Origin of the sequence: Shimia sp. FJ5, assembly GCF_032918335.1 — a bacterium.
Classification (GTDB): Bacteria; Pseudomonadota; Alphaproteobacteria; order Rhodobacterales; family Rhodobacteraceae; genus Shimia; species Shimia aestuarii_A.
Window position 1 is genome coordinate 276,452 of the sequence record NZ_JAWJUV010000004.1, and the last position, 54,791, is coordinate 331,242.

Below are 54,791 nucleotides of genomic sequence, written 5' to 3' on the forward strand. Positions count from 1 at the left end.
ACGTCACCAAGTTCCCGGTTATCGATGCAATGCTCGCGGTGCCGCGCGAGGCCTTCGTGCCACGGGAGCGCCGTGACATGGCCTATGTGGGCGCGCATGTGTCCTTGGATGCGGGGCGCGTCGTTCTTGAGCCGCGCACGCTCGCCAAGATGTTGGATTTCCTTGATATTCGCGGTGATGAGCTGGTCTTGGATATCGGCGCAGGGCTTGGCTATGGCGCGGCGGTGATGGCGCGGATGGCCGAGGCCGTGATCGCGCTCGAGGATGACGCAAGCCGGATCTCGGAGGCGCAGACGGCGCTTTCGGAGCATGGTGCGGACAATGTCGTGATGCACGAAGGTGAATTGAGTGCAGGTGCGCCGGAACATGGGCCTTACGACGTAATACTCGTCGAGGGTGGTGTCGAAACCATGCCGGAAGCGATTCTCGCGCAGCTCAAGGACGGGGGGCGGATTGCCTGCCTGTTCCAGGAAGGGGCGCTCGGGGTCGTGCGGATCGGCTACAAGATCGACGGCGAGGTCCATTGGCGGTTTGCGTTCAACGCGGGTGCGCCGGTTTTGCCGGGGTTCGAAAAACACCACGCCTTTACGTTGTAAACAGTTCGCAGCCCAAGCCGGGTGCGCAAAATGGAATCGGGGGAGCATATGGCTCTGGGTATTGTGATGAAACTGCGTGCCGGTGCGGTCGCGCTTTCGGTGCTGGCGATGGTGCCGGTGCAGGCGACGGCGGAGAGTTTGGCGGATGCACTCGCGAGCGCGTATGAGCATAGCGGTCTCCTGATCCAAAACCGGGCTCTGCTGCGTGCAGCGGACGAAGATGTGGCGGTGGCGCTCTCGTCGTTGCGCCCCATCATCGGTTGGACCGCCAAGGTGGAGCGCTCTTTCAGCAAGTTCGCTTCTGCGACCACCGGGGGGGTGACGGCGCATAATTCGGCGACCGAGGCCAATATCGGGTTGAGCGCGAGCCTGCTTGTCTATGATGGGGGCGCCTCGAGACTTGCCGTTGCAGCGGCGAAAGAGACTGTTCTGGCGACGCGCCAGCAGTTGATCTCGATCGAGCAGCAGGTGCTTCTTGGCACGGTGCAGGCCTATATGAACGTGGTCCGCGATGCTCAGATCGTCGAGCTGCGCCGCAACAACTTGCGCCTTGTGGCGCGGGAATTGCAGGCAGCGAAAGACCGGTTCGAGGTTGGGGAAGTGACGCGCACTGACGTGGCGCTTGCCGAGGCACAGCTTGCTGGTGGCCGGGCGAACCTTGCCGTCGCGCAGGGCAATCTGATGGCCTCGAAGGAACAATATGCGGCGTCTGTCGGGCATCAGCCTGGATCGCTGCGTGCGCCGCGCGGCCTGCCGAAAGTGCCGGCCCGGATCGACGAGGTGCGTGCGATTGCCGTGCGCAGCCATCCCGATCTGACCGCCGTGCAGCATGCCATTCAGGCGGCGGAGTACGGGGTTGATCGCGCGCGCGCCGCGATGGGCCCGACGGTCAAGCTGCAAGGCTCTTACGGGATCACGCGTGATCTCGACAATGACCAGTATTTCTCGCAAGGGGGCGCGGTCTCGCTTGGCCTTGAACAGCCGATCTATCGCGGTGGTCAGCTTTCGGCGCTGCTGCGTCAGTCGATGGCCAATCGTGATGCCCAACGGGGCCGTCTTCATGCCACGCGTTTGACGATCCAACAGCAGGCGGGCAGCGCGTGGTCCGGTTTTGCCTCGGCGCAGGCGCAGCTTCGCGCCAGTGCGCAGCAGATCGAAGCTGCGCGCATCGCCTTTGACGGGGTGCGCGAGGAAGCCAAGCTCGGCTCGCGCACGACGCTTGATGTGCTGATCGCAGAGCAAGACCTGCTTGATGCCGAATCGAACCGCATCACCGCGCGGGCGTCGGAAGTCACGGCCGCCTATTCGGTCCTGTCGTCGATGGGGCTTTTGACGGCAGAGAACCTTAACCTCAAGGTCGAGCGCTATGACCCGGAAGCCTATTACAACCTGGTCAAAACGGCGCCGATCAATCGCTCCAAGCGTGGCCAGCAGCTCGACAAGGTGCTGAAGGCGATTGGGAAAGAGTGAAGAATTTTTACTATCTGTTGTCTGGCGCGGGGGCAGCGGCTACACTTTTGGCCAATGTGAAGGTGGGGTAGATCCATGTCTGATCCCGTGACCAACGTGGAAATCGAAGATGTCCTGTCGTCCATCCGGCGGCTGATATCGGAAAATGACCGGACCCCGAAACAGGGGGCTGCGGCGCAAGTTGTGACTCCTGAGCCAAAGGTGATGGCAGAGCGCGAAAGCGCCGCTGAACCTGCGCCGGAGCGTCTTGTGCTCACGCCGGCCCTGCGGGTGGCGGAAAATCCCGTTTCCGAGACCGACCCGATCCCGGAAGAGGGCGAAGACGCGTCTCTTGATATGGGGGTCGAGCCTCTCGCTGTTGAGGCAGAGCACACGGGCGAAGGCGATGCGGAAGAGAGTGTCGCCGAGACCGTCGAGAGCTTCTCCGAGCCGGGCTATGACCCGATGGAAGGTGTGACGCTCGAGCGCGCACGGGAGATCGACTCGCGCATTGTGCATTGGGACAAGATGGGCGATGCGACGCCTGCAGAAGATCCGACATACGAACCTGATGAGCCGGGCGACAGCGACTATGCCGGCACCGATGTCGAGCCGCTTGAATGGCAAGACGAGGATGCCGACGAGGCCGTCGAGGCGGCGCCAAGCCGGGTTGTGCGCACGCAGACCTATGAGGATGCGGAGGCCGAGGAGACGGTAGAAGACGTTTCGCTCGATGCAGACGCCGCCCCGGAAGAAGATCTCGCCGGATTGGCCAGCCGCGTTGAAGCAGAGCTACGCGATAGCTTGCCGGGCCAGATCGAGGCAGAGTTGCAGCCGGAAGACGCTTTTGGCGATCTCGCGGGCGAGGATGCGATGATGCTCGACGACGCGGTGCTGCGTGACATGGTGGCCGATATCGTGCGCCAGGAATTGCAGGGCGCCCTTGGCGAGCGGATCACGCGCAACGTGCGCAAGCTCGTCCGGCGCGAGATTCACCGGGCGCTTGCCGCGCACGAACTGGACTAGGATACGTTCAGGCTGGGGCGGTGTGCCGCGTTTCGCGCAGCATGAATAGCCCGCTTGCCACGACGATCCCCGCCCCGATCAGCGTCAGCGTGTCGGGGCGTTCCCCGAACAAGAGCACCGCAAGGATCAGGGCAAAGAGCAGCCTTGAATAGCGGAAAGGTGCGACGACCGACACCGCGCCGAGGCGCATGGCGGAGGTCAGGGCGTAGTAGGCGCCGATGCCGACAAGGATCGTCGCGAGAAGCCAGCCGCTTTGTTGCGGCGAGGGCAGGACGGCGCCGCCTTCCCAGAGCATCAGGCCAAGCCCGGTGGGGATCAGGACGAAGAACCCGTAGACCCCAAGCTGCAGATGCGACAGGCGCGGCGGTGCGGCGCGCGTCGCGAGATCCCGCCCGGCAAAACCGAGCATCCCAAACAGCGCCAGAAGGCTTGCGGGATCAAAGCTCTGGGGCAGGGGGCGCAGGATCAGAAGCACCCCGAAAAAGCCGACCAGAATCGCAGACCAACGGCGCCAATCGACCCGTTCGCCAAAGAACACCGCCGCCCCGAGGGTCACGGCAAGCGGCGTGGCCTGAAGGATGGCGGAGGTTGCGGCGAGCGTGCTGTAGGCAAGCGACAGGGTAAAGAAAAGACGCCCGAAAATCTCGGTCGCCGCACGCAACAGGAGGGTTGGATGCAGGATTTCGGGCACCAGCGCACGCTGGCCCCGCCGCCATGTCAGCAACAGAAAGCCAAGCCAGCCACCAAAGCCGAAAATGGCCATGATCTCGCCGACCGGCAGGCCGGTGCTGGCTTGTTTGATGAGGCTGTCCTCGATGGCGAAACCGGCCATCGCGACCACCATCCAGAGGCTTCCGCGCAGGGTCTCTTGCATGTTGTCTTACCCGGTCCGTTCGCCCTCAGGCGGGCAAAAGAAAAGCGCGCCTGAAAGGGGCGCGCCGTTCTTCATAAGATGTCGCGTCAGTCTTAGGCGGCTTCGGCCTGCTGCGCGGCATTGCGGCGTTCGCTTTCTTCGCGCGACAGCGCGACAGAGGTGCGGACACCTTTGCCCACGAACTCCATGAGTCCTTGAACAACACGTTCGTTCGGGTCGATCCCGGCACAGCTCAGAACTTCGCGCCCATCGCGCGAACGCGCCCAGCGGGCGATCTGTTCGGGGCCGTTGCCATATTTCTTGTCGTCGGCAATAGCATCGTCCAGCGCAGCCAACACGACAGCAGCGAAAAGCTTGCGCGCGCGGTTGCCCTGTTCGTTATTGAAAGCCGTTCCATCAACGAAATCTCGCATCTCGTCGTCCTTTGATTATTGCTCTTGTCTTTTCGGCGTGACGCCCCTTATGGCCTAGTCTGGCCGATTCGGATAGCCTTGAATTGCATAGCTTGTATGCGTTTTTTGCATATCTTTCTGCAAATGCAGCACGAAATCCGGCGGCTTGCCTCCCGTTCACCGGCCAGATATAGGTGCGCGCAAGTTTTTATCAACCAATCAGTCATGGTTTTGCCACATGCCCAAGATCAACGGTAACGAAATTCGCCCCGGAAATGTCCTCGAGCACAATGATGGGCTTTGGGCCGCGGTGAAGGTCGACCACGTCAAGCCCGGCAAGGGCGGCGCCTTTGCACAGGTCGAAATGAAGAACCTGCGCAACGGTTCCAAGCTCAACGAGCGTTTCCGCAGCGCCGACAAGGTCGAGCGCGTGCGCCTCGAACAGAAGGACATGCAGTTCCTCTACGAGGATGACGGGATGCTCATCTTCATGGATACGGAGACCTATGACCAGGTGCAGGTGATGGCGGACCTCCTCGGCGAGCGTCGTCCGTTCCTGCAGGACGGCATGACCATTGTCGTGGAGTTCTATGAGAACGAGGCGCTGAACGCCTCCTTGCCGCAGAAAGTCACCTGCAAGATCGTCGAGACAGAGCCGGTGGTCAAAGGCCAAACGGCAGCGAACTCGTTCAAGCCGGCTGTGCTCGACAATGGCGTGCGCGTGATGGTGCCGCCGTTTGTCGGTCAGGACGAGGATATCGTCGTGAACACCGAAACGATGGAATACGCTGAGCGCGCCTAAGCGCGTTTGGATAGAGTGTTGAAAAGGCCTGCCGTTTTGGTAGGCCTTTTTTGTTTGGGGCGGATTAGGTCGCGGTCCAGGACACGATGGCGTCCCCGGCCTGCATGTCCTCACCCGCGCGGTCAAAGCGCAGATGGGCCAGAGCCTTGCCGTTCGAGGCGGTAAAGAGGGTGCCGACGGCGCGGCCATCCTTCTCGATCGGTGTTCCGGGCGCGGGGGCGGGGCCGGTGAGCGTCACGGTGGCAAGGCCCTTGCGCAGCTCTGTCTTGTGTTTCATGCGCGCGGTGACTTCTTGACCGACGAAACAGCCCTTGCGGAAATCGACCCCGTGCAAGCGTTCGAACCCGGCCTCGAGGATGAAGGTGTCGGGGGTCAGCTCAACGCCTGTTTCCGGGATGCAATGGGCGACGCGCAGTGCGTCCCAGTCTGTTGTATCTTCCTCTTGCGGTGCGTCGCGATAGGCGCGCCAGCCAAGGGCGTCGTGACGCGGATCGGCCATGGCGTCCTCGGGCGCGGGACCGGTGCCGCGATGCAGGTGCAGGTCGGTCTCAGCAACCGCCACATCGGCGCGCAGTTTGTACATGTTGAGCCGTGCGAGCAGGGCGGGGGCAAGCTCTGCGTCCACGTCGAGGAGGACCGCATCACCGCGCCGAGCGAGGAAGAAATCGGCAAGGTATTTGCCCTGCGGTGTCAGCATGGCGGTATAGACGAGGGTCTCGGACAGGCCGGAGACATCATTTGTCACGAGGCCTTGCAAGAAGTGCTCGGTATCTGTGCCGGTGATTTCAAAGACGCTACGTGCCATGGTCTGTCCTGTTGTTTTCCGTCCCATTTCATATAGGGAGGATGCGGTCCTGCAACAGGGGAAGACATGAAATGCGTGCACCGCTTAGCATCGTGATCCCGACACTCAACGCCGAACGGCATCTTGGGCCCTGCCTTGGCGCGCTCTTTGAGGGCGTGCAGGCAGGGCTGGTGCGGGAGTTGATCGTGGTCGACGGCAGATCAACCGATGCCACGGTCGAAATCGCGCGGGAGGTCGGCGCCGAGGTTCTCGAGGCGGAGGCGTCGCGCGGCGGGCAGTTGCGCGCGGGCTGTGCGGCGGCGCGGGCGGAGTGGCTTCTTGTGGTTCATGCCGACAGCGTGTTGCAGGAGGGCTGGACCGAGGCCGTGGCGGCGCATATCGGCGCGCAGCCGGGCCACGCGGGGTATTTCCGGCTCGCGTTTGACGATGGAGGGTCTGCGGCGCGTTGGGTTGCGGGCTGGGCCAATATCCGGGCGCGGTTTCTCGGGCTTCCTTATGGGGATCAGGGTCTCTTGATCCGCCGCGAGATGTATGAGGCGCTTGGCGGTTACGCCGATATCCCCCTTATGGAGGATGTGGCGATTGTTCGGGCGATCGGGCGACGGACCCTCGTTGCGCTTGATGCGAAGGCCGTGACCAGTGCGGAGAAGTATCAGCGACAAGGCTGGTTGCGGCGCGGCCTGCGCAACCTTTGGACATTGCTGCGGTACTTAGGCGGCACTGGGCCGGAGCGGCTCGTCGAGGGGTATCGACGCTAGGCGGGGTCAGAGGCGCGGCAGGCGTGCGAGAAGGCGGCCGATCACGGACTGGCGCGGTTTCGCGGGCGTGCGTTTGGGCGGCGCAATCTGTCCCTGAATGGCGCGTTCTTCGGCGGTCAGACCATCGGTGTTGAACTGTAGCTTGTAGAGTTCGGCATAGATGCCGTCGCGGGCAAGCAATTCATCATGCGTGCCTTGATCGACGACGCGGCCCTTGTCCATGACCACGATCTTGTCGGCTTCGCGCACGGTCGACAGTCGGTGCGCGATAACAAGCGTCGTGCGGCCTTTGGAAAGCCGGTCGAGCGCCTCTTGCACCACGGTTTCGGATTGCGCGTCGAGGGCGGAGGTGGCCTCGTCCAAAAGCAGGATGGGCGTGTTGCGCAGGAGCGCGCGGGCGATCACCACGCGTTGACGCTGGCCGCCGGAAAGGTTCGTGCCGCGCGGACCGACCTCTGTCTCGAGGCCATCGGAGAGCTTGGGCAGGAAGTCGGCGACATGGGCCGCTTTCAGCACCTTTTGGAGCCGCGCGTCTGGCACCTTGCTTTGGCCGAGGAGGATATTCTCGCGCAGGGTTTCGTCAAAGAGAAGCGCCTCTTGCGACACCACGGAGAACATGTCGCGCAGGTCGGGAATGGTCATCGCCCCGGCAGGCACACCACCGATCAAGGCTTTGCCGTCCTGTGGATCGACAAGCCGGGTCAGGACATTGAACACGGTGGATTTGCCGGCGCCGGACGCGCCGACGATGGCCGTTGTCTTGCCTGCTTCGGCGGTAAAGCTTGCCCCGTCGAGCACTTTGGTCTCGCCGTAGGAGAGGTGCACGTTCTCAAGCCGGATTTCCGGCACGCCGATGGGGGCAGGAACGGGTTTCGAAGGCGATTTGAGGCTCGGTTCGGCCTCAATCAACTCCTTGATGCGTTCGATGCCCGAGGCCGCGACCTGCCACATGCCGGAGATGCCGCCGAGGCGGCGCAGCGGTTCGAAGGCAAAGCCGATGGCGGTGAAGAAGGACATGAACTGACCGACGGTCTTTTCCCCGGCAATGATCTCTCCCCCGCCATAGATCAGCACAGCAAGGAAGCCGAGGCCGGCCATCACGTCCACCAGAGCGGTGATCGTTGCCGAGCCGAAGATGACGCGGATTTCAGAGCGGACATATTGCCCGGTGAGGTCGCGGAACTGCGAGGACTGGTAGTCTTCGAGGCGGTTGAGCTTGACTGGGATGATGCCGTGGAAAACCTCGTCGAGGCGGGTGGCGAGACGCGCGCCGAAATCGCGGGCTTTGCGCGCGTAGCGGCGCACAAAGCGTTGCGCGACCACCGAGGGCAGGACAAGGACCGGCGTGCCGATCAGGGCGACGAGGGTCCAGCGCCAGTCGACACTCACCGCAACCCCCATGAGGGCGATGAGAGAGATCGTATCGCGGCCCGCGCCGGTGATGATTGCGGACCAGACGGCGTTGATCGACTGCACGTCAGTCTGAACCCGTTGGATCAGGTAGCCGGGGGGGTGGGTCTGATGAAAGGTGCTGTCCTGGCGCATGATGCGGTCAAGCATCGTGGTGCGCACATCGGCGGCGGTATTCTGCGCGATATAGGTCAGGGTGACTTTCTGGATCATACCCGAGACGCCGCGGGTGATGAAGATCGCGAGGATTGTGAGGCCAACAGTCCAGAGCGCCGCCGCGCTTCCGGCGGCAAAGACATTGTCGAACATCGGCTTCATCATATAGCTCAGCGCGCCGAGCATGGAGCCTTCGATGCTCATGAAAACGAGGGCGATCAACAAGAGGCCGGTGTATTTGCGCAGGAAGTTCCGCCAGAGCCAGCGCATGAGCCCCTTGGGGGGCTGTTGCGGCGGGGTCTTGTCACTCTCGCTCGCAGTCTCGTTCACAGTCTTGCTCACGGTGGCTGGTCCCCTTGTCGGACATGGCGGCGGCGTCAGGCCGTCCGGCGACTTTGGCGCGGGGCGAGGCGTCTGTCCAGCCCGACCCGACTGCCGGGGTTGCCTACTGCAATGGCAGGCGCAGGGCAAGACCCGCTACCGCACGGGCAAGAGCAGGAGGGAGATTGACCTTCTGACTGGACGGTTCCAATGTCACGCCGTTCCAAAGGAGTAACGCGCATGTCCCTTGCCAATGGCCGCCCTTACCTTGCCATTCCCGGCCCGTCTGTCACCCCGGAGCGGGTTCTGCGTGCGATGCACCGTTCCTCGCCCAATATCTACGAAGGCGACCTTGTCGAGATGACGCATGGGATCGTGCCGGATCTCAAGGCGATCGCAGGAACCGAGCACAATGCGACGATCTACATTGGCAATGGCCATGGTGCTTGGGAGGCGGCGCTTTCGAATGTCGTTGCACCGGGCGACAAGGTCCTTGTTCCGGCCACGGGGCGGTTCGGCTATGGCTGGGCCGAGATGGCAGAAGGGATCGGGGCCGAGGTCGAGGTGATCGATTTTGGCGTGCAGGACGGCATGGACATGGCGCGCGTCGCCGAAGTTCTAGCCGCCGATACGCGGCACAAGATCAAGGCGGTGCTTGGCGTCCATGTGGATACGTCCTCTTCGATCCGCACCGATATGCGCGGACTGCGCAAGGCGCTTGATACGGCGGGACATCCCGCGCTTCTTATGGCGGATTGCATTGCCTCGCTCGGGTGTGACCGGTTCGAGATGGATGCCTGGGGCGTCGATGTGATGGTCGCGGCGAGCCAGAAAGGACTGATGGTGCCGCCGGGGCTTGGGTTCGTATTCTTCAACGACAAGGCGGCAGATGTGCGCCGCGCCATGCCACGGGTGAGCCGGTATTGGGATTGGACCCATCGGGCCAACCCGGATTTCTTCTATCAGTTCTTCTGTGGCACGGCACCGACGCATCACCTTTTTGGCCTGCGGACCGCGCTCGACATGATCCACGAAGAGGGGTTGGAGGCGGTCTATGCCCGTCATGCCACCTTGGCCGAGGCGATCTGGGCCGCTGTTGAGGCATGGGGGCAGGGCGGTCCGATCCGCCTCAACGTGGCCGAGCGCGGCAAGCGGAGCCATGCCGTCACCTCGCTTCGCATTGGCGCACCGCATGGCACGGCGCTTCGGCGCTGGACCGAGCACGAGGCAGGGGTGACGCTTGGCATCGGGCTTGGCATGTCGACAGAGGACGACCCCAAGGGCGACGGGTTCTTTCGCTTTGGCCATATGGGCCATGTGAATGCGCATATGGTTCTCGGCATGCTTGCTTCGGTGCAGGCAGGGATGACGGCGATCGGTGTGCCCTTCGGTCCCGGCGGGATCGACGCCGCCGCCGAGGTCATCGCGCAAGGGTAAAGGCGGGAAAGGGCCGGGCGTTGAGCGGCGGGCCCTTTCGTCCGCGATCCCACCTATCCGAGATCGGCAAGCACCTTGGGCAGCTCTTCGGCAAGGCAGGCGATGTCCTGGGGACGGCCGCAGGAAATACGGATGCAGCGGTTTTGCGGCGCGACAAAGGGCATGCGCACGAACACACCGCGCGCGACCAATCCTTCGAGCACGGCCTTGGCGTAGTCTGCATCGCGCCCGCAATCGACGGCGACGAAGTTCGTCGCTGACGGCAGCGCGGACAAGCCGTTCTCGGCGGCGATGCGGGTGATGTCCTCACGCGCTTTGGCGACGCGGGCGAGGGTTGTCTCGAGATAGGCCTGATCTGCCAGTGCGGCGCGCGCACCAGCCTGTGCGGCGCGGTTCATGCCGAAATGGTTGCGGATTTTATCGAAAGATTTGATCAAGTCGCGGGCGCCCATCGCATAGCCCACGCGTGCCCCGGCCATGCCGTAAGCCTTTGAAAAGGTGCGCATCCGGATGACGCGCGGGTCCTCGATGTCGATCTCGGGAGCGGTGCCTTCGGGGGCAAAGTCGATATAGGCCTCATCGAGAAGGAGAAGCGTGCCCTCGGGCAGCGTATCGAGCGCGGCAAGAATATTCTCGCCAGCGGTCCATGAGGCCATGGGGTTATCGGGGTTGGCGAAATAGACCAGTTTGGCATCCACTTCGCCCGCCTTGGCAATCAGGGCGGGGAGGTCTTCGTGGTCGTCGCGGTAGGGCACCTTGTGCAGCACACCGCCATAGCCCGCCACGTGGTAGTTGAAGGTCGGGTAGGCACCATCGGAGGTCACCACCGCGTCGCCGGAGCCGACCAGAAGCCGCACGAGATAGCCCAGAAGCCCGTCAATGCCTTCTCCGACAAGGATATTTTCCGGGGCGACCCCGTGATGATCGGCAAGCGCATGGCGTAGTTCGTGGCTGCTTGCGTCGGGGTATTTCCAGATCTCCCGCGCTTCAGCGCACATGGCCTCGATGGCTTTGGGCGAAGGGCCAAAGACGTTTTCATTGGCGCCGAGGCGGGCGTTGAAGGGCGCGCCACGCAGGCGTTCCTGCACTTCGGGGCCGACGAAGGGCACGGTGGAGGGCAGGCTGGCGACAAGCGGGGTATAGCGTGGTTCAGTCATGGGCGGGAAGGTGGCGCAAGAGCCGGACAAAGGCAAGACGCGCTCTGCCCTCACGTCACAGTAGATTTCCGTGGATTTTGCGCGCCGGGCTGGGGCAGTCTTGCGGCAACCAGCCAGGAGGAAGCCCCATGTCCCGCGTATCGCTTGAGATCGAGACCCACATTGCCCGCGTCACCCTTACGCGGGGCGACAAGATGAACGCGCTTGATGCCGCGATGATTGATGGAATTATCGAGGTGGGACAGAGCCTTATCGGGCGGGAGGACATACGCGCCGTGGTCCTTCAGGGCGAGGGCGAGGCGTTCTGCGCGGGGCTTGATGTGGCGAGTTTCGGGGCACTGGCGCAGCAGGATCCGGCGGAGGTTCTGATGCCGCGGGAGCACGGAAATACCAATCGTTTTCAAGAGGTTTGCCTTGTTTGGCAGAAGATCCCTGTGCCGGTCATCGCAGCGCTCAAGGGCGTGTGTATCGGCGGCGGTTTGCAGATCGCGATTGGCGCGGACATTCGGGTTGCGGGGCGGGATACGCGGATGTCGGTGATGGAGATGAAGTGGGGCTTGGTGCCGGATATGGGGGGGATGGTGATCCTGCCCAAGCTCTTGCGCTCGGATGTGCTCAGAAAACTGACCTATACCAATGAGTTGGTCGCGGCTGAGCAGGCCGAGGCCTGGGGTCTTGTGACCGAGATTGCCGACGATCCGGAAGCGCGGGCGATGGAGATTGCCACCGAGATCGCGGGCAAGAGCCCTTCGGCGATGCGAGCGGCCAAGCGGTTGATTTCCTTTGCGGAAACCAACATGAGCGACCCCGATGCCGTGCTTCTTGAAGAGAGCCGGGAGCAGGCGGATTTGATTGGCAAGCCGGACCAGATGGAGGTCGTGATGGCCAATATGCAGAAGCGGGCGCCTGTGTTCAAATAGGGGCAGGGGCCAGCCCCTCTTGGCCGCCGATTGGCGGCCAATTCACCCCGGGATATTTCCGGCAAGAGGAAGATTCTTAACGGCACATCCAACGTCGGTATCACGTCGGTATTGCGTCGGTATAGCATCTGTCGGGATGGGTTAACGCAGCGACCCGGTTAACGCAGAAACTTGCGGTAGGCGTCGCGTTCCATCTCGTAGCGCATTTCAAGATCGGCAATCTTGGCCATGAGGGATTTGCGGGTCTCAGGGTCGGTGCAGGCGGTATAGGCGCGGCGGGCCTCTTCGAGGTCTTCCTTCAAGGCAAATTCGCGCGGCACCACGCCGGCCTCGGCCATGATGCGGTGCCCGGCGGCGATTGCGGGGTCTTCAAAGGCATGCCGGTCGGGGAGGGGTTTGCCCTCGCCGTGCAAATCGCGCAGCGTTCCTTCGGCCTCGGCCTTGAGAATCTGGCGTTCGATGAGTCTTCGCAATCCGGCCAACATGGGGCCAAGTATATCAGCCCTGCATCGCCTTGCGACCGAAAAGGAAGGTCAGGCAGGTGAGGGTGCCGAAGATGGTCATGGTCAGCGGGATCGCAGTATGGCTCCCGTCAAAGAGGACGGTGGCCAGCGCCGCGCCGCCCGCGCCAAAGGCCATCTGCATCGAGCCCATGAGGGAGGCGGCAAAGCCGGGGTATTCGCCCGCCGGTTCCATCGCAAGGGCGACGGAGGTGGGCAAGAGCATGCCGAAGCCCATCACGTAGAGACAGACTGCGGCCCAGAACAGCGGCAGGCCCGGCGTCAGGGTCGTCACCAGCCCGGCAAAGAGCGTCGCCAGCGCCATCAGCCCCACGGCGAGCGCGTTGACGCGGGCGACGGCGATGCGGCCAAGGAGCGCGCGGATCGTCAGCGCGCCGATCGTGTTGGCGAGGGCTGCCAGCGCGAAGAGAGAGCCGAAGGCCTGAGGCGAGACGGCATAGACGGTTTCGGTCAGCACCGCGCCGACCGAAAGCATGGCGGAATAGCCTGCGAAGGCGAGGCTTCCCATGAACATCGGCACCCGGAAGGCGCGCAGGGCAAAGAGCCTCTGCGAGGCGGTGGAGACGAAACGGAAAGAGAAGCGGTCGGGGCGGCGTGTGCCGGAGGTCTCGCGCAGCACGAAGAGCGCATAGGCGAGGAAGAGGGTCGAGAGACAGCCGAGCGCCCAGAAGATCGCGCGCCATTCAAAGAGGACGAGCAGGCCGGAGCCAAGCACCGGGGCGATCAGCGTGGCGATGGTCACGATGGCCATGAGCACGGCGAGGAGGCGCGCGGCTTCGTTGCCTGTCAGCTCGTCGCGCACCATGGCGCGGGCGATGACGGGGGTGCCGCCCATGAGGCCCTGAAGCGCGCGAAGGGCGATCAGACTCTCGAAGGTCGGGGCCATGGCGCAGGCGAACGTCACCAGCGTGAAGCCCGAGAGCGACAGGATCAGAGCGCGACGACGGCCAAAGGCATCGGAGAACAGGCCCCAGAACAGCTGACCCACGGCGAAGGCGAGGAAATAGGCCCCGACGAGCAGCGCGCCGAGCGCCTCGTCCACGCCGAAATCACGCGCGACGACGGCGGTCGCGGGGAGAACGATATCGATGGAGATCGCGGTCAGGGCGGTGATGCCGCCGAGAAAGAGAACGCCATCGGGCCGGTCGAGCGTGGATTTGGTCATCATATGCCCCGCGAGGTTGGGGTGGAGGAGATCACGGTTGGCGGCGGCGGGCGTGATTGGTTGTCATGTTAACGATATTGCGGGCTGTTGAGAAGGCCCGAAATAGCAAAGCCCCGCGCGACCGGGAGGTCAGGCGGGGCGATGTCATGTCTTGGGCCGATCAGTCCAGTTCTGCGAGACGGTCGAGTGCCGAACGGATGCGGGCCTCTTCCTCTTCGCGGGCGGCGAGGTTTTCGCGCGCTTCCTCGACCACCTCGTCAGGGGCGGATTCGACGAACTTCGGATTGTTGAGGCGACCGCGCAGACCGCCGAGTTCCTTGGCGAGCTTGCCGAGGGTTTTCTCGAGACGGGCCTTTTCGGCGTCGATGTCGATGATATCCGCCAATGGTAGGCCGAAGGTGCCGCCATCAACGGTCACGGTAATGGTGCCTTTGGGGAAGTCGGCGACGTCGGTCAGGCTGTCGATACGGGCGATCTTCTTGATAAGGGTCTCATTGCGTGCCCATGCGGCCTTGCCTGCCTCGTCAAGTTCAGAGACGAGCATGGGGATCTTGAGACCGGCGGGCACGTGCATCTGCGAGCGCGCCGAGCGGACGTTCTCGATCACGGAAATGACCCAGTTCATCTCGCGGTCGGCATGGGCATCCACGAGATCGGCGGCGTTATAGGTCGGCCAGTCGGCATGGACCAGCATGCCCTCGCGCTTGGCGGTGACGTCCCAGAGTTCCTCGGTGATGAAAGGCATGATCGGGTGCAGCATGATGAGGCACTGATCGAGAACCCAGCCCATGGTGTTGCGGGTTTCGGCCTTGGTTGCGTCATCCTCGGAGTTGAGGAGGGGCTTGGCGAATTCCACGTACCAGTCGCAGACCTTGCCCCAGACAAAGGCATAGAGGCCGAGGGCGGCATCGTTGAAGCGGAAGGTGTCAAAGGCTTCATCCACCGTTTCGCGAACCTTAGCGGTCTCGCCGATGATCCAACGGTTCACCGTGGCGGTGGCGACGGGAATATCGGAGGTGGGGGCGCCACCGACATAGACCTCGTTCATTTCGGCAAAGCGCACGGCGTTCCAGATCTTGGTGCCGAAGTTGCGGTAGCCTGCGATGCGTTGCATGTCGAGTTTCAGCACGCCACCGAGCGAAGCCATGGCGGCATTGGTGAAGCGCAGAGCGTCGGCGCCGTATTCGTCGATGATCTCGAGCGGGTCGATGACGTTGCCTGTCGACTTGGACATCTTCTTGCCCTTGGCGTCGCGCACGAGGCCGTGGAGGTAGACGGTGTCGAAGGGGATTTCGTCGGTGACGGCGAGTTGCATCATCATCATCCGGGCGACCCAGAAGAACAGGATGTCCTGACCGGTGATGAGGGTCGAAGTCGGGAAGTATTTCGCCAGTTCCTCGGTCTCTTCGGGCCAGCCGAGCGTGCCGATGGGCCAAAGGCCGGAGGAGAACCAGGTGTCGAGCACGTCCGGGTCACGCCAGACGGGATAGACGAGCTTGGTCGGGTCTTGCGTCGTCTCGTAGGCGGCGAGGCTTTCGGCCAGCGCGTGGCGCGCGGCGGCGCGGTCTTCGACCTCGACCACGGTGGCGTGGTTGAGGGGCGTCGGCAGGCCAGCGAGCACGTCGGCGAATTGCGTTTTCACCGCGTCGAAATCATGCGCGCAGTGGTGGCGTTCGTCGCCGCGCAGGAGGGATTGCTCGGAGAGCAGGCGGCCCATTTCCACGAGATCGAGCGCGCCGTCGCCTTCATCATCCGAGAAGCCTTCGGCGGAGAGGTCGAAACCGTACCAGACCGGGATCTGGTGGCCCCACCAGAGCTGGCGGGAGATGCACCAGGGTTCGATGTTCTCGAGCCAGTGGTAATAGGTTTTCTCGCCCGATTCCGGCAGGATCTTTACCCGGCCATCGCGCACGGCGTCGAGCGCCGGGCCGACAACCTTTTCGGCATCGACGAACCATTGGTCGGTCAGCATCGGTTCGATGACGACCTTGGAGCGGTCGCCGAAGGGCTGCATGATCGGTTTGCTTTCGACGAGCGGCACCATGCCGCCATCGAAGCAGACTTTGCCGTCGGAATCGTCCGGCTCGCCGGGGATCATCACGGCGAGGCCTTCGGAGGTGATCTGCTCGACCACGATCTTGCGGGCTTCGAAACGGTCAAGGCCACGGATGTCTTCGGGGACGAGGTTGATCGCGTCGACCTCGTTCTCGGTAAAGCTCGCGCCCTTGGCATAGCTTTGGGCCTTCTCGGCCTCTTCGGCGTAGGGCGCACCGTCGGCGCGCATGTGGCCCTTCATGTCCATCAGGCGATACATCGGGATGCCGCCACGGCGCGCGACCTGATAGTCGTTGAAGTCATGTGCGCCGGTGATCTTCACCGCGCCAGAGCCGAAATCGGGGTCGGGATATTCGTCGGTGATGATCGGGATCAGGCGGCGGTGTTCCTTGGGGCCGACCGGAATCTCGCAGAGCTTGCCAACGATGGGCGCGTAACGTTCGTCCGACGGGTGCACCGCGACCGCGCCATCGCCGAGCATCGTCTCGGGGCGGGTTGTGGCGATGGAGATGTAATCGCGCTCTTCCTCGAGCAGGACATTGCCGTCCTCGTCCTTCTCGACATAGGTATAGGTCGCGCCGCCCGCGAGCGGGTATTTGAAGTGCCACATGTGGCCCGCGACCTCGATATTCTCAACCTCGAGATCGGAGATGGCGGTTTCAAAATGAGGATCCCAGTTCACGAGGCGTTTGCCGCGATAGATCAGGCCCTTGTTATACATGTCCTCGAAGACCTTGAGCACGGCATCGTGGAAATTGCCGTGGCTCTCGGACTCGGGCGCACCCGGCGCGCCGGACATGGTAAAGGCGGTGCGGTCCCAGTCACAGGAAGCGCCGAGGCGCTTGAGCTGATTGACGATGGTGCCGCCGGATTGCTCTTTCCATTCCCAGACCTTCTCGAGGAATTTCTCGCGTCCCAACTCGGTGCGGGAGGGCTGTTGATCTTGCGCCAGCTTGCGTTCGACAACCATTTGCGTCGCGATGCCGGCGTGGTCGGTGCCGGGCTGCCAGAGCGTATCGTAGCCCTGCATCCGTTTCCAGCGCATCAGGATGTCCTGAAGCGTGTTGTTGAAGGCGTGGCCCATATGCAGAACGCCGGTGACGTTCGGGGGCGGGATCATGATGCAATAGGTGCTTGCGCCGGGCTTGGCATTCGCGCCCGCCGTGAAACAGCCCGCCTTTTCCCAAGCCGCGTAGAGGCGGCCCTCGGCTTCGGCTGCGTTGAAGGTTTTTTCCATCGCCATGTGTCTTGATCCTGCTTGATCCACGAGTTGGCAAACCCTTAGCGAATGGGGCGCGCAAGGGAAAGGTGGGGGGGCGATTTTCTTGACCTTCGCGCCGCTTCGCCGGAAGGTCACGGCAAGGAGAAACGCCATGACAGCAGTGACCACATGGGAAAGCGGACCGGTTGAGGGGCGCGCAGGGTATTCTTGGCGGCACTATGACCTTGCCGAAGCGGGCGCAGAGGCGGCGCTTGCGGCAGAGGGGCTTGATCCACTGGTTTTCGCGGCTTTGACGGCGCCGGAAACACGGCCAAGATGCGCGGCCCACGGGGATGGGTTGCTGGTCAACCTGCGGGGTGTGAATCTCAACCCCGGCGCAGAGCCGGAGGATATGGTGTCGCTTCGACTTTGGGTCACCAGCGCGGGTGTGATCTCGGCACAGTTGCGACGGCTTCGGGCGCTTGGCGATGTGCGCGAGGGGCTTGAGCGGGTGCCGCCTGATGGCCCGGCAGAGCTTGTGGCGCGGATTGCCTTGCGGCTTGCAGATCGGGCCGAACCGGTGGTGGCCGATCTCAACGAGGCGATTGACGGTCTCGAGGACGAGATGGAGGACGGTAGCGGGCAAGTGACGCGCGCCGAGCTTTCGCAATTGCGCCGCCGGGCGGTGCAGCTTCGTCGGTATTTCTTTCCCCAGCGCGATGCGCTCAGCACCTTTGAGATCGAGGATGCCACATGGATCAGGCCGCATGACCGGCTCCGCCTGCGCGAGGCAACAGAGCGGGTGACGCGGATTGGCGAGGAATTGGACGCGATCCGCGACCGGGCGCAGCTCGTCCAAGAGCAGATCATGGACGCGCGGGCCGAGCGGATGAACCGGCAGATGATGGTGCTTTCGGTGGCGGCGGCGCTGTTCCTGCCGCTAGGCCTTATCACCGGGCTTTTGGGGATCAATGTCGCGGGGATACCGGGAACCGAGACGCCTTGGGCCTTTTGGGCGGTTTGTGCGCTTCTTGTCGTGGTCAGCGTCGGGCAGATTTGGGCGTTTTGGTGGATCGGGTTGATCGGGCGGCGGCGGGACTAGGCCCGATCAGGCGCGGCGGCGGTCGAGTTTCGTCGCCAGGTGGATGAGGCTTTCGGAACTCCTCACGCCGCGGGTTTCTCCAATACGATCAAGGGTTTCGTCAAGTTCCGCCGTGCTTTCGGCAGCCAGTTCCACGACCAGATCGACGCGACCCGAAGAGGTATGCACGGTTTCCACAGCCGGGAGGGTCTTGAGCTTTTGCAGAACCGAGGGGCCGCTTCGAAGTTCGATGGACAGAAGCGCCGTGGCGCGGATGCGCGGGCGGGCCACATCGCCGAGGCGCAGGGTATAGCCCGCGATGGCGCCGCTTGCCTCGAGCCGGTCGAGCCGCGCCTGCACCGTGGTGCGCGCAAGGCCAAGGCGGCGGGCGAGCATGGCGATCGGCATCCGGGCGTTTTCCGATAGCAGCGCGAGAAGGGCGTGGTCTGTGTCGTTGATTTGCATGTCTGATGTGTCAATCTGCCGAAAGTTTCCTGCAATTTAGCGGAAATGACACGTGAAATCGACCGAAATTCGCTTCACGCTTTAAGGAAACAGGATTGAGGTAAACCGATGCGCAGCGATCAGGCCTTTTGGCCGAGCCCAGAAACCTATGTCATTCGCAACCGCCCTGACCGGCCCGTCTTGTGCTTTGCGCCAGACGTGTTGCAAGCCACTGCGCGGCGTTTTCTTGAAGGGTTTGAGGGGCTTGTGACCTATGCGGTCAAGGCCAATGACGATCCGGCGGTGCTTGCCAATCTGGCGGCGGCGGGGATCGAGGCGTTTGACGTGGCCTCGCCCGCCGAAATGTCACGGGTGCGTGACGTGATGGGCGATGCGGTGCTGCATTATCACAACCCGGTGCGTTCGAGCGACGAGATCGCCGCAGGGGTGCAGCACGGCATCGCGAGCTGGTCTGTGGATTGCCCGCAGGAACTCGCCAAGCTCGCAGAGGTGCCGCGCGCAGACACGGAGATTGCCGTGCGCCTGCGCCTGCCCGTGAAGGGCGCGGCCTATGATTTTGGCGAGAAGTTCGGTGCCGACCCAGAGGCCGCGGTGGCGCTTTTGCAAGAGGCAGAGGCGATGGGGTTCGCGGTCTCGCTCACCTTTCACCCCGGCACGCAATGCGCCGACCCGGAGGCATGGGCGGTGTATGTCGAGGCGGCGGCGGAGGTGGCGGCGCGGGCAGGGGTGCGCTTGCGCCGGCTCAACGTGGGCGGCGGGTTTGCGGCGCATCGCGGCGGGGTCGCGCCGGATCTTGAGGCGATTTTCGACCGGATCAAGGGCGCGATGGCAGCGTTTGGCACCGACCGCCCGGCACTTGTTTGCGAGCCGGGACGGGCAATGGTGTCCGAGGCTTTCACGGCGGTGTTCCGCGTCAAGGCACTGCGCCGGGAGGGGGCGGTGTTCCTGAACGATGGTATCTATGGCGCGCTCGCGGAATGGCGCGATATCGGCGCGCCGGGACGGATTGCGGTGATGGGACCGGACGGGACGCGGCGCCAGGGCAAGGGCCGGGCGCGGATTGTCTTTGGGCCGACCTGTGACTCGCTTGACCGGCTTCCTGAGCCGCTGGCCCTTCCCGACGACATGGCCGAGGGCGACTACCTCATGGTGTCGGGCATGGGGGCCTACACGGCGGCGATCTCGACCGGGTTCAACGGCTATGGGCGTCACGATCTTGTGACGGTCACGGGCAGCTAAGGCGCGTCCCTTGTCCTGCCCTGTGCGGCGTTCTTATATTGAAACGAGGGGCAGTCCCGCGAAGGAGACGGGCGGATGGCGCTTAGGGCGTTTGGCAAACGGGTTCTTGGATGGTTCGGCAAGGCATTGCGCACCGAACACAGTCCGGCCTCGCCGCGCCGTGGGCCACAGACCCATGTCATCATCCTTGACGGCACCATGTCGACGCTTGATCCCGGTCATGAAACCAACGCTGGTCTGACCTATCGCCTATTGCAGGAGATGGGCGGTGCGGTGTCGATCTACTATGAGGCGGGCGTGCAATGGGCCAACTGGCGCACAACGCTTGATGTGATGATGGGGCGCGGCCTCAACGGACAGATCCGGCGCGCCTATGGGTTCCTCGCCTCGCGCTACAGGCCGGGCGACCGGGTTTTCCTCATGGGCTATTCGCGCGGTGCCTTTGCGGTGCGTTCGCTTGCCGGGATCATCGACCGGGTGGGCCTTTTGCGGGCAGGCTGCGCCACCGAGCGCAATGTGCGCCAGGCCTACCGGCTCTACGAGGGCAATCCAGAGGGCGATGCGGCGCGCGCCTTTGCAGCCCATTATTGCCATGACGCCGTGGCGATCGAGATGGTCGGCGTCTGGGACACGGTCAAGGCGCTGGGCCTGCGTTTGCCGCTTCTGTGGCGGCTCACAGAGGAGCGCCACGCCTTTCACAGCCATGCCCTTGGCCCGAGCGTGTTGCACGGGTTCCACGCGCTTGGCCTTGATGAGACACGCGAGGTCTTTGCCCCGGTGCTTTGGAAAAGCCGCGCGGACTGGCCGGGCCATGCCGAGCAGGTCTGGTTTCGTGGCACGCATGGCGATGTCGGTGGACAGCTCGGCGGTATGGAGGCGGCGCGCCCGCTCGCCAATATCCCGCTGGTGTGGATGCTTGAGAAGGCAGAGAGCTGTGGTCTGCCCTTGCCTGAGAACTGGCGCAGCCGGTTTCCCTGTGACCCGACCGCACCCTCGGTGGGCACGTGGCAGGGCTGGGGCAAGCTCTTCCTGTTCCGGCGCAAGCGGAGCGTCGGGCTTGACCCGTCGGAACATGTCCATGCAACTGCGGCTGCTGCGCTCGACCCGTCCCGCGCGGAATCGATGCGTTTCGCGGAGTGATCCGGCAGCGCCGAAGATTTCAAGCCTCCGGCGGGAGTATTTCACCAGAGAAGAAGCCGGGGGCGCGCCCTTTTCCTAAAGCGTTTCGCCTTCTCTTTGTGCCTCAAGGAGACGTTGAAGCGCTTTAGTCGTGGAATGTGGTGAATTCAGGCAGTGCGGCGCGCGCGGTGCGGAAGGCGTTGGCGGGGTGGTCGCGGTCCTCGTAGCCAAAGGAGATCGCGGCGAGGATGCGTTCTTCTTCCGGGATGGCGAAATGGGCGCGCACGGTCTCGGCGTAAAAGGCGATGGCGGCCTGCGGCACGGTGGCGATCCCTTGGGCTTCGGCCGAGAGGCAGAAGGCGGTGATGAAGCCGCCGCAATCGAGCGCGCCATAGGGGCCAAGTTCGGTTGCCGTGGTGATGAGGGCGACATGCGGTGCGCCGAAGAAGGCGTAATTCTCGCGCATCTGGGCCACGCGGGCCTGTTTGTCGCCGCGCCCGATCCCGACCGCTTCGTAGAGTTGCATGCCACAGGTCTGGCGGCGCTCCTTGCGCGCGCCTGTATAGCCGTCGGGGAAGGGGAAATCGGGGGCGGGGCGTTCGGTATCGAAGGCCTTGAGCATCACCGCGCGGAAGGCGTCGGTCGCCGCGCCGGAAGTCAGGTGCACGTTCCACGGCTGGGCGTTGCACCAAGACGGCACGCGGCCCGCGTCGCGCAGGATGGTGTCAATCACGTCGCGGGGCACCGGATCGGCGCGGAAGGCGCGACAGGAGTGGCGCGCGGCGAGCAGGTCTTGCAGGGCTTGGTGTTGGGTCATGTCACTTATTGGTTCTGGGCGATGATATAGCCGAGCCCGGCGGCGACAAGCGCGCCAAGGATCATGGCGAAGGCGATCTTCCATGCCGACCAGGGGCGCTCGCCCTGCACGCGGCCGGTTTGACCGTTGACGACAAAGCGGTAGGTCTTGCCGCGGTATTTATAAGCGGCGAGCCAGACCGGCAGTAGGATGTGTTTGAAGGTCACGTCGGAGACTGTGGTGTCGATGCGGTGCACCTGCTGCCGGTCGCCGCCGATGTCAAAGCGCACGTCGCGTTCGATGGTGCGGTCCATGATGGCGCGGGCCTCACCGTAGCCTTCGTCGAGCGGCACGGTATAGGCCTCGGCGCGAAAACCGGCGAGGTATTCGGGGCTATAGGGGATCAGATGCGAGAGATCCCAAGGCTGTAGCGCGTCGGTATAGCGTTTGGGCAGGGCGCGCGAGGCGAGGATGAGCACATCATCGAAGAATCGCGCAGTGCGGCCCGAGACCGGGGTCCAGCGGATTTTCTGCACTTGGCGTTGTTGCGGCTTGCCATCGACCATGACGGTGCGGGTCACGTAGTAGATCGTGCCGCGCTGGCCGGAGTAGGAGGATTTGGTATCGGCGTCATAGGTCCAGTAGGGGGTATAGATGCCCTGCATCCGACGGCCCTTGCGGGCATAGTCCTTAAGGCCACTCGGGGCGAACCAGAGGCGGCCGAGCCAGTCATTCATGGCGTTATGGGCGGCGCGTTCGCTCCAGGAGAAGGGCAGCACGGCGCGGGGTTTGATATGGCGATTGGCGCCGGTGTCGGCGACGACGGGCGTGGCGCAGAAGGGGCATTCAACAGCGTGGGTTGCGGGGTCGAATTCCACCGAGGCGCCGCAATTGGGACAGGAGGCGGTGCGGGTTTCCTCGATCTCCTGCGCCGGGAGCTGATCGTTGAGGGCGGCGCGGAAGTCCAATTCGCGGATGCGCTCCCCTTCGTCCTGCATCGCGATGGTGTGGCCGCAATGGTCACAGGTCAGGGTGCCTTTGTCGGGGTCGAAGCGGTAGTCGGCGCCACATTGTTCGCAAGGAAAGCGATGCGTTTCCTCGGGCGTGGGGGGCGGCGGTGGGATGTCGGACATCGGGATTTCATGCCTCCGGCGGGAGTGTTTTCGCAAAGATGAAGCCAGTCGGGGCAGATGTGCAAGGGGCGGTGTGCCCCTTGCGGAGTCTTACAGTTTAGGCACCCGGCGGGGGTGGCGGGAGGATGGTGAAGAGCTGGGCCAGTTCGGCCACGTCCTCGGCGCGCATCCAGCCGTCCTGACCGGGGGTCCAGACATGGGTTTCGCGGGTGAGCTTCCCTTCGGTTGCCATACGGCCCATGGCAGCCTTGGAAAACGGGCCTTTCGTGGCGCCGTTCTCGGCGATGTGCCAGACATGTTCGACCGGGGGCGGCGGGGGCGGGACCGCGGCGGCGCTGGGCTGCGGTGCGGGGCGAGCCCCCCAGGGGCCTTGGTTCGCCATTTGTTGCGCCATGGCCATGCCGACGCCCATGCCCATGCCTGCGCCCATGCCGGAATTGGGGGTGGCGGCGGCGGCGGTCATGGCTTCGGCGGCAGAGAACTGAGTATATTTGCCGAGGTCGCCCACGACGCCCATGGAGGTGCGTTTGTCCATCGCTTCCTCGACCGCGGGGGGCAGGGAGATGTTCTCGATGTAAAGCTCGGGCATGGACAGGCCGTATTCCGCGAGCGTGCCTGAGATTTCGGCGGCGACGAGCTTGCCGAGGTCGGCGGTGTTGGCGGCCATGTCGAGAACCGGGATGCCGGACGACGCGATGACGCGGGAGAATTCCTGCACGATGATGTTGCGGATCTGGTAGGAGATCTCGTCCATGGTGAATTCACCGTCGGTGCCGACGATCTCGGTCAGGAAGCGGGCGGGATCGGTGACACGGATCGCGTAGGTGCCATAGGCGCGCAGGCGCACGGGGCCGAATTCCGGGTCACGGCAGATGATCGGGTTCTTGGTGCCCCATTTCAGATCGGCAAAGCGCGTCGTGTTGACGAAGTAGATTTCCGATTTGAAGGGCGATTTGAAGCCGTGATCCCAATGGTTCAGCGTCGTCAGCACCGGCATGTTGTTGGTCTCGAGCATGTAGAGACCGGGGGTGAAGACATCGGCCAGTTGACCCTCATGGACGAAGACGGCGGATTGCCCTTCGCGCACTGTCAGCTTGGCGCCATATTTGATCTCGTGGCCTTCACGTTCGAAACGCCAGACCATCGTGTCGCGCGTGTCGTCGACCCAGTGGATGACGTCGATGAATTCGCCGGTGAGGAAATCGAAGATACCCATGGGAAAAGGCTCCTTTCAGGGTCAGTAATAGCGGCCCGCGAGGGAGCGGGCGAGGGTTTTGATCGTCGGGCGCGCGGCGTCGAGGGACATACCAATAGAGAGCGCGGGGTTGTAGAGCATCTTCAGCAGCGCCTCGTCATGCGAGGTCAGGAGCGCGAATTCGTCATCGTCGTTGAAGATCGAGGGCCGGGCCTCGGGGCTGTCATTGGCGAGGCCAAGGCCTTGGGCGATTTCCTCGTGGTAGCAAGATTTGCGCAAGAGATCGGGGTGTTCAGCGCGCACCATGGCAATGGCGGTGCGGTAGGCGTTGGTATTGGTCTCGTCAGAGAAGGCCACCACAAGGCAGTGAATCTCGCGCGGGGTATGGCGGAAGAGGCTCAGGGTCGCGTGGCTTGCACCGGGGATGATCTCGCGCACGCGGGCGAGCATCTCGGCACGGTCATCGGCGCCCATGACGAGCACATGAAAGTTCGCGCGGCGCGCGGCGGTGACAGAGATCGAATGGCCCGAGGCAGAGGCGAGGCGGGCGACGTAGTCCTTGACGGTCGCGGTATCGGCGCTGCGCATTGCGGCAGGCACGCTGGCGCCGAATTCGACCCCGACACGGACCGGCACATCCCAGCGGCGCAGCCCCCCGGCGCGGCCATTGGAGCGGCGCAAGCCACCGCCGCGCGCGTATTCATCGTAGAAGACGATATTTTCGAAGTTACGTGCGAGCATGTCGGGGGTCACGGGCGTATCCGGCCCGCCGCCATCCTGACGCAGCAGACCACGGGCGAGCAGGTCGGCCTGCACGCCCGAGTAGTAGTCGGCCAAGGCTTCAGAGCGCGCAGAGGGGCGCGGGGCCAGATCAGGCGCGGGTTTCTCCTGCGCAGGCGGCACAAGGCCTTCGCAGGCCGCAACCAGCGTCACGGCAGCCAGACATAGGAGACCCCGCAGGCGCGTCATCGTGGTTCAGCCTTTCGGTACAGCGGTGCCGGCGGTGTCGCCGAGACCGGTTTGTTTCGCCTTGGCCGCGGCGAGCGTGTCGCGCAGATCGGCCTCCATCTTCTTGAGGTCTTCCTCGGCGGCGGCGCGTTTGGCCTTGCCTTCGTCGGCGATCTGGAGGCTTTCCTCGATCGTGCCGATGAGGTCGGCATTGGCCTGTTTCACGGCTTCGATGTCAAAGACGCCGCGTTCCATTTCTTCGCGGATCATCTTGTTGCTTTCGCGCAGGTTCTTGGCGTTGGACGTCAGAAGTTCGTTGGTGAGGTCATTGGCGTCACGCACGGCGGCGGCGGCCTCGGCGGAGCGCTGGATGGTGACAGCCTGAGCCAATTGGGTTTCCCAGAGCGGCACGGTGTTGACCAGCGTCGAGTTGATCTTGGTCACCAGCGATTTGTCGTTTTCCTGTACCAAGCGGATCGAGGGCAGGGATTGCATCGTCACCTGACGGGTGAGTTTCAGGTCATGCACCCGGCGCTCGAGATCGTCGCGCGCGGCGCGCAGGTCGCGCAGTTCCTGCGCTTTCATCACCTGATCGTTCTCGGCGGCCGCCTCGACTTCGGCCTCCTTGGCGGGGATGTCCTTTTCGTCGAGTTCGGCGATCTTGGCTTCGCCGGCAGCGATGTAGAGGGCCAGTTCATCATAGAAAGAGAGGGTCTTCTCGTAGAGCAGGTCGAGCGATTTGATGTCCTTCAGGAGCGTGTGCTCGTGGGTCAGGAGATTGTCGGTGATGCGGTCGATCTGGCTCTGGACTTCTTCGAAACGCGCGGTGAATTTCGCAAACGGCGCGGCGCGGCCCAAGAGTTTCTCCCAGAAGGAGCGCTCGCGGCGCACGTCCAGTTCGGAGACGGAAAAGCCGCGGATCGTGGTGACGATGTTGCGCAGCGAGTCACCCGCCGGGCCGACATCCTTGTTGCGCACATCCTGCAGCATGGCTTGCGAGATTTCCTGTAGCTCTGCCTGAGCGGCGGAGCCGAAATGCACGATCGAGCCGGTATCCGACATGTCGAGTTCGGCCATGCGCTTGGTGATCTCGGCGCTCAGGGGGGCGTCGGCCTCGGCGAGCGGCACCACAGCGGTGGCCTCGGTCGGTTCGGGCAGGATCACGGCGGTGACCTTGTCCGCTTCGGCAAGCGCGGCTTCGGCCTTCTGGCGGATGGTGTCGGACATGGCAGTATACCTCTTGGGGGTCAAAGGGATTGGCGGTGAACGCCCTCACGCGCAAGACGGTCGCGCAGCACGTCGATTTCGACGGTCAGGTCGCTATGGTCGTCAAGCAGCAGTTTCTCGGTGCGGGCGGCAAAATTCTGCTCGAGGTCGTCAAGCAGCGCTTCGTAGTCTGCGCGGGCCTCGGGGCTTCGGTTGTGGGCGTAGATATCGGCAAACTTGGCCGTCGCGTCGCGCGCGCCAAGGAGATAGACGCTCAGGTATTTGCGCGCGGCGGTGAGGTCGCGGGGGTCATTCTCGACCGTGCGGAAGAGTGTGCGTGCGGCCTGTTGGAAACGGCCAACGCGGGCCTCGAGGCCGCGATCGCCACAGCGCAGGATGGCGTCATTCATGGCGGTGAGGTGTTTTTCGGCCTCGTCTACGGCGCGGGCCACGCGGTCGGTCTGGTAGAGGTCGACGCCTTCAAGCCCCTTATCCTTGAGCGGGTCGAGGCCAAAAGCCAGCCCGTGCAATGCGGTGCCGACCACGGCGTAGATCACAGGCGCGCCGATCCCGCCGGTCGCGGCCCAGCCTGCAAGCGCCAAGCCTGCGCCGGTCAGCACGGAGCCAAGCATCTTGCGCGGCAGAGTGGGGCGGCGGGCGACTTTGCGCGCCTCATACGCCTCTTCGGCAAGCAGCCCTTCGCGTGTCAGCCATGCCGCGAGCAGCAGGAGGCCAAGGGCGGAGAGGTTCAGCGCCATTTGCACCGGGCCATTGCCAAACGCCTGCCAGATCAGGGGCAGGGGCGCGAGAAAGAGGAGATTGACGCGTCCGCCCGCACGGGTCCGGCGCGCGCCCTGAAAGGACGTGCCGGGCGTCGTGGTGTCGGATGTGCCATCGGGGCTAAACTTGCCGCCATATCGTTGTGCCATGTCACACGCCTCCTGCGATGGAGACGTAGACGATCAATATGACAAGCAGCCCAAAGGCCAGTTTTTGCAATCCGGTGCCGGACATTTGGCGTTCTTTCCTGCGAAACCTGCCAAAAATCTAGGGTTTTTATCGGCGGGGCGCTAGGGGGAAGAAGGGGCCACGCGCGTCAATTCGCCGGTTTTGCCGGGCGCGGGCGCGCTGGTGCGGGGTCTAGCGGCGACGGGAGCCGGGTTTGCCGGTTGGTTTGCCTGTTGGTTTGCCGGTCGTTTTGGCCATAGGTTTGCCTGTGGGTTTACCTGTGGCCTTCCCCGACGGTTTCCCGGCGGGCTTCGCCGTTGGTTTGCCTTTGGGCGGACCAGGGTTGCGGCTTCGGGTCGGCTTGGGGCGGGTCTCGGCCGGTTTGGCGCCGTCGAGGCCAAGCTGGTCGCGCACCACGCGGCGGCGCACTTCCTCGACCTCGCCGGATTTCAGATTGCCAAGCTGGAACGGGCCGTAGGAGACGCGGATCAGGCGGTTCACCGAAAGGCCCACGGCCTCCATCGCGCGGCGGATTTCGCGGTTGCGCCCTTCGCGGATGCCGACGGTCAGCCAGGCATTCGCGCCCTGTTGGCGGTCGAGACTCACGTCCATCGGCTGAAACTTTTCGCCCTCGAGGATGATGCCCTTGCGCAGCGGCTCGAGGGTTTTTTCCTCGGGGCGGCCATTGACGCGCACGCGATATTTCCGCAGCCACCCTGTTGAGGGCAATTCAAGCTGACGTTTCACTCCGCCATCATTGGTCAGAAGCAAGAGCCCTTCGGAGTTGAGGTCGAGCCGTCCGACGCTCATCACGCGGGGCATGCCATCGGGCAGGGCGTCAAAGATCGTCTCGCGGCCCTGTTCATCCTTGTGGCTTGTCACGAGGCCGGTGGGCTTGTGGTAGAGCCAGAGGCGTTCCGGCTCTGGTTCGGCAAGCGGTTTGCCATCGACCGTGATCCGGTCCTTTTCGGTCACGTTCAGCGCCGGGCTGTTGATTTTCTTGCCATTGACCGTCACGCGGCCCGCTTCGATCATACGTTCGGCTTCGCGGCGGCTTGCAAGGCCAGCGCGGGCAAGGACCTTGGCGATCCGGTCGCCCTTGGGGGCGTCTTTGGGTGTGTCTTGGCTCATAGACTGCTCCTAGCGCGGTTTGGGGGATTGCGAAAGGGCAATGGCACAGGCAGGAAGAGGTATGGTGTTTCGCAGCTACATGGATATCGCGCTGGATGAGGCGCGCGCCGCCGCAGAGCGCGGCGAGGTGCCGGTTGGGGCCGTCATCGTCTCGCCCGAGGGCGCGGTGGTGGCGCAGGCTGGGAACCGCACGCGGGAACTCTCAGACCCGACGGGCCATGCCGAAGTGCTCGCGATCCGGGCGGCTTGCAAGGCGGCGGGGAGCGAGCGGCTGCCGGGGCATGATCTCTATGTGACGCTGGAGCCCTGTCCGATGTGTGCGAGCCTGATTTCGCAGGCGCGGATCGCGCGGGTTTACTATGGCGCGGCGGACCCCAAGTCGGGCGGCGTGGCGCAGGGACCGCGGGTCTTTGCCCACCCCCAGAGCCATCACGTCCCCGAGGTCTATGACGGGATCAGCGCCCCGGAGGCCGAGGCGCTGCTCAAGGATTTCTTTGCCGAGCGGCGTTAGGGTCAGGACCCTAGATCTCGATCGCTTCCATGATTTGCGGCTCGATCACATCGACGCCGGGCAGGCCCTCGGCCAGCGCCTTGGCGTCCTGTTCGAGGATCGGGAAGGTGCGGTAGTGGCAGGGGATCACCGTCTTGAAATCGAAATAGCGTTTGGCGGCATAGGCCGCGCCCTTCATGTCCATGGTGAAATGGCCACCTGCCGAGAGAATGCCGATATCGGGTTTGTAATAGTCTCCCATCCAATCCATGTCGGCCATGATCGCGGTGTCGCCGGAGATATAGACCGTGTGGCCTTCTGCCATGAGCATGAAGCCGACCTCGGAGCCGGCGGCCTTGGGGCCATCGGGCGTGCCGAAGGTCGAACTATGCGAGGCGGGCACCATGGCGAGCGAGACGCCTTCGCCAAGGGACACGGTGCCGCCTTTGTTGAAGCCGACGGTGTCGAGATGCTCATGCTCGTTCCAGAAGGACATCAGGTCATATTGTCCGACAATCGGCACACCGAGTTTGCGCGCCAGCGGCAGCATGTCGGCGACATGGTCGAAATGGGCATGCGTCAGGATCAAATGCGTTGCGCCGGCGGTGGCGGCGTCGTGGTGTTCCTCCGGCAAGACGGGGTTACCGGTCAGCCAGGGATCGACAAGAAGCACGAGATCCGAGACCTCGATGCGAAAAGAGCCATGTCCGAGCCAGATGATTTTCATGTGAGCCTCCCGTTTTTTGTGTTGGAAAGGGGAGACTAGCACGCGCGCGACATAAAGAAAGAGGTCGCGGCGCCTGCGCCTTCACGGGTTTGGCGTATCTGAGCAGAGAAGACGCCGGGGCTGCGCTTTCGTCTTCCTCTTGCCGGAAATATCCCGGGGGGTCTGGGGGGCTGGCCCCCCAGTTGAAGGCGAGGTCTGGGGGCAGCTTTGCTGCCTCTGGAAGGGGCGGGAGCACGCCCTTGCCAGCGTCCGTGCCGGGTCAGTGCTTGCACCACTCCAAGGAGGGCGCTAAACGCTGGGGCCAAGTTGCAACCGGAGAAGCCCCATGTCGATTGACAAGGACACCGCCGCCCGCGTGGCCAAGCTCGCGCGGATCAAGGTCGAAGAAGATGCGCTGCCCGCGCTGGCGCAGGAATTCAACACCATCCTCGGCTTTATCGAACAGCTGAACGAGGTTGATGTCGAAGGCGTCGAGCCGATGACCTCGGTGACGCCGATGCGTCTCAAGCGTCGTGAGGATGTGGTCACCGACGGGGATCAACAGGACAAGGTTCTCGCCAACGCGCCGGATGCGCGCGAGGGGTTCTTTGCGGTGCCGAAGGTGGTGGAATAATGACTGAACTGAATACGCTGACCCTGGCCGACGCACGCGACAAGCTGCGCAGCAAGGATGTGACCTCGGTCGAGTTGACCGAAGCCTGCCTCAAGGCGGCAGAGGGCGCAGGCGCGCTCAATGCTTTCGTGCATCACACCCCCGAGATCGCGCTGGAGCAGGCCAAGGCCGCCGATGCGCGGATCGCGGCGGGCGATGCCCCGGCGATGTGCGGTCTGCCGCTTGGCATCAAGGATCTCTTCTGCACCAAGGGCGTGCCCTCTCAGGCGGCCTCCGGCATCCTTGAGGGGTTCAAGCCACAATACGAATCGACCGTGACCCAGAACCTGTTCGATGCGGGCGCGGTCATGCTCGGCAAGCTCAACATGGACGAGTTCGCGATGGGCTCGTCGAACGAGACCTCTGTCTATGGCAACGCGATCAGCCCGTGGCGTGGCAATGATGACGCGGCGCTGACGCCGGGCGGCTCGTCCGGTGGCTCGGCTTCGGCCGTGGCGGCCGATCTCTGCCTTGCTGCGACCGGCACCGATACCGGCGGCTCGATCCGCCAGCCTGCCGCCTTTACCGGCATTGTCGGCATAAAGCCGACCTATGGCCGTTGCTCGCGCTGGGGCATTGTCGCCTTCGCATCGTCGCTCGACCAAGCCGGGCCGATGACGAAATCGGTCCGCGACGCGGCGATCATGCTCGAGGCGATGTGCGGCCATGACCCGAAGGACAGCACGAGCGCCGAGCTTGCCGTGCCGAATTTCGAGGCCATGCTGACCGGTGATATCAAGGGCAAGAAGATCGGTATCCCCAAGGAATACCATATGGACGGCATGCCCGACGAGATCGAGGCGCTTTGGGCCGAGGGACGGGCGATGCTCAAGGATGCCGGGGCGGAGATCGTCGATATCTCGCTGCCGCATACGAAATACGCCCTGCCGACCTACTACGTGATCGCGCCCGCCGAGGCGTCGTCGAACCTCGCGCGCTATGACGGGGTACGCTTTGGCCATCGCGCCAGCCTCGCGGCGGGTGACGGCATCACCGAGATGTATGAAAAGACCCGCGCCGAAGGCTTTGGCGACGAGGTCAAGCGCCGGGTGATGGTCGGGACTTATGTGCTCTCGGCCGGGTTCTACGACGCCTATTACAACCGCGCCCGCAAGGTGCGCGCGCTCATCAAGAAGGACTTTGACGACGCCTTTGCCGCCGGGATCGATGCGATCCTGACGCCTGCAACGCCGTCTTCGGCCTTTGGTCTTGGCGAGATGAACGACGAAGATCCGGTCAAGATGTACCTCAACGACGTCTTCACCGTGACTGTGAACCTCGCCGGTCTGCCGGGCATCTCGGTGCCGACCGGTGTCGACCATCAGGGGCTGCCGCTTGGCCTGCAGCTCATCGGGCGTCCGTGGGAAGAAGGCGATCTGCTCAATACCGCCTATGCGCTGGAGTCCGCCGCCGGGTTTGTAGCCAAACCGGGAAAATGGTGGTAAAACCGCTCAAAACAAAACTGAGCAGGTCCGCGTCATGCGAGCATTTCTGACCGGCTGCGCCTTGGTGGCGCTGGCCGCGTGCCAACCGGCGATCCCCGACAGTGCTGCGGGGGTCGGGTTCGACAACGCCAATCTTTCGCCGCGTCCGGCGCCGAACAACGATACCGTGACGGCGGCGTTGCCACCGGCCTCGTCGGTTTCGGGCGAGCGGTTGGACGCGCCTGCAGGACAGGCTGTCGGGGCGCCTATGGCAACGACCGCACTGGCCGCAACGCCGAGCGCCCAAACCCGTCCCACCCAGGCCCGTCCAACCCCACAACCCGGATCCGAGGCGACCGCCGCTGCGGCAGCGGCGCTGGGTGCGTTGGAGGCACAAGAGGCCGGAGAACCCGCCGCGCCGCGCGTGCGCGCGCCCGGACAGGCCCAAACCACGCCGGACGGCATCGTGCACGCCAGCCCGAGCAACCCGGCGCCGACGCTGATGGACAATCCCGGCATCTCCGACGAGAACGACTTTGAAGCGGTCGGATCGCGGCGGTCGATTCAGGACGATGCGGCACGGCTTCAGGCCAATCGCGACAGCTATCAGGTGATCCAGCCCACAGCCGTGCCCAAGCGCACCGACACGGGGCCGAATATCGTCGCCTATGCGCTGAGCTTGACACACCCGGTCGGCACCAAGATGTATCGCCGGATCAATCTCTTGCCCAAGTCGCATACCGCCAAGGCCTGCGCGGGGTTCCCATCGTCAAACGATGCGCAGGCGGCCTTTCTTGCCAGTGGCGGGCCGAAACGCGACCGCAAGGGGCTTGATCCCGATGGTGACGGCTATGCCTGCGGCTGGAACCCGGAACCCTACCGGCGTGCGGCGCGCGGCGGGTGAGCGGCGGGCCGGATATCCGGCAGCATCCTTGCGAGAGCCATGGGCCGCGCCGAGAGGGCGCACGGCCCGACATGATTGTCCTGCATTACACAGGTATGGAAAGCGCCGAGGCGGCGCTTGAGCGGCTGTGCGATCCGGAGGTCGAGGTTTCGGCGCATTACATGATCGCCGAGGATGGACGCATCTGGCAGATGGTCGACGAAGCGGCGCGCGCGTGGCACGCGGGCGCGGGGGAGTGGCGCGGGATCACGGACGTTAATTCCCGCTCTATTGGGATCGAGCTCGTCAACCGGGGCGATCATCCCTTTGCCGAGCCGCAGATGGCGGCGCTCGAGGCGTTGATGCGGGGCATCATGGCACGCTGGGCTATCGCGCCGGAGGATGTCATTGGCCATTCCGACATGGCGCCCGCGCGCAAATGCGATCCCGGCCCGCGCTTTGATTGGGCGCGGCTGGCGCGGGAGGGGCTGGCCTTGGCATTGCCCGAGGCGGCGACGTCTGAACCGGATCCGCAGGCGTTTCGCACCGCGGCGCGGGGCTTTGGCTTTCCCGATGTGGCGGATGATCTGTTGTTGAAGGCGGTGCGGCTTCGGTTCCGCCCTTGGGGGCGCGGTGATCTTGCGCCCGAGGATATGCGCCTCGCCGCCGCCATGGCGCAGGTCTGCTCTTCTTCTCTGTGAAAATACTCAAAACTCCGAACCGTGCCGCGCGCGCCGTCGATTGACGGGCCGGGCGCAAGCGCCTAAGTCGGGGGCGCGCAGGGGGCTGGATGGCCGCGGGGGCCGCAAGGTTCGCGAGGAAAGTCCGGACTCCACAAGGCAACGGTGCCGGGTAATGCCCGGCCGGGGAAACCCGAGGGAAAGCGCCACAGAGAACAAACCGCCTCCGCTTGCGGGGGCAAGGGTGAAAAGGTGGGGTAAGAGCCCACCGCGCCGCTGGTAACAGGGGCGGCATGGCAAGCCCCACCGGGAGCAATGCCGAATAGGGACCTCGCGCGGGATTGATCCTTCGGGATATCACCGCAGGGATGCTTTGGCCCAGAGGTCCGGGTTGGCAGCTAGAGGGGGCGCGGTAACGCGCTCTTTAGAAGAATGGTCATCCAGAGGGGGCAACCCCTTGGACAGAATCCGGCTTATAGGCTCCCTGCGCGTTTATTGTCCCCCCGTCGCCAAGCGGGGATCGTCTGGGGCGTAGTGGCCAAAGCTGGTCTCCGTGGGCCAGCCAAGAACGGCGGCGATACGGCGGCCGTTCTCAAGACAGTCGGGCAGCTTCGAGAAATCATGCAGGTTCATGCGCAGGGCTTCCTTGGCGGGCGAGTCATAGTGAATGACCAGGGCGCCAGAGGATATGGTGATTTCCCCAAGAAAGATGCGGTCGCCTTGGAACATGAAATCAACCCGGCAACTGGGAAGATGCGCCGCGAGACGGCGCGTGGTTTCAAACATGGCCTCGCGGTGCCTGTCCGGCAGGGCCTGTTCAAGGGAGGGGGTGTGGTCGCTGACCTTGCGTTCGATTGGTTTGAGGTCATCGTCCAGAACGCGGAAGCCGCCCAAGGTCGCGATTGGGTTCGACGCGCTATAGCCATGCGTGGTGAGGATCATATAGGGCTCGCCGAAGGCGCAAAAAATATCGGTTTCGGTGATCGTCTCCACTGGCAGCACCGCTTCTTCCACCACGAGGCGGCGGGGAATGTCGCGATAGTGCAGCTCTCCATGGCGGCGCCAATGTTCGATATGCCAATAGCGACGCAGAAAGCGGCGATAGGCGAAGGGGGTCACAGGCATGCCGGGACCGTGCAGAATATTCATCTTACAGCCGTCCGCGACCTTCAGCATCGCAGTTTCCGGCAGGTCGGAGAGATCGAGGGACCAAGGATCGTCCGTTGCACCGTAAAGCGCCGGGGGCTTGATCGGCGTATCGAGGTAGTCGCAAAGATGATGCATGTCGACCTTATCGGCGGCCAAGGGCATGAGCGGGTTGGGGTGGGTGAGGTAAAGCCCGCGCATCATTTCGCAATAGGCGGTGGGGTTGATGAAATCGGGGATGCGGCCCAGGGCTTGGGCCAAGGGAAAGGCCACGGCCTCGATATCGTTGCGGAAGGTGTTGTCGTAGATGAACGCCTGCCGCTCAGTACGGGGCAGTGTGCGGGCGGCGCGTTCGGCGGCACGCGCGCGGGCTTCGATCTCGGCGATGTAGTCGCGGCAGTCCGCGGTCATGTCAGGCGTCATAGCTTGGGTCATGCCAGAACTTTTCCTTATTGCCCACCTGTCGCCAGACGGGGATCGTCGGGCGAGACATGGCCAAAGCTGGTTTCGGTGGGCCAGCCGAGTTTGGCAGCGATGGCACGCCCTTGGGCAAGGCAGTCGGGGAGCTTGGAGAGGTCGAAGAGATCGCTATCCATCTTCTGTTGCTCCGGTTCATGGAAGAAATCGCGCAGGGCGACGGGCGAAATGGAGATTTCGCCGAGGAAACAGCGCCCTTCCGAGAGCATAAAATCGACCCGGCAATGCGGCAAGGGCGCGGCGAGGCGGCGCGTGGTCTCGAGCATGGCGTCTCGGAACGGGTCGGGGAAGGCGGTCCCGAATGGGGGCGGGCGCATGTCTTCGTAGCGTTCGAGCGGTTTGAGACTGTCTTCGAGGGCAAGGATGCCGTCCACCGCGCCATAGAACCGGTCGGCGGCGTATCCCGATTTGGTAATCGCCATATAGGGCCGCCCAAACGCGCAGAATACGCCTGTCTCCGAGAGGCGCTCGATGGGCAGGAGCGCCTCTTCAACCATGAGGCGGCGGGGAATATCGCGGTAGTGTAGTTCGGCGTGACGGCGCCAGTGATCGATATGCCAGAACTGGCGCAGAAAACGGCGGTAGGCAAAGCGAGTCACGGGCATGCCGGGGCCGTGCAGCAGGTTCATCTTGCAGCCGTCGGAAATCTTGAGCATCGCGGTTTGTGGCAGCGATGAGAGGTCGAGATCCGCGGGGTCGTCATGCACGGCATGGATCTTGGGCGGGCGGATCGGCGTGTCGAAATGGGCGCAGTAGCGGGGCAAGAACACCTTGTCGGCGACAAGCGACATCAAGGGGTTGGGGTGCGTGAGGTAGAGGCTGCGGAGTTTTTCGGCATAGAGGAAGGGATCGCGGAAATCCGGCACCCGGTTGATCGCGGTTGCGAGGTGATAGGCGACGGCCTCGATCTCGTTGGTGAAGGTATGGTCATAGATATAGGCCTGTCGCGCGGTGCGGGGCAGGGCGCGGGCCTCTTTCTCGGCGGTCCGTGCGCGGGTTTCGACCGCCTCAATCAGCGCGCGGCAGTCCGCTGTTGGCCTATCCGGGACGTAGGATTTCACCCTGATAGGGCCTCGTCTTGCCCAGCCGTTGCCAGACGCGGATCGTCGGGCGAGATATGGCCAAAGCTGGTCTCGGTCGGCCAACCAAGGTTGGCGGCAATGCGCTTGCCCTCTGCGAGGAGGTCGTCGAGGCGCGACATATCGAGGAGGTTGCCGCGGATGACCTCGACCTCGGGGTCATCGGGCAGGAGCATCAGCGCGCCGGGCGAGAGGGTGATTTCGCCCACCACTGTGCGGTTGCCGAGGCGCATGAAGTCGATACGGCAATCGAGGAAGGGTTGGGAGAGGAGGCGCGATGTTTCGATGATGGTGTCGATCTGATCGGGTGGGCCGAGATCGTAAAGAGCACGGGTTTCGCGGGCACCGCCCGCAAGGCAGTCGAGGCCGTCCACGAGCGGAATATAGGCGCGGTCCTGAAGCCGTCCGTACCTATCGTGGGTCTTGGTGAAGAACATATAGGGCTTGCCCATGGCGCAATAGACGCCGCAATCGCGAAGCTCGTGGGACGGGAGCATGGCCTCTTCCAGAAGCAAGCGGCGGGGAATGTCGCGATAGTGCAATTCGCCGTGGCGGCGCCAATGGTCGTAGTGCCACAACTCCCAACGGAAATGACGCAGTGCGAATGGTGTGATCGGCATGCCGGGGCCTTGTTGCAGATGCATCTTGCAGCCGTCGTTCACCTTCAGAAAGCACGCCGGTGGCAGGGTCGCGAGATCGACCTCGCGGGGATCTTCGTAGGTGGCGAGGAGATCGAGCGGGGCAAGCGGCAGGTCGAACAGGTCGCAATAGGCGCGCAGGCCGATCTTATCGGCAACGAGGGGCATCAACGGGTTGGGGTGGGTCAGGTAGAGGCTGCGCAGTTTTTCGAGGTAGGTGCCGGGATTGGCGAAATCCGGGATACGCCCGAGCACGCGAGCGAGGGGGTAGGCGACGGCCTCGATGTCGTTGCGAAAACTCGCGTCATAAATATAGGCCCCCCGTTTGACCCGCGGTAGCCACTGCGCCCTGCGCCGGGCGCGCCGCCTGCGTGTCTCGACGCCTTGGACAAAGGCGCGGCAGGCGTCGGTCATCTTGGTGGCGGGCGGTGGGCTTTTCGACATGGTCTATCTTCGTCCTAGCGCCCGCCCGTGGCCAAGCGGGGATCGTCTGGCGCGTAGTGGCCAAAGCTCGTTTCCGTGGGCCAGCCGAGGTCGGCGGCGATCTTGCGTCCCTGTTCCAGACAGTCCGGCAGTTTGGAGAAATCGAACAAGGACATGCGTAGATCCTCTTGAGCCTGGGTTTCATAGGGGCTGGCGAGGGCCGCAGAGGAGACGGTGATCTCGCCAAGGAAACAACGATCGTCAAGGATCATGAAATCGACCCTGTAATTGGGTAAAGAATGACCGATAAGCCGCGCTGTTTCCAGCATATCTTTTTCAAAGCGGGCTGGCATCGCGTCGGTGTAGCGCGGCCGTCCAAGGTGTTTGTCGCGCTCAAGGAGTTGCAGGCGATCTTCCATCGCGCGGTAGCCGCCGATCGTGGCTTCGGGGCGATTTGGGGCATATCCGGCCTTGGTCAGGATCATATGTGGCTTGCCAAAAGCGCACATGAGACAGGTCTCGGTGATGCGTTCAATAGGCAGGATGGCTTCTTCGATGGCGAGGCGGCGGGGGATGTCGCGATAGTGCAATTCCCCGTGGCGGCGCCAATGTGCGAGGTGCCAGTTTTGACGCAGGAAACGGCGGTAGGCGAAGGGGGTCACAGGCATGCCGGGACCGTGCAGAATATTCATCTTACAGCCGTCCGCGACCTTCAGCATCGCAGTTTCCGGCAGGTCGGAGAGATCGAGGGACCAAGGATCGTCCGTTGCACCATAAAGCGCCGGGGGCTTGATCGGCGTATCGAGGTAGTCGCAAAGATGATGCATGTCGACCTTGTCGGCGGCCAAGGGCATGAGCGGGTTTGGGTGGGTGAGGTAAAGCCCGCGCATCATTTCGCAATAGGCGGTGGGGTTGATGAAATCGGGGATGCGGCCCAAGGCTTGGGCCAAGGGAAAGGCCACGGCCTCGATATCGTTGCGGAAGGTGTTGTCGTAGATGAACGCCTGCCGCTCGGTGCGGGGCAGTGTGCGGGCGGCGCGTTCGGCGGCACGCGCGCGGGCTTCGATCTCGGCGATGTAGTCGCGGCAGTCCGAGGTCATGTCGGTGGTGGTGCGTGAGGCCATGGTCCTACTGCCCGCCCGTCAGGAGGCGCGGGTCGTCCGGGGCGATGTGTCCGAAGCTCGTATCGACCGGCCAGCCAAGGGAGTGGGCAATGGCGCGGCCTTTCTCGAGGAAGTCTGGCAGGCGGGTGAGGTCATAGAGGCTTCCGAGGAGGATTTCCTGATCGAGGCTGTCGTAGGGTTTGGTGAACGCCGCAGAGGAGATGGTGATCTCGCCAAGGTAGCAGCGATTGTCGATGAACATGAAATCAATTCGACAGTTGGGCAGCGGTGCAGAGAGACGGCGCGCGGTTTCGAGCATTGCCGCGCGGTGGCGCTCGGGCCAGGCGACCTCATAGGGGGGCGTGACGAAATCGGCATAGCGTTCGAGTGGTTTCAGGCGCTCTTCGAGGGCGATGTAGCCGCCGTTCCTGCCGGCGTGCACATCCGCGCTATAGCCGGTCTTGTTGAGAGACATGTAGGGCGTGCCAAAGGCGCAGAAGACACAGGTTTCGGTCAGGCTTTCGATCGGCAGCAGCGCCTCTTCGACGAGAAGGCGGCGCGGGATGTCGCGGTAATGCAGCTCGGCGTGGCGCCGCCAGTGATCGACATGCCAATAGCGGTTCAGAAAGCGGCGCAAGGCGAAGGGTGTGACCGGCATACCGGGGCCGTGCAGGATATTCATCTTGCAGCCATCGGAGATCTTTAGCATGGCCGTCTGCGGCAGGTCCGAGAGATCAAGCTCTGACGGGTCGTCAAAGGCGGCGTAGAGCTTGGGCGGGCGGATTGGCGCGTCCATGAGATCGCAATAGCGGTGCATCTCGACCTTGTCGGCGACCAGCGACATCAGCGGATTGGGATGGATGAGGTAGAGGCTCCGCATCTTTTCGCAGTAGGTTGTCGGGGTGGCGAAGTTCGGCACCCGGCCTATCGCCAAGGCGAGCGGATAGGCGACGGCCTCGATCTCGTTCTGGAATGTCGCGTCGTAGAGGAAGGCTTGCCGTGCGGTGCGGGGCAGGGAGCGGGCCTGTTTCTCTGCCAGAGCCTTGCGCCGTGCCACACCGTCGACAAGGGCGTGGAACGCAGTGTCGGAGGGAAGGCAGGTGGTCATATCTACTGTCCGCCGGTGGAAAGCCTTGGGTCGCCAGTGAAATGGCCAAAGCTGGTCTCGGTGGAGTAGCCAAGCTCCTGCGCGATCTTGCGACCGCGCTCGACGAACTCCGGCATGCGGGAAGGGTCGAGCAGCGCTGTGCGCACGCGTTCATGTTCGGGCGTGTCGAGCATGTGGTAATATCCCCCCGGCGAGAGCGTGATCTCGCAGAGCGCAAGGCGATCACCGTTGCGCATGAAATCAATCCGGCAATGGTAGAAGTTCTGCGACAAGAGTCGTGCGGTCTGAATCATGGCGTCGACCTCAGCATCGGTGCCAAAGGCAGAACGGGGCGCGGAAAAGTATTTCCCGTTGAGCGTTTCAAGCGGCCTAAGGCCGTCCTTGAGCGCCGTGCGGTGGGTTTCGTCGAGAATGATATAGGGCTCGCCCATGACGCAGAAGATGCAAGGATCCTTGATCGTCTCAGCCGGTAGAAGCGCTTCTTCGACGAGGATGCGTTTGGGGATGTCACGGTAGTGCAATTCGGCGTGGCGGCGCCAGTGGTCGACATGCCAGAACTGGCGCAGAAAGCGCCGATAGGCAAAGCGGGTCACAGGCATGCCGGGGCCGTGCAGCAGGTTCATCTTGCAGCCATCCGCGATCTTGATCATCGCGTTCTGAGGCAGGTCGTCCGGCACCAGATCATCGGGATCATCAAACACCTCGAAGAGGCGGAGCGGGCGGATCGGAAGGTCGAACAAGTCGCAATACTCACGCATGGCGATTTTGTCGGCCGCGATCGCCATGAGCGGGTTCGGATGGGTGAGGAACTGTGCGCGCAGGTGTTCGGAATAGGCGGTCGGGTTTGCGAAATCCGGGAGTCTGCCGAGGCTTTCGGCAAGGAAGAAGGCGACGGCTTCGATCTCGTTCTCAAAGCTTTGTTCGTAGATATAGCGGTGTTGATCCGCGCGGGGCATCCATTTGGCGCGCTTCTCTGCCTGTTGGCGGCGCGTGCCGATGCGCTCCAGAAATGCGCGGCATTCGGGTGTCATAGTCGGGGGATCCTGCGTCGTCATCTTCGGCCTTCTTTATTGCCCCGCGGTCGTCAAGCGCGGGTCTCCTGCGAAATGACCATAACTTGTATCGGGGGAAAGATTGAGAGCCTTGGCGATGGTGCGACCCTTTTCCACGTATTCAGGCAGGCGTGACATATCGAGGAGATCGCCGCGCATCCTTTCGAGGGCAAAAGGCTCGAGCCAATCATGGTGGCCGCGGGGCGAGAGGGTGATCTCTCCGAGGTAGAGGCGCCCGCCGACGCGCATGAAATCGACGCGGCAATGGAACAGCGCGGCGGAGAGCTTGCGGGCGGTGTCGAGCATGCGCTCGAGTTCCTCGGGGCTTGCGAGATCGCTGAGCGGGGTCGAGACACGGCCGTTCTGTCGTTCGAGTGGCGCGAGCTCGGGGCGTAGGGCGGCCATGCGCGCGGGTGGGGCGAAGATCATGTAGGGCGTGCCCGTCACGCAATAGACGCCAAGCTGGGGGATGTCCTCGGCAGGCAAAAGGGCTTCTTCGACGAGGAGACGCTTGGGGATGTCGCGGTAATGCAGCTCTGCGTGGCGGCGCCAATGGTCGATATGCCAGAACGTTCTCAGAAATCGGCGGTAGCGGCGGCGGGTGACCGGGGTCTTGGGGCTATGCAGCAGGTTCATAGCGCAGCCGTCGGAGATCTTGATCATCGCCGCCTCGGGCAAGTCACGGGGATCGAGCGTATGCGGGGAATCATGCACCGCAAGCAGCCTTGGGGGCTGGATGGGCAGGTCGAACAGGGCGCAGTAGTCGCGCATGGCGACCTTGTCGGCCGCGATGGCCATGAGCGGGTTGGGGTGCGTCAGGAATTGGCCGCGCAGCTTTTCGGTGTAGGTCTTGGGGGTGGCGAAGTCGGGAATCTCGCCGGTCTTTTCGGCCAGAAAGAAGGCCACGGCTTCGATATCGTTGTGGAAGGTCTGGTCATAGATGAACCGATCGCGTTCAGCGCGGGGGCGCAAGGCGGCGCGCAGATGAGCCCGCAGCGCCCGACGACGCACGTCAGAGAGGACTTTCGCGCAGGCTGGGGTCATATCGGTCGGCATTGCGACCCCTTCTTTCGGTTCTTCTGCAGCAGCATTTTCTCCTGTATACACCTTGGAGGACAGCCAAATCGCCTTTTCCGTCACGGATTTTTTGCATTTCGCCGCTTTTCCGCGAAGAGGCCCATTGACTCGCGGCCTAGCATCCTTAAAAGGCAGGCTTCATGAGATTTTCACGGGCACATCTGCTGCCCGGCGCAGGAGAAGAACAATGGCGAAGCCGACGACCATCAAGATCCGTCTGAACTCGACCGCGGGCACGGGCCATTTCTACGTGACCAAAAAGAACGCGCGCACCATGACCGAAAAGATGGTCGTACGAAAGTACGACCCGGTGGTGCGCAAGCATGTCGAGTATAAAGAAGGCAAGATCAAGTAAGATCCCCCTTCAGACACATGCAAAAGCCGCGCCACCCTGGCGCGGCTTTTTGCTTTAGAGGGCATCCAGTCGCGCCGACTCTCAGAAGATCGACGCCAAAGGACGCCCCACATGTCTTCAGAAATCCATATCCGCCCTGCACGCCCCGCCGATCGGTCGGCGGTCACGCAGCTCTTTCGCCGCGCCTATCCGCCGCTCCTTGCCCCGGATTATGATCCTGGCGTGTTGCGAGCGGCCTTGCCACTCATCACCACGGCGCAACCCGCGCTCTTGGATTGCGGCACCTATTTTGTCGCCGAGGACGCGGCAGGGCGTGTTGTGGGGGCGGGCGGATGGACCGATGTCAGCCCGGCGCGCGGCGTGGGGGCAGAGCGGCAAGGGCATGTGCGCCACGTGGCGACCGATCCCGGGCGGTTGCGTCAAGGCGTGGCGCGGCGGCTTGTCGAGACGTCGCTCGCGTCGGCGCGGGAGTTTGGCATGGAGCGCCTTCACTGCATGAGCACCCGCACGGCGCAGAGTTTCTATCACGCGATGGGGTTCAAACCTGTGGGCGAGATCGAACTGACACTGGCGCCGGGGGTGTATTTCCCGGCGGTGCAGATGCAGCGCGGCTTATAGACGGGGGGCTTAGTCGACGATGGTGGCGTTCTCGAGGATGGCAGCCTGCCATGTCTCGGGATCGGTCACCGGGGTCAGGGTGCCGCGCAGGGTTACGCGGCGGCTTTCCTCGAAGCTCGGGATAGTGTCGTTGAGCGCGACCTGAAGGGAGGCACCGTGGTCGGCGCTGCCGCAGAGGGGGCAGAGGCCCATGTCGGAGACGAGGATCAATTCGCGGATGGTTTCACCGGGGAGCGCGGGCACGGCATAGCCAGTGATCTCGACCTCGAGCGCGCCTTTGCGCAGCGCCTCGGGGAAGGATTTGCGCACTTCGTAGGAGTCTTCGGTCACGATCTCTTCGATCTCGATCTGGTCGAGGACCTGCCACACATCCTTGGGCGCGGCGGTTTCTGCCGTGGCGCCATGGGCGGTGCTTGCAAAGGTCGCGGCGAGGGCGAGGCGGGTGATGGTCATGGAGAGGCTCCCGAAACATACGTCGCGCGCACTATGCCTTTGGGGGACGGAGATGGGAATCCCCTATTTCGACGCGGTTGCGGGAATCTGCCGATGCAAAGAAAAGGGCCGATCCCGAAGGACCGGCCCGATGTCTTAGGTCATGTTGCGAAGGTTATTCGCGATTGCCGAAGAGTTGCAGCAGGAACATGAACATGTTGATGAAGTCCAGGTAGAGGCTCAGCGCGCCCATGATGGCGGCCTTCCCAAGCCATTCCTGATCGCCCGAGTGGGCGTGCTGTAGGTAGGTGTTCTTGATCTGTTGGGTGTCATAGGCGGTCAGGCCAGCGAAGATCAGCACACCGAGGATCGACACGGCGAAAGCAATCGCGGGCGAACCAAGGAAGATGTTGATGATCGAGGCGACGAGGATACCGATCACACCCATGATGAGGAACGACCCCCAGCCAGAGATGTCTTTTTTCGTGGTGTAGCCCCAGAGCGAGAGACCCGCAAAGGCGATCGAGGTCACGAGGAACACTTGCGCGATGGAGTAGCCGGTGAAGGCCACGAAAATCCACGACATCGACAGGCCCATCACGGCCGCGAAAACCCAGAAGAAGAGCTGGGCGCCAGCGGCGGAGAGGCGGTTGATCGCAGCGCCGAAGGCAAAGACCATGATCAGCGGGGCAAACATGACGATCCAGCCGAGGATGTTCGGCTGCAGCGTGGCGGGATCACGGAAGACCGACAAAAGCGCCGGCGACGTGCCCACGGCCCAAGCCACGAGGAAGGTCACGAAAGTGCCCACGGACATCGTGCCGTAGACCTTGTTCATATGGGCGCGAAGCCCTTCATCAATCGCAGCCGTGCGGGTGCCCGCAGCGGTCCGGATCGTATTAAAGTCAGCCATTCAAGCCTCCGATGGTTAAACTTTTCGAGCCGCCCGAACGCATCGGGCGGCCTTCAAGGAAAATATCGGGGAGGTTGGCCCCTTTTTCAAGTCACGCTCATGCAAAATCGTGCGAAATTCTGCGAGAGGATCCGTGGCTTGATCAGCAGCGCCAAGCGGCGGGAACGTCCCAGACCGGGCGACGGGCTTCTGCGTCGGCGGCGCGGCGCGAAATGCCCATATCTTCAAGGCTGCGGCTGTCGAGCTTGGCGAGCGCACGGCGCTGGCGGGAGAGCTCGGCAAAATCGGTCAGCGAGAGGCTTTTGCGCGCGGTGGAACGGAAAGAGAGGCCGACTTGGCGACCCAGGCTGGTAAGAATAGTCATCGTCTGGTCCTTTCTTCGATGTATTTGCGATGGATTTCTTTGCTTCCATCAGTATGCTTGATGCATATGCCAATTCGTGGTGTATATTGAAAGCGAATGTTTGTGACATAAAGCATCACGGAAATTGATGATATGCGAAATCTTGACGTCACCACCCTGCGCAGTTTTGTGGCCGTAGCCGATCTCGGCGGGGTCACGAAGGCAGCCGGGTTTCTGCATCTGACCCAATCGGCGGTCTCCATGCAGTTGAAAAGGCTTGAGGAATTGATCGGTGTCGGCCTTCTTGACCGATCCGGGCGCGGCATTGCCCTGACCGCCGAAGGCGAACAGCTTCTGGGGTATGCCCGGCGGATGGTGACGCTCAACGACGAGGTGATTCGACGGCTCACCCATGAAGAATTCGAGGGCGAGATCACGCTTGGGGTGCCGCATGACATCGTCTACCCGGTGATTCCGCGTGCGATGCAGCAGTTCGCAGCCGCCTATCCGCGTGTCAAAGTTCATCTGATCTCGTCGTACACGCGCGATCTCAAGCCGCGGTTCGACAAGGGCGAGATGGATATCATCCTCACCACCGAAGGCGAAACCGGTGCAGGGGCGGAAGGGCTTTGTTCCTTGCCGCTGGCCTGGATCGGGGCGCCGGGCGGGGCGACATGGCGGCGGCGTCCGTTCCGCTTTGCCTCGGGAGACAATTGCCTCTTCCGGGCCAAGGCGATCCGGGCGCTTGATGATGCGGGGATTGAATGGGAGATGGCTGTGGCCACCTCCTCGGAGCGCACGGTTGAGGCAACGGTGAGCGCCGATCTCGGGGTGATGGCGATGATCGAGGGCACGCAGGCGCCCTATTTCGAAGTCATCGAGCATGGCGGCACGCTGCCGGATCTTGGCGAGCAGCATATCAACATGTATGGCGCCGACCCGAGTAAGGGCGAGTTGGTCAACTTCCTCGCGGGGCTGCTGCGCACCGGGTTCAAGCCGATGCGGGGGCGCTATGAGCTTTCGACAGCCGAGAAGCGCCTTGTCGCAGGCGCGGGGGTCGGTGCGATCTAGTCGATCGTCACAACGACTTTGCCGGTCGATTTGCGGGTGCGCAGGAGGTCCATCGCCTCGCCCGCCTGTTCCAGCGGCAGGGCGTGGCTGACGTGGGGCTTGAGGCGCCCGTCTGCGTACCAGGACAGGAGCGTGGCAAGGCTCTCGGTGATGACCGAGGGTTTGAAGGCGAGGTAGCCGCCCCAGTAAAGCCCCATGACCGTCAGGTTTTTCACAAGCAGGTGGTTCGCAGGCACTTGCGGGACATCGCCGCTTGCAAAGCCGATGGGCAGCAGACGGGCCTCGGGGTTGCAGGCCCGGAAGGCAGCCTTCCATTGTTCGCCGCCCACGGGATCATAGACCACATCGGCCCCGCCAAGCGCTTTGACCTCGGCGCGGATGTCGGCGGTCGTGGCATCGAGCAGGTGGTCGGCACCGGCCTTTTCTGCCACGGCGAGCTTGTCCGCACCGCGCGCGCAGGCGATCACATTGGCGCCCATGAGCTTGCCGATCTCCACCGCCGTCAGGCCCACGCCGCCGGCCGCACCAAGGACGAGGAGCGTCTCTCCCGGTTGTAGGCGGGCGCGGTAGTCGAGCGCGACGTGGCTTGTGCCATAGGCGACCATGAAGGCGGCGGCGTCCGCATAGGGCATGTCATCGGGGAGAGGCACCGCGCGGCGGGCTTCGAAACAGCCATATTCCGCGAGGCCACCATGCCCGGCAAAGACCGCAACGCGTGTGCCTGGTGCCGGGCCGTCCGTGTCGGGGCCAAGCGCATCCACGACACCGGCGATTTCCATGCCGCCCACGAAAGGCAGGGCGGGCGTATCCTGATACGTGCCTTTCTGCATCAGAAGATCGGCGAAATTCAGACCACAAGCGTGGATTCGCACCCGAATCTCTCCGGTGCGCGGTTCCGGCATCGGCAAGTCTGCAAGGGCAGGGGGCGTGTCGTGGGACGTGATCTGGTAAGCGCGCATATCTTCCTCCGTGGCAACCTTAAGGGTTGGTTTACCGAGAAACGGATTTTTGTCAAAAAATCCATGGCAGTCAGTTAGTTTCCGTAGGGGAAGGTATGGACACAGATCAGCTTTTGATTGAAATCTTCTCTATTCGATTAGCCGCTCACTTGTGCAAATATTCTTGATTAAAGGGCGGAAAGCACTAGTGTTGAGGCACCAAGGTAGTCACCCTATGGTTACGGACATTGTCCGGAACGGTTCGCTGACTGAGCGTTGCGTGAAGCAAGTGAACCGTAGCCAATTGAGAAAAGGAGACGTTCTATGGCCCATCCAGTGGACGTGCATGTCGGTAAGCGTATTCGCCAAAGGCGTTGGCTTACGGGTATGACCCAACAGCAGCTGGCCCAGAAGGTCGGAATTAAGTTCCAACAGATTCAGAAATATGAAACCGGCGCCAACCGCGTCAGCGCGTCCCGCCTCTGGGATATTGCAGATGCCCTTGATGTGCCGGTGAGCTTCTTCTTCGAAGGTATCGAAGCGGAAGAAACCGAAGAGAGCACGGCAAGTGTTCCTGCCGATATCATGGGAGACAAGGAAGCCCTTGATCTCGTCCGGTCGTATTACTCGATCCCTGAAAACCAACGCCGTCGCCTGTTCGAGCTGGCCCGGGTCTTATCTGACGTCGCTTGAGTTCCACGCGGCCCTACGCTAGCGGTTGATGCAAGCGAGTAGTGGCCGGAGGTCTCGGGTGACGGGAAATTTTCATAAAGACATTCAACAGGTCGCGTTTGCCATGGCAGATGCGGCCCGTTTTGCGATTCTCCCCTATTTTCGTGCAGATGGCCTTGTCGCCGAGAACAAGCTCGCCAGCGGGTTTGACCCGGTGACCGAGGGCGACCGGGCAGGCGAAGCCGCGATGCGCGCCGTGCTGGCCGAGAGGCGTCCCGAGGACGGGATTTTTGGCGAAGAAATGGGGCGGAGTGCCGGGACGAGCGGCCTGACCTGGGTGCTTGATCCGATTGATGGCACGCGCGGGTTCATGAGCGGTACACCGACCTGGGGCGTATTGATCGCGCTCTCTGATGAGACCGGGCCGATCTTTGGCATCATTGACCAGCCGTTCATCGGTGAGCGCTTTGCCGGGGGGCTTGGGCTCGCACAGGTCGAGGGGCCGCAGGGTCGCCGCGCCTTGCAGACTCGCAAGGGCAGCTGCCTTGCAGAGGCGACGGTCTTCACCACTTTTCCGGAAGTTGGCAGCGCTGAGGACGCCGCCGGGTTCCGCGCGGTGTCGGAAAAGGCGCGGCTTACGCGCTATGGCATGGATTGCTATGCCTATGCGCTTGTCGCGGCGGGGCAGGTGGACCTCGTGATCGAGGCGGGCCTCAACGATTATGACGTGCAGGCGCCGATTGCCGTGATCGAAGCGGCAGGCGGCATCGTCACCGACTGGCAAGGCGGCAAGGCGCATGAGGGTGGGCGCGTCCTCGCGGCGGCGAATCCGCAGGTTCATGCCGAGGCGCTTGAGATTTTGCGGCAGTATTGATCGCATGGCGCGGGGCGGGTAAACCTTGCCCTGCGTCGAGTCCTTTGCCCGTCTTCTGTCGGCGCGTTCACACTTCATCAGACCGAAACGGGCCCTTGGGAAGTGTGAAAGGACAGCGACATGCCCGAAATTCTTATCCGCAATGCCAGCCATGTTCTGACGATGGACGATGCGCGCCGTGAACTCGGCGGTGCCGATCTTCGCCTGAAAGACGGCCAGATCGTCGAGATCGGCGCAGGCCTTCAGAGCGATGGCGAGGTGGTCGAGGCGGCGGGGTGCGTTGTCACGCCAGGCCTCGTCAACACGCATCACCACCTTTACCAGACCCTGACGCGGGCCGTGCCGGGGGGGCAGGATGCGCTCTTGTTTGGCTGGCTTCAGACGCTTTATCCGATTTGGAGCCGGTTTGGGCCGGAGGAGATGTTCACCTCGGCGCAGGTCGGGATGGCGGAGTTGATGCTCTCGGGCTGCACGCTGACCTCGGATCATCTCTATCTTTATCCCAACGGTGCGACGCTCGACGATACCATCCACGCAGCGCACGAGATTGGGATGCGGTTCCATCCGACGCGCGGTGCGATGAGCATTGGCGAAAGCGATGGCGGCTTGCCGCCCGACAGCCTTGTCGAGAGCGAGGAGGACATCCTAATAGACGCGGCACGGGTCGTGGATGCGTTTCATGATGCGGGCGAGGGGTCTATGTGCCGGGTCGGGATCGCGCCCTGCTCGCCCTTCTCGGTCAGTCGCGAGTTGATGCGGGATGCGGCGCTTCTTGCCCGAGAGAAGGGCGTCATGCTGCATACCCATTTGGCCGAAAATGATGAGGATATTGCCTATAGTCTCGAGAAATTCGGCTGTCGTCCGGGGCAATACGCGGAAGACCTTGGCTGGATCGGGGACGATGTTTGGCACGCGCATTGTGTCAAGCTGGATGGGCAGGAGATCGACCTCTTCGCGCGGACAAAGACGGGTGTCGCGCATTGTCCGTGCTCCAACTGCCGGCTTGGGAGCGGTATCGCGCCGGTGCGGGCGATGCGCGATGCGGGTGTGCCTGTGGGGCTTGGCGTTGACGGATCGGCGAGCAACGATGCGGGCAACCTTGTTCTTGAGGCGCGACAGGCGATGCTTTTGCAACGGGTGGCGCGCGGGGCGGATGCGATGAGTGCGCGTGAGGCGCTTGAGATCGCGACGCGGGGCGGGGCCGAGGTTCTTGGGCGCAGCGATTGCGGGCAGATCGCGGTCGGCAAGCGGGCCGATATTGCCATCTGGGACGCGCGTGGCATCGAAAGCGCCGGGAGCTGGGATCCGGCGGCGCTCTTGCTGGCAGGGCCGGTACAGGTCCGGCATCTGTTCATCGAAGGACGTCAGACGGTGCGCGATGGGCATGTGACGACGATCGACCTTCCTCGGGTGATCGAACGGCAGAATGCGATGGCGAAGGTCTTGGCGGGATAGGGTAAAGACACCTCCCCGAAAACGCGAAAAGCGCAGGGAAGACCCTGCGCTTTTTCGTGTGACCTTCTGGAGCGGGCGATGAGATTCGAACTCACGACCCTAACCTTGGCAAGGTTATGCTCTACCCCTGAGCTACGCCCGCACCGGAAAGGTTATGTCTTCAATGGAGCGGGCGATGAGATTCGAACTCACGACCCTAACCTTGGCAAGGTTATGCTCTACCCCTGAGCTACGCCCGCGTCATTGAGTGAGGCGTGAGATATAAAGACTCGTGCGCAGCCGCAAGAGGAAAAACGCCCCTGCCGGTAAAAAAATCAAAGCAATGCGACGGGAATTGCAGGCCGATCCGTAGAAGAGACATGCGCCCACCCCAGAGAATGTGGCGAAGATGGGAGGACAGATGGTGTTTGCGAAGCGAGAGACCTTGCGGATTGCGGTTCTTGTGCTGCTGATTGCGGGCGGTTTTGCCGCCAAACAGGAGATTTCGCTTGAGCGCGGCTTTGTGGGCGAGACGCTTGATCTAAGTGCTGTTCCCTCGATTGAGGTCGAGGCGCTGCCTTCGCTTTGACCTTCGTGGCTGCCGTGCTAGAGGACATTCGGAGAAGTGCCGAGGAGACCCTGCATGGGCGATTATGTCATTACCCTGTCGTCTATTCCGCCGCGGTTTGCAGGGTTGGGTCGAACATTGGAGAGCCTGTTGGCTCAGAGTGTCAAACCCGCACGAGTCATCCTTTATCTGAGCCGAGAGTACCGCCGGTTTCCGGACTGGGACGGCACGTTGCCAGAGGTGCCGGACGGCGTTGAAATACGCCTTGTGGACGAAGATTTCGGGCCGGCGACCAAGGTGTTGCCCGCGCTGCGGGATTTCGCGGGGCAGGATATTGATATCCTGTTTTGTGATGACGATCAGGTCTATCGCCCGTGTATTGCCGAGCGCCTCTTGGCGGCCCGTGCGAAGCGGCCCAACGATTGTATCGCGATCAACCCTATGGCGGATTTTGAGCCGCCCGAGGGCGCGCACAAGCGTCAGGATGTCAAAAGGCCGAAACTCTTGCGCCTATGGAAGGTGACGCATGTGCCATTCCATATCCGCCGGCATTGGCGCGGCCTTGTGTGTTGGATCACTGGTGCGCCTTACAAAGACCCGCCGCGCAGGCTCTTGATGCGGTCTGGATATGGGGATGCGTTCGAGGGGTGGATGGGCGTTCTTGTGCGGCCCGAGTTCTTTCCCGAGGAGGTCTTTGATATTCCAGATTTCGCCTGGCCCGTGGATGATGTCTGGCTGTCTGGCCAAGCGACACGGATGGGGCACCCGGCCTGGATCATCGGCGGCTTTTTCGAGCCGATCTTGATGCCCGAGAACCAAGAGTCGCATTTCAGTGACTCGGCCCTGCACAATCAGGTCTTCGGCGGTGCGGGCCGGGACGATTCCAACGTGAAAGCCGTGCGATATTTTCAGGAGACCTATGGGATCTGGAGATGAGGCGGCACATCATCACCCTTACGGCGATCCCGCCGCGATTTGACCGGCTTGGACCGGCGCTGCACTCTCTCCTGCGCCAATCTGTACCCGCCGAGGCGATCCGGCTCTATATCCCGATGCGCTATCGACGCTTCCCGGACTGGGACGGGCGTTTGCCCGAGGTGCCGGAAGGTGTCGAGATTCGCCGGGTTGAAGAAGATTTCGGGCCAGCGACCAAGCTTCTTCCTGCTTTGAAAGAGTTCGCAGGCGAGGATGTGGAGATCCTGTTTTGCGACGATGACATGATCGCGCCGAAACACTGGGCGCGTCGGTTCCTGAGGGAGCGCGAGGCGCAGCCTGATGCTTGCCTTTGTGTTTGTGGCTGGGACACGCCCGAAAGTGCAGGCGCCGACCGACCCATGCCTCGTGCCGAGCGCAATCCGGTGACGTTCGACATGCTCTACCATCTGCGCTGGATGATACGCTGGATCGCTCTCAAAATGGGGGCGGAGCGCGGTTTCATTGGGCGCTATCAGTTTCGAAAGGGTGGCCATATCGATGTCTTTGAAGGCTTCGGTGGGGTTATGGTGCGGCCGGATTTCTTTGGTGACAGGGTGTTCGATATCCCGGCCGAGGCCTTTGCGGTCGATGATGTCTGGCTATCGGGCATGGCGATGGTTTCGGGACATCCGACATGGGCAATGGCCCATGCACCACAGCCAAGCGCAGGTCCGGGATCCGGTCGCGCAGCGTTGCTCACGACGGTGATCGAAGGCGCGGGGCGTGACGAGTCGAATTTGGCGGCCGTCTCTTATCTCCAGCGTGAATTCGGGATCTGGTCCTAGGGCGTCGATCTATTCCCTGGTGAGACCCGCGCGTATTCCACAAAGGCGCGCGCCTTGCAGTTTTCCATATACCCATAGTGATTCGTTTCTCTGCCGTAGTAATTCCGGTTCTCGGTATTCTTTTCCTTATTGCGATATGGCGCGGTCACTCCTTTCCATTTGTCGCGTTTATTTCGGCTTTGGAATCTCCCCAAATCCGGCTCGATCGCGTGCTCTTGGAAAAAGATGCGGTTTGCTGATATGTTTTAAACATCTGAAATACAAGGATAATATTCCGGTAATTGCGATAACATGTATTTCTGCGCCATATTTAAGACATATTCTTTTCGCCAGATTGAAAGAGGAGAAAGAGAACGAGTGAACATCCAATTCAACGAGTGACTGTTGGCTTTGGTACGAGTGGTAGAGGGTAAGAATGCCTGAATTTGCGATTTCAAATGTGTATCGGTACGACGGCAGTCTTGCCTCTCTCAACCTCGGGTCTTTGCTCGATACCAATCTGTTGAATCTTGGGAGCGAGCAGAGCGGCGTATTCAATGATGACGACGGTCAACTTGATCTCGGCGATAGCGGGACGACCACGTTCTCTTTCGATGGCTCGGGCACGGCAAGCCCGATCACCTATCTTGGCTCGGGAGAGATTTACACGCTTGGCATTTTGGGGCTTCGCGTGGACCCGAGGCCGGTCATTGCCTTTCAAGTCGATGACGAGATTTATTTCTATGCAGAAGACGGTCTTCCGATCCTGAGCGCCGTATCGTTCGGGATTGACGTGGATGTGCTTGAGCCGGGTGTCCTTCCGCCCGACAGCCAGTTGCCAGATGGAAAGGTCGATGGGCTTGAGACCGGGGAAGTCATGGATGTCGGTTATGCCGACGAACAAGGCGATCTGATCACCGACGGCGACGATACGATTTATGGCAATGGCGGCGCCGATGTGATCATCGCAGGCGACGGGGATGATGTTGTCCATGGCGGCGACGGGGGCGACCTCATCTTTGGCGGTGACGGCGACGACACGCTTTATGCCGATTCCGGTGTCGATGCGCTTTATGGTGGCGCGGGTGCGGATGTGTTCGTGGTCGAGGGCGAAGGCGAGCTCATTGCGGATTTCGACACCAGCACGGGTGTCGGGGACGGCGATAGTTCCAACAATGATTTCGTTGACCTCTCGGAATTCTATAATCAAACCTCTCTGGATGCCTGGAACGCGGCCAATCCGGGGCAGACCTATGATGACCCGTTGGAATGGTTGCGGGCGGACCTTGCCGACAATGGTATTCTCGAACAGGCCGGTGGTGTGCGGATCGAGGATGGCGGTATTTCGGTCAACCCGGCGCTTCTTGATATTGAGAACACCAACGTCGTTTGTTTCGCAGAAGGGACGATGATCGAGACGGATCAGGGGTTGCGACCGGTTGAACAGCTCGGGGTTGGGGATAGGGTTCTGACTTTGGACAACGGCTTTCAGGAGGTGCGTTGGATCAACATGCGCGCGCTGTCGCCGCTTGATCTTGTGTTGCGACCGAACCTCAAGCCGATCCACATTCCAGCAGGGGCGCTTGGCGAGGGGATGCCAACCGAGATGCTTGTGGTCTCGCCACAACATCGTATTCACGTGCACTCTCCGATCCTCATGCGGATGATCGAAAGCAAAGAGGCGCTGGTGCATGCCAAGTCTCTGGTCGGGGTCAATGGTATCTCGGAGATGCAGGACATGATGGGGGTGCGCTATTGGCATTTCATGTGCGCCCGCCACGAGATCGTGCACGCCAATGGTGCCTTGGCCGAGAGCTTCTACGTCGGTGCCTATGGTGTCAGCACGCTTGATGCCGAGGCCTATGAGGAGATCGTGACGCTTTTTCCGGAATTGCGGCTTGGAGCCGAGGAGGTGCCGCCAGTCATGCGTGCGGCGCGCCCGTTCCTCAAGCCCCGCACTGCGCGCAGTTTCGTGCGTCGCTCTTTGAAGAACGACAAGCCTTTGTCTGTGCCAGCCGAGAAGGCAGAGCGAGGAAGCGTTTGCAGAGAATCCACCCGCTGACGGGGCCATAATGCCTTGGCCGCAAGAGACGGCGGCCAGTCACGGCCAATCGAAACGCTAGGGTGGGGGCAGGGAAAGGCGTCACGGGTGTGACGCCTTTCCCATCAATTACTCAAGCTCGACAAGGAGGTCTTTGGCGTCGATCTGGCCGCCGGGGTGGGTATGGACGGCCTTGATGGTCGCATCGCGCTCGGCGTGGATACCGGTTTCCATCTTCATCGCCTCGATGGTGAGGAGGAGGTCGCCCTCCTTGACGCTTTGACCCGCAGAGACCGCCACAGAGGCCACCACGCCCGGCATCGGCGCGCCGATGTGGTTCGGGTTGCCGGCTTCGGCTTTGGGGCGCTGGGCCGTCGAGGATTTCACCAAACGGTTCGGCACGCGGATCACACGCGGCTGGCCGTTCAGTTCGAAGAACACCTTCACTTCGCCATCCTCACCGGTCTCGCCCACGGCCTGAAGCCGGATTTCCAGCGTCTTGCCGGGGTCAATCTCGGCGGTGATCTCGTCGCCGGGCTCCATCCCATAGAAGAAGGTGCGCGTTGGCAGGGTGCGCACGGGGCCGTATTGGCGGTGGCGTCCCATGTAGTCGAGGAAGACTTTGGGATACATCAGGTAGCCGTTGAGATCCTCATCGTCGATGGCAAGCCCTTCGAGCTGTTGGCTGAGCTCGGTGCGGGTTGCGTCGAGGTCGACCGGGTCGAGGTGCTTGCCCGGGCGTTCGGTATTGGGCGCTTCGTCCTTCAACACTTTCTTGACGATCCCTGCGGGGAAGCCGCCGGGTGGTTGGCCGAGATTGCCGCGCATCATGTCGATCACGGAATCGGGGAAGGCGACGTCGGTCTTTGGGTCTTCGACTTGCGCGCGGGTGAGGCCTTGGGAGACCATCATCAACGCCATGTCGCCCACAACCTTGGAAGACGGCGTCACCTTGACGATATCGCCGAACATCTGGTTCACGTCCGCATAAGTGCGCGCAACTTGGGTCCACTTCTCTTCGAGACCGAGGCTCCGGGCCTGGGCCTTCAGGTTGGTGAACTGGCCGCCGGGCATCTCGTGCAGGTAGACTTCCGAGGCGGGGGCGGCGAGGCCGGATTCGAAGGCAGTATATTGCGCGCGCACGCCTTCCCAGTAATCCGAGATCTCGCGGATGGCATCGATATCGAGGCCAGTGTCGCGATCCGTGTGGCGCAGCGCTTCGACGATAGAGCCGAGGCAGGCCTGCGAGGTGCCGCCCGAGAAGGCGTCCATGGCAGCATCGACCGCGTCGACACCGGCGTCGGCGGCGGCAAGGATCGTCGCCCCGGCGATGCCAGAGGTGTCGTGGGTGTGGAAGTGGACCGGGAGGTCGATTTCTTCCTTGAGCGCCTTGACGAGGACGCGGGCGGAGGCGGGCTTGAGCAGTCCGGCCATATCCTTGAGGCCAAGCACATGGGCGCCCGCGGCCTCGAGCTCTTTGGCCATGCCGACATAGTATTTGAGGTCATATTTGGCGCGGTCGGGATCG

General features: G+C 62.7%; 54 protein-coding genes, 2 tRNA genes and 1 other RNA gene (2 of these 57 running past the window's edge). 26 read left to right on the forward strand and 31 right to left on the reverse strand.

The annotated features are described in order from the left end of the window. The 3 genes from R1W01_RS14335 to R1W01_RS14345 form a co-directional block, all read left to right on the forward strand. Window positions 1–596, forward strand: the 3' portion of a protein-coding gene (locus R1W01_RS14335; RefSeq protein ID WP_297756397.1) for a protein-L-isoaspartate O-methyltransferase family protein. 58 nt of this gene lie to the left of the window's left edge; 596 of the gene's 654 nt are visible here — the last part of the coding sequence; the start codon falls outside the window, past its left edge; the stop codon is at window positions 594–596. Between the two features lie 48 nt (window positions 597–644). Continuing rightward, the gene (locus R1W01_RS14340; RefSeq protein WP_297756396.1) at window positions 645–2,066 is read left to right on the forward strand and encodes a TolC family outer membrane protein; all 1,422 of its coding nucleotides are present in this window, start codon (window positions 645–647) and stop codon (window positions 2,064–2,066) included. A gap of 75 nt (window positions 2,067–2,141) precedes the next feature. Next, entirely contained in the window at window positions 2,142–3,071 is a 930-nt protein-coding gene (locus tag R1W01_RS14345; protein WP_297756395.1) for a hypothetical protein, read from the forward strand. Window positions 3,072–3,078: 7 nt separating this feature from the next. Here R1W01_RS14345 and R1W01_RS14350 read toward each other — a convergent pair whose 3' ends face one another. Then, window positions 3,079–3,945, reverse strand: a complete 867-nt coding sequence (locus R1W01_RS14350; RefSeq protein WP_297756394.1) for a DMT family transporter — start codon at window positions 3,943–3,945, stop codon at window positions 3,079–3,081. A gap of 92 nt (window positions 3,946–4,037) precedes the next feature. Beyond that, on the reverse strand, window positions 4,038–4,358 hold the full coding sequence (locus tag R1W01_RS14355) for a DUF6280 family protein (protein ID WP_243614643.1): 321 nt from the start codon (window positions 4,356–4,358) through the stop codon (window positions 4,038–4,040). A 217-nt stretch (window positions 4,359–4,575) separates the two neighbouring features. Between R1W01_RS14355 and efp the strand changes: the two genes are divergently transcribed. Continuing rightward, window positions 4,576–5,139: an elongation factor P gene (gene efp, locus R1W01_RS14360; protein WP_243614642.1), complete on the forward strand. Its 564-nt coding sequence runs from the start codon at window positions 4,576–4,578 to the stop codon at window positions 5,137–5,139. A 64-nt stretch (window positions 5,140–5,203) separates the two neighbouring features. On the opposite strand, the gene R1W01_RS14365 is transcribed toward efp, so the two are convergent. Beyond that, window positions 5,204–5,944 carry a YgfZ/GcvT domain-containing protein gene (locus R1W01_RS14365; protein ID WP_297756393.1) on the reverse strand — a complete coding sequence of 247 codons (741 nt, stop codon included), beginning with the start codon at window positions 5,942–5,944 and terminating at the stop codon, window positions 5,204–5,206. A 71-nt stretch (window positions 5,945–6,015) separates the two neighbouring features. On the opposite strand from R1W01_RS14365, the gene R1W01_RS14370 reads away from it, so the two are divergent. Then, entirely contained in the window at window positions 6,016–6,702 is a 687-nt protein-coding gene (locus R1W01_RS14370) for a TIGR04283 family arsenosugar biosynthesis glycosyltransferase (protein WP_297756392.1), read from the forward strand. A gap of 6 nt (window positions 6,703–6,708) precedes the next feature. Here the strand turns inward: R1W01_RS14370 and R1W01_RS14375 are convergent, their stop codons facing one another. Beyond that, window positions 6,709–8,538, reverse strand: coding sequence for an ABC transporter ATP-binding protein (locus tag R1W01_RS14375; RefSeq protein ID WP_243614662.1), 1,830 nt, complete (start codon window positions 8,536–8,538; stop codon window positions 6,709–6,711). Between the two features lie 291 nt (window positions 8,539–8,829). On the opposite strand from R1W01_RS14375, the gene R1W01_RS14380 reads away from it, so the two are divergent. Continuing rightward, entirely contained in the window at window positions 8,830–10,026 is a 1,197-nt protein-coding gene (locus tag R1W01_RS14380; RefSeq protein ID WP_297756391.1) for a pyridoxal-phosphate-dependent aminotransferase family protein, read from the forward strand. Window positions 10,027–10,079: 53 nt separating this feature from the next. Here R1W01_RS14380 and R1W01_RS14385 read toward each other — a convergent pair whose 3' ends face one another. Beyond that, window positions 10,080–11,183 (reverse strand): pyridoxal phosphate-dependent aminotransferase, encoded by a 1,104-nt coding sequence (locus tag R1W01_RS14385; protein ID WP_297756390.1) that lies wholly within the window; start codon window positions 11,181–11,183, stop codon window positions 10,080–10,082. 128 nt (window positions 11,184–11,311) lie between these two features. Here R1W01_RS14385 and R1W01_RS14390 point away from each other — a divergent pair, with 128 nt between their 5' ends. Then, window positions 11,312–12,103: a crotonase/enoyl-CoA hydratase family protein gene (locus R1W01_RS14390; protein WP_297756389.1), complete on the forward strand. Its 792-nt coding sequence runs from the start codon at window positions 11,312–11,314 to the stop codon at window positions 12,101–12,103. Window positions 12,104–12,261: 158 nt separating this feature from the next. Here the strand turns inward: R1W01_RS14390 and R1W01_RS14395 are convergent, their stop codons facing one another. The 3 genes from R1W01_RS14395 to R1W01_RS14405 all read right to left on the reverse strand — a co-directional run bounded on the left by R1W01_RS14395 (window position 12,262) and on the right by R1W01_RS14405 (window position 17,087). Further along, window positions 12,262–12,588 carry a DnaJ family domain-containing protein gene (locus R1W01_RS14395; protein WP_297756388.1) on the reverse strand — a complete coding sequence of 109 codons (327 nt, stop codon included), beginning with the start codon at window positions 12,586–12,588 and terminating at the stop codon, window positions 12,262–12,264. Between the two features lie 13 nt (window positions 12,589–12,601). Next, window positions 12,602–13,789: an MFS transporter gene (locus R1W01_RS14400; RefSeq protein WP_243614635.1), complete on the reverse strand. Its 1,188-nt coding sequence runs from the start codon at window positions 13,787–13,789 to the stop codon at window positions 12,602–12,604. A 160-nt stretch (window positions 13,790–13,949) separates the two neighbouring features. Continuing rightward, complete coding sequence (locus R1W01_RS14405; protein WP_297756387.1) at window positions 13,950–17,087, reverse strand: valine--tRNA ligase; 3,138 nt, start codon at window positions 17,085–17,087, stop codon at window positions 13,950–13,952. Window positions 17,088–17,217: 130 nt separating this feature from the next. On the opposite strand from R1W01_RS14405, the gene R1W01_RS14410 reads away from it, so the two are divergent. Further along, entirely contained in the window at window positions 17,218–18,147 is a 930-nt protein-coding gene (locus R1W01_RS14410; RefSeq protein ID WP_243614633.1) for a zinc transporter ZntB, read from the forward strand. A gap of 6 nt (window positions 18,148–18,153) precedes the next feature. Here the strand turns inward: R1W01_RS14410 and R1W01_RS14415 are convergent, their stop codons facing one another. Beyond that, a complete protein-coding gene (locus R1W01_RS14415; protein ID WP_317275289.1) occupies window positions 18,154–18,591 on the reverse strand; it encodes an Lrp/AsnC family transcriptional regulator in 438 nt (145 codons plus the stop codon). Window positions 18,592–18,699: 108 nt separating this feature from the next. Here R1W01_RS14415 and R1W01_RS14420 point away from each other — a divergent pair, with 108 nt between their 5' ends. Both R1W01_RS14420 and R1W01_RS14425 read left to right on the forward strand, forming a co-directional pair. Continuing rightward, window positions 18,700–19,830, forward strand: a complete 1,131-nt coding sequence (locus tag R1W01_RS14420; RefSeq protein WP_297756386.1) for a type III PLP-dependent enzyme — start codon at window positions 18,700–18,702, stop codon at window positions 19,828–19,830. A gap of 75 nt (window positions 19,831–19,905) precedes the next feature. Next, window positions 19,906–20,970, forward strand: coding sequence for a DUF2235 domain-containing protein (locus R1W01_RS14425; protein WP_297756385.1), 1,065 nt, complete (start codon window positions 19,906–19,908; stop codon window positions 20,968–20,970). 124 nt (window positions 20,971–21,094) lie between these two features. Here R1W01_RS14425 and R1W01_RS14430 read toward each other — a convergent pair whose 3' ends face one another. From R1W01_RS14430 to R1W01_RS14460, 7 genes are all read right to left on the reverse strand, one after another. Beyond that, on the reverse strand, window positions 21,095–21,766 hold the full coding sequence (locus R1W01_RS14430; protein ID WP_243614629.1) for a nitroreductase: 672 nt from the start codon (window positions 21,764–21,766) through the stop codon (window positions 21,095–21,097). A gap of 5 nt (window positions 21,767–21,771) precedes the next feature. Beyond that, window positions 21,772–22,878, reverse strand: coding sequence for a TFIIB-type zinc finger domain-containing protein (locus R1W01_RS14435; protein ID WP_297756384.1), 1,107 nt, complete (start codon window positions 22,876–22,878; stop codon window positions 21,772–21,774). Window positions 22,879–22,975: 97 nt separating this feature from the next. Continuing rightward, window positions 22,976–24,094: an SPFH domain-containing protein gene (locus R1W01_RS14440; protein ID WP_297756383.1), complete on the reverse strand. Its 1,119-nt coding sequence runs from the start codon at window positions 24,092–24,094 to the stop codon at window positions 22,976–22,978. Between the two features lie 21 nt (window positions 24,095–24,115). Beyond that, on the reverse strand, window positions 24,116–25,042 hold the full coding sequence (locus R1W01_RS14445; RefSeq protein ID WP_297756382.1) for a DUF2927 domain-containing protein: 927 nt from the start codon (window positions 25,040–25,042) through the stop codon (window positions 24,116–24,118). Window positions 25,043–25,048: 6 nt separating this feature from the next. Continuing rightward, a complete protein-coding gene (locus tag R1W01_RS14450) occupies window positions 25,049–26,248 on the reverse strand; it encodes a toxic anion resistance protein (protein ID WP_243613277.1) in 1,200 nt (399 codons plus the stop codon). Between the two features lie 20 nt (window positions 26,249–26,268). Next, window positions 26,269–27,156 carry a 5-bromo-4-chloroindolyl phosphate hydrolysis family protein gene (locus tag R1W01_RS14455; RefSeq protein ID WP_297756381.1) on the reverse strand — a complete coding sequence of 296 codons (888 nt, stop codon included), beginning with the start codon at window positions 27,154–27,156 and terminating at the stop codon, window positions 26,269–26,271. A gap of 211 nt (window positions 27,157–27,367) precedes the next feature. Next, window positions 27,368–28,306 (reverse strand): pseudouridine synthase, encoded by a 939-nt coding sequence (locus R1W01_RS14460; RefSeq protein ID WP_297756380.1) that lies wholly within the window; start codon window positions 28,304–28,306, stop codon window positions 27,368–27,370. 61 nt (window positions 28,307–28,367) lie between these two features. On the opposite strand from R1W01_RS14460, the gene R1W01_RS14465 reads away from it, so the two are divergent. Next, a complete protein-coding gene (locus R1W01_RS14465) occupies window positions 28,368–28,817 on the forward strand; it encodes a nucleoside deaminase (protein WP_297756401.1) in 450 nt (149 codons plus the stop codon). A gap of 10 nt (window positions 28,818–28,827) precedes the next feature. Here R1W01_RS14465 and R1W01_RS14470 read toward each other — a convergent pair whose 3' ends face one another. Beyond that, complete coding sequence (locus R1W01_RS14470; RefSeq protein WP_297756379.1) at window positions 28,828–29,523, reverse strand: metal-dependent hydrolase; 696 nt, start codon at window positions 29,521–29,523, stop codon at window positions 28,828–28,830. Between the two features lie 325 nt (window positions 29,524–29,848). On the opposite strand from R1W01_RS14470, the gene gatC reads away from it, so the two are divergent. From gatC to rnpB, 5 genes are all read left to right on the forward strand, one after another. After that, window positions 29,849–30,136 carry an Asp-tRNA(Asn)/Glu-tRNA(Gln) amidotransferase subunit GatC gene (gene gatC / locus R1W01_RS14475; RefSeq protein ID WP_297756378.1) on the forward strand — a complete coding sequence of 96 codons (288 nt, stop codon included), beginning with the start codon at window positions 29,849–29,851 and terminating at the stop codon, window positions 30,134–30,136. Then, window positions 30,136–31,620 (forward strand): Asp-tRNA(Asn)/Glu-tRNA(Gln) amidotransferase subunit GatA, encoded by a 1,485-nt coding sequence (gatA, locus tag R1W01_RS14480; RefSeq protein ID WP_297756377.1) that lies wholly within the window; start codon window positions 30,136–30,138, stop codon window positions 31,618–31,620. Before gatC ends, gatA begins: the two co-directional genes overlap by 1 nt. 34 nt (window positions 31,621–31,654) lie before the next feature. After that, entirely contained in the window at window positions 31,655–32,503 is an 849-nt protein-coding gene (locus R1W01_RS14485) for a hypothetical protein (RefSeq protein WP_243613284.1), read from the forward strand. Between the two features lie 71 nt (window positions 32,504–32,574). Then, window positions 32,575–33,183, forward strand: coding sequence for an N-acetylmuramoyl-L-alanine amidase (locus R1W01_RS14490; RefSeq protein ID WP_297756376.1), 609 nt, complete (start codon window positions 32,575–32,577; stop codon window positions 33,181–33,183). Window positions 33,184–33,260: 77 nt separating this feature from the next. Then, an RNA gene (gene rnpB / locus R1W01_RS14495) (RNase P RNA component class A) lies at window positions 33,261–33,654 on the forward strand. Here rnpB and R1W01_RS14500 read toward each other — a convergent pair. The 7 genes from R1W01_RS14500 to R1W01_RS14530 are packed head-to-tail and all read right to left on the reverse strand — an operon-like array spanning window position 33,655 to window position 41,244. Continuing rightward, window positions 33,655–34,743: a hypothetical protein gene (locus R1W01_RS14500; RefSeq protein WP_317275290.1), complete on the reverse strand. Its 1,089-nt coding sequence runs from the start codon at window positions 34,741–34,743 to the stop codon at window positions 33,655–33,657. Window positions 34,744–34,757: 14 nt separating this feature from the next. Then, window positions 34,758–35,846, reverse strand: coding sequence for a hypothetical protein (locus tag R1W01_RS14505; RefSeq protein ID WP_297756587.1), 1,089 nt, complete (start codon window positions 35,844–35,846; stop codon window positions 34,758–34,760). Continuing rightward, on the reverse strand, window positions 35,843–36,946 hold the full coding sequence (locus R1W01_RS14510; protein WP_317275291.1) for an ATP-grasp fold amidoligase family protein: 1,104 nt from the start codon (window positions 36,944–36,946) through the stop codon (window positions 35,843–35,845). The genes R1W01_RS14505 and R1W01_RS14510 overlap by 4 nt, the downstream gene beginning before the upstream one ends. A 14-nt stretch (window positions 36,947–36,960) precedes the next feature. Continuing rightward, the gene (locus tag R1W01_RS14515; RefSeq protein ID WP_317275292.1) at window positions 36,961–38,049 is read right to left on the reverse strand and encodes a hypothetical protein; all 1,089 of its coding nucleotides are present in this window, start codon (window positions 38,047–38,049) and stop codon (window positions 36,961–36,963) included. A gap of 4 nt (window positions 38,050–38,053) precedes the next feature. Further along, window positions 38,054–39,136 (reverse strand): ATP-grasp fold amidoligase family protein, encoded by a 1,083-nt coding sequence (locus R1W01_RS14520; RefSeq protein WP_297759203.1) that lies wholly within the window; start codon window positions 39,134–39,136, stop codon window positions 38,054–38,056. A gap of 2 nt (window positions 39,137–39,138) precedes the next feature. Further along, window positions 39,139–40,167 (reverse strand): ATP-grasp fold amidoligase family protein, encoded by a 1,029-nt coding sequence (locus R1W01_RS14525; RefSeq protein WP_243613291.1) that lies wholly within the window; start codon window positions 40,165–40,167, stop codon window positions 39,139–39,141. Window positions 40,168–40,203: 36 nt separating this feature from the next. Next, the gene (locus R1W01_RS14530; protein ID WP_317275293.1) at window positions 40,204–41,244 is read right to left on the reverse strand and encodes an ATP-grasp fold amidoligase family protein; all 1,041 of its coding nucleotides are present in this window, start codon (window positions 41,242–41,244) and stop codon (window positions 40,204–40,206) included. A gap of 208 nt (window positions 41,245–41,452) precedes the next feature. Between R1W01_RS14530 and rpmG the strand changes: the two genes are divergently transcribed. Both rpmG and R1W01_RS14540 read left to right on the forward strand, forming a co-directional pair. Then, the gene (rpmG, locus tag R1W01_RS14535; RefSeq protein ID WP_007814563.1) at window positions 41,453–41,620 is read left to right on the forward strand and encodes a 50S ribosomal protein L33; all 168 of its coding nucleotides are present in this window, start codon (window positions 41,453–41,455) and stop codon (window positions 41,618–41,620) included. Window positions 41,621–41,731: 111 nt separating this feature from the next. Beyond that, window positions 41,732–42,238, forward strand: a complete 507-nt coding sequence (locus tag R1W01_RS14540) for a GNAT family N-acetyltransferase (protein ID WP_297759208.1) — start codon at window positions 41,732–41,734, stop codon at window positions 42,236–42,238. 9 nt (window positions 42,239–42,247) lie between these two features. Here the strand turns inward: R1W01_RS14540 and R1W01_RS14545 are convergent, their stop codons facing one another. From R1W01_RS14545 to R1W01_RS14555, 3 genes are all read right to left on the reverse strand, one after another. After that, window positions 42,248–42,691: a hypothetical protein gene (locus R1W01_RS14545; protein ID WP_297759210.1), complete on the reverse strand. Its 444-nt coding sequence runs from the start codon at window positions 42,689–42,691 to the stop codon at window positions 42,248–42,250. A gap of 154 nt (window positions 42,692–42,845) precedes the next feature. Then, window positions 42,846–43,583: a Bax inhibitor-1 family protein gene (locus R1W01_RS14550; protein WP_243613295.1), complete on the reverse strand. Its 738-nt coding sequence runs from the start codon at window positions 43,581–43,583 to the stop codon at window positions 42,846–42,848. Window positions 43,584–43,725: 142 nt separating this feature from the next. Beyond that, window positions 43,726–43,947 (reverse strand): DUF1127 domain-containing protein, encoded by a 222-nt coding sequence (locus R1W01_RS14555; RefSeq protein ID WP_243613296.1) that lies wholly within the window; start codon window positions 43,945–43,947, stop codon window positions 43,726–43,728. Window positions 43,948–44,079: 132 nt separating this feature from the next. Here R1W01_RS14555 and R1W01_RS14560 point away from each other — a divergent pair, with 132 nt between their 5' ends. After that, complete coding sequence (locus R1W01_RS14560) at window positions 44,080–44,997, forward strand: LysR family transcriptional regulator (RefSeq protein WP_243613297.1); 918 nt, start codon at window positions 44,080–44,082, stop codon at window positions 44,995–44,997. On the opposite strand, the gene R1W01_RS14565 is transcribed toward R1W01_RS14560, so the two are convergent. Beyond that, window positions 44,994–45,956, reverse strand: a complete 963-nt coding sequence (locus R1W01_RS14565; RefSeq protein WP_297759213.1) for an NADPH:quinone oxidoreductase family protein — start codon at window positions 45,954–45,956, stop codon at window positions 44,994–44,996. The genes R1W01_RS14560 and R1W01_RS14565 overlap by 4 nt on opposite strands. Window positions 45,957–46,259: 303 nt before the next feature. Here R1W01_RS14565 and R1W01_RS14570 point away from each other — a divergent pair, with 303 nt between their 5' ends. From R1W01_RS14570 to R1W01_RS14580, 3 genes are all read left to right on the forward strand, one after another. Beyond that, on the forward strand, window positions 46,260–46,628 hold the full coding sequence (locus tag R1W01_RS14570) for a helix-turn-helix domain-containing protein (protein ID WP_243613299.1): 369 nt from the start codon (window positions 46,260–46,262) through the stop codon (window positions 46,626–46,628). Window positions 46,629–46,686: 58 nt separating this feature from the next. Then, window positions 46,687–47,481, forward strand: a complete 795-nt coding sequence (locus R1W01_RS14575) for an inositol monophosphatase family protein (protein WP_411028164.1) — start codon at window positions 46,687–46,689, stop codon at window positions 47,479–47,481. Window positions 47,482–47,601: 120 nt separating this feature from the next. Then, window positions 47,602–48,936 carry an 8-oxoguanine deaminase gene (locus R1W01_RS14580; protein ID WP_297759217.1) on the forward strand — a complete coding sequence of 445 codons (1,335 nt, stop codon included), beginning with the start codon at window positions 47,602–47,604 and terminating at the stop codon, window positions 48,934–48,936. Between the two features lie 67 nt (window positions 48,937–49,003). Here R1W01_RS14580 and R1W01_RS14585 read toward each other — a convergent pair. Further along, window positions 49,004–49,078, reverse strand: a tRNA-Gly gene (locus tag R1W01_RS14585). Window positions 49,079–49,100: 22 nt separating this feature from the next. Next, window positions 49,101–49,175, reverse strand: a tRNA-Gly gene (locus tag R1W01_RS14590). Window positions 49,176–49,336: 161 nt separating this feature from the next. On the opposite strand from R1W01_RS14590, the gene R1W01_RS14595 reads away from it, so the two are divergent. The 4 genes from R1W01_RS14595 (at window position 49,337) to R1W01_RS14610 (ending at window position 53,284) form a co-directional block, all read left to right on the forward strand. Further along, window positions 49,337–49,504, forward strand: a complete 168-nt coding sequence (locus tag R1W01_RS14595; protein ID WP_243613301.1) for a hypothetical protein — start codon at window positions 49,337–49,339, stop codon at window positions 49,502–49,504. 54 nt (window positions 49,505–49,558) lie between these two features. Then, the gene (locus tag R1W01_RS14600; protein ID WP_297759219.1) at window positions 49,559–50,419 is read left to right on the forward strand and encodes a glycosyltransferase family A protein; all 861 of its coding nucleotides are present in this window, start codon (window positions 49,559–49,561) and stop codon (window positions 50,417–50,419) included. After that, the gene (locus R1W01_RS14605) at window positions 50,416–51,243 is read left to right on the forward strand and encodes a glycosyltransferase family A protein (protein WP_297759221.1); all 828 of its coding nucleotides are present in this window, start codon (window positions 50,416–50,418) and stop codon (window positions 51,241–51,243) included. The genes R1W01_RS14600 and R1W01_RS14605 overlap by 4 nt, the downstream gene beginning before the upstream one ends. Window positions 51,244–51,658: 415 nt before the next feature. Continuing rightward, window positions 51,659–53,284, forward strand: a complete 1,626-nt coding sequence (locus R1W01_RS14610) for a Hint domain-containing protein (protein ID WP_297759223.1) — start codon at window positions 51,659–51,661, stop codon at window positions 53,282–53,284. Between the two features lie 108 nt (window positions 53,285–53,392). Here R1W01_RS14610 and R1W01_RS14615 read toward each other — a convergent pair whose 3' ends face one another. Continuing rightward, window positions 53,393–54,791, reverse strand: the final stretch of a protein-coding gene (locus R1W01_RS14615; protein ID WP_297759225.1) for a pyruvate carboxylase. It continues 2,042 nt past the right edge of the window; only the last 1,399 of its 3,441 coding nucleotides appear in the window; its start codon lies off the right edge, out of view — the gene reads right to left on this strand; it ends in the stop codon at window positions 53,393–53,395.

Excerpts from the sequence above, each read along its gene's own strand:
- R1W01_RS14340 (WP_297756396.1), top strand. The coding sequence starts at position 645 with ATGGCTCTGGGTATTGTGATGAAACTGCGTGCCGGTGCGGTCGCGCTT.
- R1W01_RS14345 (WP_297756395.1), top strand. The coding sequence starts at position 2,142 with ATGTCTGATCCCGTGACCAACGTGGAAATCGAAGATGTCCTGTCGTCC.
- R1W01_RS14350 (WP_297756394.1), bottom strand. The coding sequence starts at position 3,945 with ATGCAAGAGACCCTGCGCGGAAGCCTCTGGATGGTGGTCGCGATGGCC.
- R1W01_RS14355 (WP_243614643.1), bottom strand. The coding sequence starts at position 4,358 with ATGCGAGATTTCGTTGATGGAACGGCTTTCAATAACGAACAGGGCAAC.
- efp (WP_243614642.1), top strand. The coding sequence starts at position 4,576 with ATGCCCAAGATCAACGGTAACGAAATTCGCCCCGGAAATGTCCTCGAG.
- R1W01_RS14365 (WP_297756393.1), bottom strand. The coding sequence starts at position 5,944 with ATGGCACGTAGCGTCTTTGAAATCACCGGCACAGATACCGAGCACTTC.
- R1W01_RS14370 (WP_297756392.1), top strand. The coding sequence starts at position 6,016 with ATGCGTGCACCGCTTAGCATCGTGATCCCGACACTCAACGCCGAACGG.
- R1W01_RS14375 (WP_243614662.1), bottom strand. The coding sequence starts at position 8,538 with ATGCGCTGGCTCTGGCGGAACTTCCTGCGCAAATACACCGGCCTCTTG.
- R1W01_RS14380 (WP_297756391.1), top strand. The coding sequence starts at position 8,830 with ATGTCCCTTGCCAATGGCCGCCCTTACCTTGCCATTCCCGGCCCGTCT.
- R1W01_RS14385 (WP_297756390.1), bottom strand. The coding sequence starts at position 11,183 with ATGACTGAACCACGCTATACCCCGCTTGTCGCCAGCCTGCCCTCCACC.
- R1W01_RS14390 (WP_297756389.1), top strand. The coding sequence starts at position 11,312 with ATGTCCCGCGTATCGCTTGAGATCGAGACCCACATTGCCCGCGTCACC.
- R1W01_RS14395 (WP_297756388.1), bottom strand. The coding sequence starts at position 12,588 with ATGTTGGCCGGATTGCGAAGACTCATCGAACGCCAGATTCTCAAGGCC.
- R1W01_RS14400 (WP_243614635.1), bottom strand. The coding sequence starts at position 13,789 with ATGACCAAATCCACGCTCGACCGGCCCGATGGCGTTCTCTTTCTCGGC.
- R1W01_RS14405 (WP_297756387.1), bottom strand. The coding sequence starts at position 17,087 with ATGGCGATGGAAAAAACCTTCAACGCAGCCGAAGCCGAGGGCCGCCTC.
- R1W01_RS14410 (WP_243614633.1), top strand. The coding sequence starts at position 17,218 with ATGACAGCAGTGACCACATGGGAAAGCGGACCGGTTGAGGGGCGCGCA.
- R1W01_RS14415 (WP_317275289.1), bottom strand. The coding sequence starts at position 18,591 with ATGCAAATCAACGACACAGACCACGCCCTTCTCGCGCTGCTATCGGAA.
- R1W01_RS14420 (WP_297756386.1), top strand. The coding sequence starts at position 18,700 with ATGCGCAGCGATCAGGCCTTTTGGCCGAGCCCAGAAACCTATGTCATT.
- R1W01_RS14425 (WP_297756385.1), top strand. The coding sequence starts at position 19,906 with ATGGCGCTTAGGGCGTTTGGCAAACGGGTTCTTGGATGGTTCGGCAAG.
- R1W01_RS14430 (WP_243614629.1), bottom strand. The coding sequence starts at position 21,766 with ATGACCCAACACCAAGCCCTGCAAGACCTGCTCGCCGCGCGCCACTCC.
- R1W01_RS14435 (WP_297756384.1), bottom strand. The coding sequence starts at position 22,878 with ATGTCCGACATCCCACCGCCGCCCCCCACGCCCGAGGAAACGCATCGC.
- R1W01_RS14440 (WP_297756383.1), bottom strand. The coding sequence starts at position 24,094 with ATGGGTATCTTCGATTTCCTCACCGGCGAATTCATCGACGTCATCCAC.
- R1W01_RS14445 (WP_297756382.1), bottom strand. The coding sequence starts at position 25,042 with ATGACGCGCCTGCGGGGTCTCCTATGTCTGGCTGCCGTGACGCTGGTT.
- R1W01_RS14450 (WP_243613277.1), bottom strand. The coding sequence starts at position 26,248 with ATGTCCGACACCATCCGCCAGAAGGCCGAAGCCGCGCTTGCCGAAGCG.
- R1W01_RS14455 (WP_297756381.1), bottom strand. The coding sequence starts at position 27,156 with ATGGCACAACGATATGGCGGCAAGTTTAGCCCCGATGGCACATCCGAC.
- R1W01_RS14460 (WP_297756380.1), bottom strand. The coding sequence starts at position 28,306 with ATGAGCCAAGACACACCCAAAGACGCCCCCAAGGGCGACCGGATCGCC.
- R1W01_RS14465 (WP_297756401.1), top strand. The coding sequence starts at position 28,368 with ATGGTGTTTCGCAGCTACATGGATATCGCGCTGGATGAGGCGCGCGCC.
- R1W01_RS14470 (WP_297756379.1), bottom strand. The coding sequence starts at position 29,523 with ATGAAAATCATCTGGCTCGGACATGGCTCTTTTCGCATCGAGGTCTCG.
- gatC (WP_297756378.1), top strand. The coding sequence starts at position 29,849 with ATGTCGATTGACAAGGACACCGCCGCCCGCGTGGCCAAGCTCGCGCGG.
- gatA (WP_297756377.1), top strand. The coding sequence starts at position 30,136 with ATGACTGAACTGAATACGCTGACCCTGGCCGACGCACGCGACAAGCTG.
- R1W01_RS14485 (WP_243613284.1), top strand. The coding sequence starts at position 31,655 with ATGCGAGCATTTCTGACCGGCTGCGCCTTGGTGGCGCTGGCCGCGTGC.
- R1W01_RS14490 (WP_297756376.1), top strand. The coding sequence starts at position 32,575 with ATGATTGTCCTGCATTACACAGGTATGGAAAGCGCCGAGGCGGCGCTT.
- R1W01_RS14500 (WP_317275290.1), bottom strand. The coding sequence starts at position 34,743 with ATGACCCAAGCTATGACGCCTGACATGACCGCGGACTGCCGCGACTAC.
- R1W01_RS14510 (WP_317275291.1), bottom strand. The coding sequence starts at position 36,946 with ATGTCGAAAAGCCCACCGCCCGCCACCAAGATGACCGACGCCTGCCGC.
- R1W01_RS14515 (WP_317275292.1), bottom strand. The coding sequence starts at position 38,049 with ATGGCCTCACGCACCACCACCGACATGACCTCGGACTGCCGCGACTAC.
- R1W01_RS14520 (WP_297759203.1), bottom strand. The coding sequence starts at position 39,136 with ATGACCACCTGCCTTCCCTCCGACACTGCGTTCCACGCCCTTGTCGAC.
- R1W01_RS14525 (WP_243613291.1), bottom strand. The coding sequence starts at position 40,167 with ATGACACCCGAATGCCGCGCATTTCTGGAGCGCATCGGCACGCGCCGC.
- R1W01_RS14530 (WP_317275293.1), bottom strand. The coding sequence starts at position 41,244 with ATGCCGACCGATATGACCCCAGCCTGCGCGAAAGTCCTCTCTGACGTG.
- rpmG (WP_007814563.1), top strand. The coding sequence starts at position 41,453 with ATGGCGAAGCCGACGACCATCAAGATCCGTCTGAACTCGACCGCGGGC.
- R1W01_RS14540 (WP_297759208.1), top strand. The coding sequence starts at position 41,732 with ATGTCTTCAGAAATCCATATCCGCCCTGCACGCCCCGCCGATCGGTCG.
- R1W01_RS14545 (WP_297759210.1), bottom strand. The coding sequence starts at position 42,691 with ATGACCATCACCCGCCTCGCCCTCGCCGCGACCTTTGCAAGCACCGCC.
- R1W01_RS14550 (WP_243613295.1), bottom strand. The coding sequence starts at position 43,583 with ATGGCTGACTTTAATACGATCCGGACCGCTGCGGGCACCCGCACGGCT.
- R1W01_RS14555 (WP_243613296.1), bottom strand. The coding sequence starts at position 43,947 with ATGACTATTCTTACCAGCCTGGGTCGCCAAGTCGGCCTCTCTTTCCGT.
- R1W01_RS14560 (WP_243613297.1), top strand. The coding sequence starts at position 44,080 with ATGCGAAATCTTGACGTCACCACCCTGCGCAGTTTTGTGGCCGTAGCC.
- R1W01_RS14565 (WP_297759213.1), bottom strand. The coding sequence starts at position 45,956 with ATGCGCGCTTACCAGATCACGTCCCACGACACGCCCCCTGCCCTTGCA.
- R1W01_RS14570 (WP_243613299.1), top strand. The coding sequence starts at position 46,260 with ATGGCCCATCCAGTGGACGTGCATGTCGGTAAGCGTATTCGCCAAAGG.
- R1W01_RS14580 (WP_297759217.1), top strand. The coding sequence starts at position 47,602 with ATGCCCGAAATTCTTATCCGCAATGCCAGCCATGTTCTGACGATGGAC.
- R1W01_RS14595 (WP_243613301.1), top strand. The coding sequence starts at position 49,337 with ATGGTGTTTGCGAAGCGAGAGACCTTGCGGATTGCGGTTCTTGTGCTG.
- R1W01_RS14600 (WP_297759219.1), top strand. The coding sequence starts at position 49,559 with ATGGGCGATTATGTCATTACCCTGTCGTCTATTCCGCCGCGGTTTGCA.
- R1W01_RS14605 (WP_297759221.1), top strand. The coding sequence starts at position 50,416 with ATGAGGCGGCACATCATCACCCTTACGGCGATCCCGCCGCGATTTGAC.
- R1W01_RS14610 (WP_297759223.1), top strand. The coding sequence starts at position 51,659 with ATGCCTGAATTTGCGATTTCAAATGTGTATCGGTACGACGGCAGTCTT.